A 56652-nucleotide genomic window follows, 5' to 3' on the forward strand; every position below is an offset into this window, starting at 1 on the left:
CGTTTCGCCAGCCAGGCCTCGATCTTCACCGGTCGCTCCTCGATGGACGGACACGGGGCTTCTTCCGCAGCCATTGCGGGGAAGGCGGTCCACCCGGGCAGCAACACAAGCCCCACCACCATCCACCTGAAAAACCCCAACCTTTTCAACCCGCACCTCCTTCGCACATCCTTATTTGATCATTCTCCTCCATTCCGCAGGCAAAACCAAGCGCACTTCTCATAACCACCAAACGGAATCCCAACAGGCTGTGAGTAGTCTGGCGCTGACTAAAAAAGGAGAAAAAAATGAAAACGATAAATGGATTGAGCCAGTTCGTGACCCGCAACCTGAACATGCAATTTCTGATCGCTTTATCGCAAAGCCAGGAACAGACCACGCGGTCACACTCGCCCTACGCGCTGGGCTACATCTTCGGTTTCACCAGCGGCGGATTCGACGCCTTCCAGGTGCACAACCAGTCGGACCGGTTCCAGGTGCTGATCGATGTGTACGAACACGTGTTCGAAATGGAAGGGGCGGACTACCTGAACCAGTCACTGCACCTGAATTGGAATGACGCCTTCAAGAAAGGCAACCAGTGCGGCTGGGAAGAGATGAAACGCCTGCTGGTGCGGGAGGAGTCGGCCATCGGGCTGGTGCGTTATCTGATCCACGGGGAAATCACTTCCGCCATGAACCCGGATGTTCCGGTGCCCGGCGTCGCCGCAGCCTGCGCGGGCTAAGTTTATGCGGCTTCCCAAAAAAACCGCCTTCTTCCTTCCCCTCCTTTTCAAGGAGGGGTTGCAGGGGAGGTCACCGAGGGTCCTTCTTGTTCCCGCTTGCAAGGGGGAACGGATCTGTTTTCCACCGGCCCATCGTTTCGCCCACGGGGTGAATCACAACACCCCGCTCATTTTGCCCCATTGGCCGGGGGCCCTGCCCCCTAGTCGACTTTTTTGACGTTGGGTTTTTCAAGACCCATGAAGGTGACTGTGTCGTCCTGGATGGAAAACTTGCGGTACAGGGCGTGAAACTCTTCATCGCTCAACTTTGGATCGAGCAGTTGTTCCACCTGTTCTTTCGTCACCGTCTGTTGCGACGGCTCATCGAAAATGGTGACGCCGATGCCGATCCAGTGTGAATGCAAAAACGCCTGGTTGACGAGGCTCTCGATGCCTTCCGTGTATTTGAAACTGGTGTTCAGCACATGGCGCGCGATATAGGCGGGCACGCAGCGTCCCACCGCCACCACCTTGGAGGTCTTGCCCATAGGAAACGGACGGATGCGCGACTGCGTATGGCCGATCTCCACAAACTCCTTGACGATCTGCCGCTTCTCCCGCGTGTGTTCACGGTTGATGTACCCTTCCACCTTGATTTTTTTCGTTTCCACCGGCTCGCAGGGCCTGCCTTCTTCCTCCGCTCCTGCCGGCGTAACCAGCCACGCGAGCAACAGGACCGCAAGGCCGATCCACTTCCTTAAATCCAACACATCGATTCCTTTCAAAAAACGTTCTCCCCGCAAGGGGGCTTTCTTTTACCCGATGCGGGTATGATACAATGAAAACACGCTAAACTTGGGTCACCTTTGAAATCAATTACTTAACAAGGCGTCCAGGCCCCGTTGAGGACCTCACGGCGGGAAGCCCTGAAAACGGGCACCTCACCGGGCCGATGCCTGTTTGTTCCGGTATTCCTCGGCGCACTTCTCACTGCAAAAGAAGAGTTCGTTGCCCTGGATGGTTTTGCGGATGGCTTCCGGTTTGGGGACATACATGCGGCAGTTGGGGTCTTTCACCATATCCGTCGCGTCCGGGTTTTCCGCCTTCCTGGAAGGCGAAGCGAACGCCCAGCGGAACAGGAAAAACAAAATAAGGATGCCCAGCGCAATCAGCGCAAATCGTGCCATGACTGCATTGTACGTGGAATCCCCCGTCCATTCAACGGCAGGCACAGCCTGGAGCCAACGCAGGCAGGCCGAGCGGGTTGTGGTGATTCACCCCGTGGCCGAAACGGGGGTCGGTATGAAAGCAGGTCGGTGGACAAGGTCCACGGCAAACGGGCAATGCCCTGCGCGGGGACTGCACGTTTCCGGGCACAAATTGGATACATCATGAACGACGACTGGAAACACGAAGACGACAGCGAGCACGACGAGGCATTGGACGATTCCGATTCGATGCCGCTGGAACCGGACGTGCTCGACGCCGAAGACGAGGACGCCGGGCAGGCAGAGGACGAGGAGGAACGCCATCTGCCGATGGTGGGCGGCTCCAGTGCGCTCGCGCCGCTCGATCCCCTGGCCGCCTACATTCAGGAAATCCGCCAGTACGGCGAACTCAGCCCGGAAGAGGAACACGAGCTCGCCCTCAAGTATCAGGAAACGGGCGACGTGAAAGCGGCATACAAGCTGATCACGCACAACCTGATGCTGGTGGTGAAGATCGCCCTCACCTTCCGCCGCGAATGGCAGCACACCATGGACCTCGTGCAGGAGGGCAACGTCGGCCTCATGAAAGCGGTGCAGAATTTCGATCCCTTCCGCGGCGTGCGCCTGCCCGCCTACGCCAGCTGGTGGATCAAGGCCTATATCCTGAAGTTCATCCTCGACAACTGGCGGCTGGTGAAAGTGGGCACCACCAACGCGAGGCGGAAACTGCTGTACAACCTCAGAAAGACCAAGGAAAAACTGATCGCCGAAGGCGTCGACCCCTCGCCCAAGCTGCTGGCCGAGCATTTCGGCGTGGACGAACAGGATGTGATCGACGTCGAGGCCAGCCTGGGTGCGGCGGATGTGTCCATGGAAACGCCGTCGCAACCGGACAGCACCATGACGCCGATGAAAACCCTCACCGACGGCAAGACCCCGGACGAGGAACTGGAGGTCGAGCAGTTTCACCGCCTGGTGCGGGAAAAGATCGAACAGATGTTCGACGAGCTCAAACCCATCGAGCGCGAACTGATCGCCACGCGCATCCTGTCGGAGGATCCGGTATCGCTGAAGGAAATCGGAGAAAACTACGGCATCACCCGCGAGGCCGTGCGTCAGGCGGAACAGCGCCTGTTGAAAAAGCTCAAGTTGTACCTCGCCGAGCAACTCCCCGAAGTCGAGAATTATTTCAACAATTGACCGGTCCGCCAAAATACGTTAATTAATCCCATCACTCAAACATTCCATCATCACCGCAGGGGAGGTCACCACAATGGAAATCCGCAAAGAAACCGACAGCATGGGCGCAATCGACGTCCCGGCGGACCGCTACTACGGCGCACAAACGGCGCGGTCGCTCATCCACTTCGACATCGGCTGGGAAACCATGCCGCGCGAGATCATCCGTGGCATGGGCATCCTCAAAAAAGCCGCGGCGCAGGTGAATGCGGACGTCGGGGTTCTTGCGGCGGACAAGCGCGACCTCATCGTGAAGGCGGCGGACGAGGTGATCGAGGGCAAGCTGGACGACCATTTTCCCCTGCGCGTGTGGCAGACGGGCAGCGGCACGCAGTCGAACATGAACTCGAACGAAGTCATCGCCAACCGCGCCATCGAGATGGCGGGCGGCACGCTGGGAAGCAAGGACCCGGTGCACCCCAACGACGACGTCAACAAGGGCCAGTCCTCCAACGACACCTTCCCCACCGCCATGCACATCGCGGCGGTCGAACAGATTCACGAACGCCTTCTCCCCGCGGTCAAGGGCCTGCGCGACGCCCTGAAGGCCAAGGGGGACGAGTTTCACGACATCATCAAGATCGGCCGCACGCACCTGATGGACGCCACGCCGCTGACCCTCGGGCAGGAGTTTTCGGGCTACGTCCAGCAGATGGACAACGCCGTCAAACGCATCGAGGGGTGCCTGCCCCGGCTGTACGAAATCGCCCTCGGCGGCACGGCGGTGGGAACGGGGCTAAACACTCACAAGGATTTTCCCGTTAAGGTAGCGAAGGCCATTGCGGACATCACCGGCCTGCCGTTCGTCACCGCGCCGAACAAGTTCGAGTCGCTGGCGGCACACGACGCGGTGGTCGAGGCCAGCGGCGTGATGAAAACCATCGCCTGCTCTTTGATGAAGATCGCCAACGACATCCGCCTGCTGGGCTCCGGGCCGCGTTGCGGGCTGGGCGAGCTCATCCTGCCGGCCAACGAGCCGGGCTCGTCCATCATGCCGGGCAAGGTGAACCCGACGCAGTCGGAGGCGATGACCATGGTGGCGGCGCAGGTGATCGGCAACGACACAGCGGTGAACGTCGGCGGCGCCAGCGGGCATTTCGAACTGAACGTGTTCAAGCCGATGATGATCTACAACCTGCTGCAGTCGATCCGGCTGATCGCCGACTCGTGCCGCTCGTTCACCGAGCACTGTGTGGTCGGCATCAAGCCGAACCACGACCGCATCCAGCACTTCCTCAACGATTCGCTGATGCTGGTCACGGCGCTCAACCCGCACATCGGCTACGACAACGCAGCCAAGGTGGCGAAAAAAGCGTACGAGGAAAACACCTCTTTAAAGGAGGCCGCCGTGGCGCTGAACCTGCTCACCGCCGAGGAGTTCGACGAGAAGGTTCAGCCGGGGAACATGATCGGCCCGAAGTGATCGGTGATATAATAAAAACCGGGGACTCTGTTCAATGCGAACTCTTATGAGGTATCCGTGAAAGCACAGACTCTCGTCAACCAGGCCCTGAAGCAGGGCTTCAAGGAATTCCTGGAAAAGGAAACCGGCACCGGGCGCATCGTGCACCTCAAGACCGAAGCGTTCCTGAAACTGATCAACGACAAGGTCCTCCGCCTGGGTGAGGAAGACTACTTCACCCACTCGGAGATGGACCTCGAGGACAACGACTACTGTTTCGTTTACAGCGACGGCTTCTCCGAAGACCTGTGGAGTTACCAGCCGCCGGACACCCTGGACGACCTGCTCCACCACGCCTATTTCTGCCTTTACAACCAGCGTCCCAAACCCATGCTCACGCTGGCCTCGGTGGACAACGTGTACCTCATCCTGCTGGAATTGATGAAAGGCCTCGCGGGAAAACCCATCGTCCACATGTCGGAACCGAAGTTCCTCAAGTTCGACAAGGTGGACATCGCCAAGATTGCGGAGCTGAAAGATTTTTCAGGACGGCTGGGAGGATGCGGCGACAGCTACGCGCCGACCGACGACGCCTGCGGCGAACCGATGTGCCAGTCCACCTTCGCCTGGATCAAGGACCACATCTGCCTCATCTATATGGTGGGCAGTTGTGACGGGTTCCTGGAGATCAAGCTGTTTCCCTTCCGCACCACGGAGCAAAGCGAGGTGATTCCCCTGCAGGAAGAAGCCGGACCGGAGAAAGAAGGGGAAAAGGAAAACGGCAAGGAACCCCAAAAAATCGAAAAAACCTCGGCGGTCTCCAAAACCAAAGCCCTGCCCAAACCGTTCCGGAAATAATTTTTTTCTTCAAACAAACCGGACACAGGGAACCGTTCCCGTCCCTCACCCCATCTCCGCCTGCGGGCGGAAACGGTCGAGCAGTCGCACGTCCCTGGAAAAACAATGCCGCACCGCGAGCAGGGTGACCAGCATGCCGGTCAAACTCGAGGTGCCCGCGATCATGAACACGATCGCCAGCTGGTACTTCACCGCTTCCAGGGGCGAACCGCCGGCGATGATGAATCCCGTCATGATGCCCGGCAGATGAACCAGGCCGATCACCTTCATCGAGTCGAGTGTGGGGATCATTGCCGCGCGCAGGGTATCGCGCACCGCCCAGCGCGCCGCCTGCGACCCGTTCGCGCCGAGGGCGAGCAGGGTCTCGATGCGTCGTCTCTGATGGCCCAGTTCCGCGGTCAACCGGTTCAGCGCCAGGGACGCGGTGTTCATGGAATTGCCGATGATCATGCCGCCCAGCGGGATGATGTATTTCGCCTCGTGCTCGATCACTCCCGCGAAGGTGAGGATGCCGAAGGTCACGCCGGAGCCGGTGACGATGCCGGCGAACGCCAGCAGGTAGGAATGGGGAACACTCTGCCCGCGTTTGCCGGAAATCGACGCCGCCACGCCGCACATGAAAAGAAGGATCAACAGCAACGCCCAGATTTGGTCGAGGGTGAAGATCGCCTCCAGCAGAAACCCCATGATGACCAGCTGCACCGTCGCCCGGGCCGACGCGTAGAACACGTCCTTTTCCAGGCCCAGCCGGTTGTAATACGAAACCAGAAGCGACACGATGACCAGGCCGTAACACAGCAACAGGGCGTCAACCTGCATGGGTGCCTCCTTCCTGCCTGTCGTCTTCTTTGGAGTGCAGACGTCCTTCAAAAAATTGCCGCAGGCGTTCGTCCTTCCTGTCGTTCATCAGTTCCTGGATGTTGCCGTGGGCAATAATACGACCCTCAATCAGGACCATCGTCATCGCGTCGAAGCGCAGCGCCTGCGGCACGTCGTGCGTCACCCACACGGCCGCGATACCCAGGTCCCGGTTGATGTGCTTGATCAGGTTTTCGATGGTGAGCGCCGCCGTGGGATCGAGAGCCGAGGTCGGTTCGTCCATCAGCAGGAGTTCCGGTCCGTTGGCCAGCATCTGCGCCAGAGCCACACGTTGCTGTTCGCCGCCGGACAACGTTTCCGCCTGCCGCGTGAGATAAGACTTCGACAACCCCACCTGGTTGAGCAGGTGCTCGCACTGCGCGTCTTCCATCGCCTCGCCGCGCAGGCCGGGTCCGAGCGCGATGTTGTCACGCACGCGAAACGGCAACAGTCCCGGCGCCTGGAACACCATGCCCATGCGCCGCCGCAAATCCAGCACGTTCATCCTGGCGGTGTCTTCCCCGTTCAGGCGCACGGTGCCCGAGTCGAACGGTTCGAGGCGGTTGAGGCAACGCAGCAACATGGATTTGCCGGATCCGGACGGACCCAGCACCACCAGCATCTCGCCCTTTTCGACGTCGAACGACACGCCGTTCAAAATCGGCCTGCCGCGCGCCACGCTCAATTCCCGCACTTGCAACATAAGACCTCGAAACGCTTTTCCCTTATTCCGACACACTTGGGAAAAGGCGTGAAATTACAAAAAATTTGGAGAACCCGGTTCGTTGTGGCTATAATCATGGTATCCGATTTTTCAACCCGTCACACCGATTTTGGGGCGTTTCATGCCAACGCGTAACCGGAAACCCAGATCGCTTGTGGTCCACATGCTCATCCTGTTGTGGACGTTCTACTTCTGCGTCGGGTTCACCTTCCACTACCATCCGGATTATGTACACGCCCATGCGGACGAACTACAACCGCATGACCACACCGGCCATTTTCATTCGCATGAAGTGGAAGGCTTCGCCGCCGCCATTCATTCCGGATGGGACCACCATGAAGCTGAGGAATCGCACCACCATTCCGAGTCCGCTCCGGGCAGTGATTCCGAAACCGTTCAGCTCGAGCTCAACAAGCACAGCCTGGTACCCGTTAAGCTGAAGGTCGTCGCGCCCTCGGCAGTTCTTCTCGTTCTGCCGCAGCAGGACCATCGCATCAGCTGGCAACCTGTCCAGCACGATGTGCCCCTCACCGAGGTTCGGCACCTGCCCATTGCGCTTTCCGGCCGCGCGCCGCCCGCCTTCCTTTCCTGATCCTTTTTTTCATCAGCAGTTGAAAACAACATCCGTTTCGCTTTCATGAAACCGGCGTGACGGGGACGCTCTTCTGTTCCTGCAGGTCCTGGACATGGAGAGTGTTCCGGATCCAATTGGGAAAGGAACCATGAACGCTTTTTATTGGCGGGTGACCGTGGGCGCGATGATTGGAATTCTGTTCGCACCTCCGGCATTCGCCCAGACCACAAAACCCAATTCCCCTGGAAACGGGGAGGGACGCCTCCTGCTCAAAAAGGATGCCGCCCGCGATACACGCGATCTCACCGGCGTGCTCACGCTCCGCCAGGTGGCGGCGCACATCCTGCTGCACAATCCCGACCTGCAGGCGTTCCAGCTGGAAATCCGGGCCCGCGAAGCGCGCGCCCTCCAGGAGGGATTGATCCCCAACCCGCAGGTGCAGGCGCTGGTGCAGGACGTCCTGGGATCCGGCCAGTTTACAGGTGCCTCGGATTCTGAAAACCAGGTTCTGTTCCTGCAATGGATCGAGTTGGGCGGCAAACGCATGAAACGGGAAACCGCCGCCAACCTGAACACGGAACTGGCGGAATGGGATTACGAAACCGTGCGCATGAACGTGCTGACCGACACGGCCAAGGCCTACGCCGACGTGCTCGCCCGTCAGGAAGCGCTGAAACTGGTGCGCGAACTGGAAGCGTTGTCCGAACGACTGCACACCGCCGTGACCGAACGCGTGAAAGCGGGCAAGGTGCCACCCATCGATGAAGTCAAGGCGGCGGTCACCCTGTCCACCACGCGCATGCAGAGACAGCAGGCGAAAAACGAACTCCTGGCCGCACGGCGCCGCCTCGCCGCGCTGTGGGGTCGGCCCCTCACCGCCTTCGATCACCTTCAGGGCAACCTGTACGGCATTCAGTCCCTTCCCGAACTCGATGAACTGGCAGGGCGGCTGAACCGGAACCCGGACCTCGCCCGCTGGGCCACGGAGATGATCCAGCGCGATGCGGTGATCGACCTGGAAGAATCACGCGCTGTTCCCAACCTGCAGCTGGGTGTCGGCGCACGCTGGTTGCAGGAAAACCGGGACAACACGGTGATGTTCCAGATCCAGCTTCCGATCCAGCTGTTCGACCGCAACCAGGGTGCCATTGCCGAAGCGCACTACCGCAAGTCCAAGGCCGAAGCACAACAACGCGCCGTGGAGGTTCGACTGCAGACCGTACTGTCCAATCACTACGCGCGCCTGGTGAATGCGCACACCCAGGTGACGTCGCTCAAAAGCCAGGTCCTGCCCGGCGCGCGGATGGCCTTCGACGCGGTGCAGGAAGGCTACCGCTTCGGCAAGTTCGGTTACCTGGAAGTGATCGACAGCCAGCGAACCTGGTTTGAAGCGCGCAAGCAATACCTGAACGCGCTGGCCGAATACCATTCGGCGGTGGCGGATGTGGAACGGCTCATCGGAGCGCCCCTCAACCAGAAACTCGGCGGCGCCGTGCCAACTGCGGAGGACACGCAACCATGAAGCGCAAACAATTCTTAACGGTGGTCACCATACTTTGTGTCGGCGCTCTTCTGGCATGGGCCATTCTGAAACCGGGATCGATACCGTTCCTGCACCTCACGCCGCACGAACACGGCAAAGACACCCACACGCACGACGGCGATGACAGCCATGACGGCGGCAGGCACGACGATCATGGACCCGAAATGCCGCGCGGCCCGCACAACGGCATGCTGTTCGAGCAGGACGAACTGCAACTGGAAGTGGTGCTGTACGAGAAAGGCGTGCCGCCGGAGTTTCGGGTGTATCCGATAAAAGCCGACGGCACCCCCATTCCGCTTTCGGACATCACCGTGCAGATCGACCTCGAGCGCATGGAACGCGTGGACCGGGTTCGATTCCAACCCGCCGGAAATTATCTGCTCGGTGACCGTGAAGTGGTGGAACCGCATTCGTTCGTCATGAACATCCGCGCCGAATGGAAGAAAAACAAATTCCAGTGGACGCACGAGCAGATCGAGTTCCGCGCCACCATCTCCAAAACGCAGGCGGAAAATGCAGGCATCGAATCGGCCACAGCCGGGCCGCGCGCCATCGGCGACGTGGTGACGCTCGACGGAGAAATCGGGCTCGATGAAAAACGCGTGGCCCACATTGTGCCTCGGGTGGAATCGCTGGTGGTCGCCGTGCACAAGGACATGGGCGACCAGGTGAAAGTGGGCGACCTGCTGGCCGTCCTGCAAAGCCGCGAGCTGGCTGACGCGAAAAACGAATACCTGGCCGCGATCAAACGCGCCGAACCGGTGCGGCTGGATCACCAGCGACAGAAACAGATTTACGACAACACGCTGGTCATGCTGGACCTGCTCACCCGGGACATCAGCCTGGACGAGCTGTACCGGAAAATCGACACCCTGTTCCTCGGCAATTCCCGCGCTGAAATCGTACCTGCTTTCGCAAAGGTGGTGCGGACGCAGGCGGTGTACGAACGGGAAAAAACTTTGTACGAAAAGAAAATTTCCTCACGCGCCGAGTACCTGTTGGCGCTTGAGGAATTCCAGTCGGCCAAGGCCCAGTACGAGGCCTTGCGCGAAAAAGTCCATTACCAGGGCAAGCTGTCCCTGCTGGAGAAAAAGCAGGCACTGGAGGTGGCCGAACTCAACATCAAAACGCAGGCGCAGAAACTGAAGACGCTGGGCATGACCGACCGGGACATCCGGCAATTAACGTCGAAGAACCCGCCGCCATTCACGCATTACCAGTTGCGTTCGGAGATCGACGGCCGCGTCATTGAAAAACACATCGCCGTCGGGGAGGCCATCAAAAAGGATTTTTCCGTGTTCGTTGTCGCCGACCTTTCCGAGGTCTGGGTCAACATCGCCATCCCTTCACGCGATATGGATCTCGTTGAACTCGGGCAGAACATCCAGGTCCGCGCTGAAAACGCAAATATGAAGGCGATGGGGAAACTTTTTTTCCTTGGTGCGGTGCTGGATGAAAAAACACGCACGGTGACAGGCCGCATCGTCATCTCAAACAAGGACCTCAAGTGGCGGCCGGGCATGTACGTGAAGGTGGACCTCATCCGCGACACCCAATCCGTACCGGTTGCCGTGCCGCGCCATGCCGTGCAGACGTTCCGCGACTGGACGGTGGTGTTCATCAAGGTGGGCGACCAGTACGAGCCGCGACCGGTGACGCTGGGCCACTCCGACGGCACATGGGTGGAGATCGTCGACGGCCTGCGCCCCGGCGACACCTACGTCAGGGAAAACAGTTTCATCATCAAGGCGGAGCTGCAGAAGTCCGCCGCCACCCATTCGCATTGATCGGGAGAGACCTGTCGTGCTGAAACGGTTCATCGATTTCGCCATCCGCCAGAGGGTGTTCGTCATACTGGCTACGTTCTTCCTCGCGGTGCTGGGTGTGTACAACTTCCAGAAACTGCCCATCGACGCGATGCCCGACATCACCAACATCCAGGTGCAGATCAACACCGAAGCCCCCGGCTACTCCCCCATCGAAGTTGAACAGCGCGTCACGTATTACGTCGAAACCGCCATGTTCGGCCTGCCGCAATTGAAGGAGACGTGGTCCATCTCGCGCTACGGGCTGTCGCAGGTGACGGTCATTTTCGAGGACGGCACGGACATCTATTTCGCGCGCCAGCTGGTGAACGCACGCCTGCGCGAACTGGGCACCACCCTGCCCGACGGGCTGGAGCCGATCATGGGACCCATCGCCACGGGCCTGGGCGAAATCTACATGTGGGCGCTCAGCTGGAAGGAGGGCCACGACCACGGCAAAACCAAAAGCAACGTCGAACAGATGGCCGAACTGCGCACGGTTCAGGAGTGGACGATCCGGCCGCAGTTGATGACCATTCCCGGTGTGGTGGAAGTGAACAGCATCGGCGGCTACAAAAAGCAGTACCACGTGACACCCGACCCGAAACGCCTCACTGCCTACAACCTGACCTTCAATGACATCGTTGACGCCCTGCGCCGGAATAACGACAACGTCGGCGCAGGGTACATTGAACAAAGCGGCGAGCAGTATTTGGTGCGTACGCCCGGACAGGTGAAAAACATCAAGGACATTGGAAACATCGTGGTCGGTGCGCACCGCGGGGTGCCCATTTACATCAGGGACGTGGCGGACGTGTTGATCGGCAAGGAGCTGCGCACCGGCGCCGCGACGCGCAACGGCAAGGAGGTGGTTCTGGGCACCGTGTTCATGCTGAAAGGCGACAACAGCCGCCGCGTCTCCCGCGCCGTCGATGACAAGATGCAGGAAATCGCCCGCACGCTTCCCGAAGGGGTGCAGGTGACCACCACCTACGACCGCACCAAGCTGGTCAACAAAACCCTGACCACCGTGCGCAACAACCTCACTGAAGGCGCCCTGCTGGTGGTCGTGGTCCTGTTTTTACTGCTTGGCAATTTCCGCGCCGCGTTCATCACCGCCCTGGTCATTCCCCTGTCCATGCTCTTTGCGGTGACCGGCATGGTGACGCATGGCGTGAGCGGCAACCTGCTCAGCCTGGGAGCGCTCGATTTCGGCATCATCGTCGACGGCACCGTCATCATCATGGAAAACTGCATTCGCCGCCTGGCCGAGCGGCAAAGGGAAGCCGGACGCCAATTGTCTGAAGTCGAACGGCTCGATGTGGCCAGCACCGCCGCGGCGGAGGTGTCGCGTCCCAGCATCTTCGGCGTCATCATCATCATGATCGTTTACATTCCGATCCTCACGCTCACCGGCGTCGAAGGCAAGATGTTCATTCCCATGGCGTTCACCGTGCTGGCGGCATTGACCGGCGCGCTGATCCTGTCGCTCACCTTCATCCCGGCAATGGTGGCACAGTTCATCAGCGGCCGCGTGCCCGAAAAGAAAACGCGGTTCTTCCAGTGGGCGCAACGGATGTACCGCCCCGTGCTCACTGCGTCGTTGAAGGCGCCGGTCGCGGTGCTGACGCTGGCGGGAGTCCTCTTCGTGTTGACCCTTTTGCTCGCCACGCAACTGGGGCGCGAGTTCGTGCCGACGCTGAACGAGGAAGACCACGCCATCCATGCCCTGCGCATTCCCGGAACCAGCCTGTCGCAGGCGGTCAGCATGCAGCACAACCTGGAAAACAAACTCCACCAGTTCCCGGAAGTGGATTACGTGTTTTCCAAAATCGGGACCCCCGACATCGCCACCGATCCCATGCCCCCCAGCGTCGCCGACGTGTTTGTCATCATGAAACCGCGACGCGAGTGGCCGGACCCGAAGCTCACCCGCGCCGCCATCATCAAAAAATTCGAGTCGGTGCTCAAACCGCTTCCCGGAAACAAGTACGAGTTCACGCAACCCATCCAGATGCGGTTCAACGAACTGATTTCCGGCGTGCGCAGCGATGTGGCGGTGAAGGTCCACGGTGACGACCTGGAAGTCCTGCTGGCCAAAGCCGAAGAGATCGCCCACGCACTGGAAACCATTCCCGGCGCCGCGGACGTGCGCGTCGAACAGGTGACGGGCCTGCCCATCCTCACCGTGAAACTGAAACGCGATGAGATGGCACGGCTGGGGTTCAACGTATCGGAAATCCAGTCCATCGTGCAGACGGCGGTCGGGGGCAGGAAGGCAGGCGTAGTGTATGAAGGCGACAACCGGTACGACCTCGTCGTGCGCCTGCCGGAAGACATCCGCGAAAAAATTCCGCACCTGCGCCGCATTCCCCTGCCGTTTCCGAAACAACTGGACGACAGGCACGCCCACGCGGTTGGCACCCAGCGCCCGCAGGTGAAATCCCTGCCCACCTTCATTCCACTGGAAGCGGTGGCGGACCTGGAAGTGGTGCAGGGTCCCAACCAGATCAGTCGCGAGAACGGCAAGCGCCGCGTGTTTGTGAGCGCCAATGTGCGCGGACGCGACCTGGGAACCTTTGTGGAGGAAGCGCAGTCGTTGATCCGCGAACGCGTGACCGTTCCCTCCGGTTACTGGCTGACGTGGGGCGGGCAATTCGAGCATCTGATTTCCGCAACGCAACGGTTGTACCTGGTGGTGCCGGTTGCGCTCCTGCTGATTTTCCTGCTACTGATGGCGGCGTTCGGTTCGTCCAGACAGGCACTGCTGGTGTTTTCCGGGGTGCCCCTGGCGTTGACGGGCGGTGTGTTCGCCATCTGGGCGCGCGGCATTCCGCTTTCCATCTCCGCTGCCGTTGGATTTATCGCGCTCTCCGGGGTGGCGGTGTTGAACGGCGTGGTGCTGGTATCCTATATCAATTCACTGCGCCAGGACGGAATGCCTCTGGACCGGGCTGTGTATGAAGGATGCCTGACGCGCCTGCGTCCGGTACTGATGACGGCGCTGGTGGCGTCCCTGGGATTCGTGCCGATGGCGACCGCCACCGGCACCGGCGCGGAAGTGCAGCAGCCATTGGCGACGGTGGTCATCGGCGGCATCGTCTCCTCCACCCTGCTCACGCTGGTGGTTTTGCCCGTGCTCTACCGGATGTTCATGAAGGAACCCCTGCCCGCCGTAGAAAGCAAGCAACCGGCCTCCGCACCTGCGGAGTGAAAACGATGAACCACAGATGAACACCGATACATGGAGTGATCGGTCCCTCATTGTAAAGGAGGGCTTTCCATAACTGTTTTTAATGGGTGAACACATAGATTCTTCGTCGCCTGCGGCTCCTCAGAATGACATGCTGATGCCTGAATTGTCATTCCGAGCGTCAGCGAAGAATCTATGTTTTGGTTTTACCCCACTTATGCAAAGGTCTCCTTGCAATGAAGGGTAGGGGGATTCTTCCGCTGAATTCCTGAACGCAGTGAAGCATCTCGATGCCTAAGACGAAGTTTTGCTACTTCGAGGTGGGTTGTTCGGCGTATTCGAACATGGCCTCGACGCAACGCAGTGCGCCCTGCCGGACTTCCGGGGTGAGGGTGATGATCTGGTGCGGTTGGGGATCCTCCAGCACACCCAGCACGTCGCTGAGCGAGTTGGCTTTCATGTAGCGGCACATGGTGCAGGAGCCAACGAATTTTTTCTGCGGGAACTCGGACTGCAGAACGCCCGTCAGGCCGCACTCGGTGAGCAGGAAAAACGTATCCGCGTCCGAGCCGCGCACGTGGTCGAGCATGTTGGTGGTGCTGCCGACGAAATCCGCCTTTTGCACCACTTCCGGCGCGCATTCCGGATGCACCAGCACATCGACGCCGGGGTTGGCCTTGCGGACGAAGTCCACCGCCTCCGGCTGGTACTCCTCGTGCACGTAGCAAGTGCCGTCCCAGTAATCGATGGTCTTGTCGATGCCGTTTCGGCGGCAGTGCTCGATGACGTTCTGCGCCATCAGCTTGTCCGGCAGAAAATAGATCCGGTTGTTGTCGATGGCTTCCACAATGCGGTACACGTTCGACGAAGTCACGCACACATCGCACAGCGCCTTCACCTCCGCGGTGGTGTTGATGTAGCAGACGAAGGTGTGATCCGGATACTGCTTGCGCAGTTTACGCACGTCTGCGGGCATGATGCCGTCGGCCAGCGAACAGCCGCCGTTGGGATTCGGGTCGAGCACCGTTTTTTCCGGGTTCAGGATCTTCGCCGTCTCCACCATGAAGCGCACCGCCGCGAACACGATGACATCCGCATCCGACGCTTTGGCTTTCTTGGACAGGCCGTAAGAGTCGCCCGAATAATCCGCCACGCCGTAAAGCACTTCCGGCTCCACGTAGTTGTGGGCGAGGATGATGGCGTTCTTTTCCCTTTTGAGTTCGCGGATGCGCTCGATGGTGGGCCAGATGCGCTCGCAGTGTTCGCGCGTGAACTCGCAGATCGGGTTGCCGACGCGGATGGGTTTCAGTTTTTCGTAAAATTCGTCGAGGGTGATCATGATCTCAACCCGGAGGCCATTTCATGGGCCGTCCGGCCAGTAGATGAAAATGGACGTGGAAGACCGATTGCCCGGCGCCGGAACCACAGTTGAGCACCAGCCGGAAACCGCCTTTCTCCAGGCTCATCTCGGTTGCGATGGAATTGGCAACGGAGAAGATGGAACCGATCATCGGTTCGTCCTCGGAATCCATGTCCATGATGGTACTCATGTGTTTTTTGGGGCAGATGAGGATGTGCGTCGGCGCCTGCGGATTGATGTCCCTGAACGCGAAAACGTTGTCGTCCTCATAAACCTTGTCACCGGGGATATCCCCTTTCAAAACCTTACAGAACAGGCAATCGTTCACACCATCTCCATTAAAGAAATGTTGGCTATAAATCCATCTTATAACGTGGGACGAGACAAAGCAACCGCCTCCCGGAAGGGAGACGGCCGTCAAAATGGCAGTAAGCAGGAAAAGGCCGCCGAGCCGGCGGCGACGAGGATCAACGGAAAAAGCTGTCGCGGTCGAATGGCTGTTGCAGGTCCATGCGTTCCAGGTAAGCTTTGATGTCTTTTTTGTAGGACACGAACGGGTCCAGCATCAGAAACGGTTCTTCCTTGTTGAGACGGAAGCCGATCCAGTCAATGAGGTAGCCGGTCTGGCTTTCCACCAGGCGCTTGACCAGCTCGCCGCGTCCGTCCGCCCGCGTGCCGCGCGGCGGATTGTGCTTGGCGTGCTCGACGGCGGCATCGGTGGTTTTGCGGTTGGCGTCGCCGGTTTCTTCCAGTCCCCAGTACAGCCCGACGTTGCGGTTGAGGTTGTGGTATTCAAGGTCGAGGCTCTTCACCCAGGGGTCTTTCCAGCCCACGTTTTCCGCTTCCATGAACTCGTTGAGGAGCCAGTACTTGGCTGCCCAGTCCACGCGCCCGATCAAATGCTCCGGCCCTTTCGGCAGGTCGGTGAGCACGGACTCCCACGCCTCGATCACCCAGTCGGCGTCGGCGTTGGCCCCGGCGAGGTATTCCTTCGCCGTCTTCAACATTTCCCACTGCAACTCGAGCGCGGTGCTCTGGTTGCCGTCGCGCATTTGAATGCTCCACTTGAAATCCTGGTCGCGCGAGATCGACCGCATGGCGGCGACGGAATCCGCGAGGATCCAGTCCGGGTTGGCGACGCCCAGCTCGATCAATTCCATCATGAGCGACGTCGTGCCCATCTTGAGCGCGGTGGCGAACTCGCTCATGTTCGAATCGCCGACCAGCAGGTGAATGCGGCGGTACTTGCTGGGATCGGACAGCGGTTCGTCGCGCGTGTTGACGATGGCGCGGTTGTACTGCACCCAGCGGTAGAATTCGTTGGGAATGTGGTCGGCGCGTTGCGACAGCTGGAAATTGACTTCCTCCGTGTCCTTTTTCGCCTGGTGGATGTCGTCCCAGTCGCGGAACGGTTGCGGATTGCAGGCTCCGGTGCGCCCGGCCCCGGCATAGATCTGGCGCGTCACCAGGAACGACGCGAGCAGGCGCAGGTTTTCGCGGTTGTCGAACTGGAACGCGCGGCTGACCAGGTAGTTCTCGTGACAGCCGAAGGTGGCGTTGGTTTCCAGATCGACGTTGTTCTTGATGAACGCCACCTGGTCGCCCCAGCCCAGGTCTTCCAGCGCCTCCTGCACCACCATGTCGCCTGCGCGGTCGAAGGTGACCAGGTCGGTGAGGTTGGAACACTCCGGCGAAGCGTATTCGAGGTGACCCATGTCGAGGTACACACGGCCGCCATTAACAAGAAAGCCGCCGTTGCCCGGCGGCTCGTCGTTGGCGCGGTAGTGAAGGTCCAGAACGCCCTGCTTTTTATCGAAGATGTGGTTCTTGACCCGGACCGCCACATCAATCGGGCCGTACTTGAAGTCCTCCTCTTTGATGAGGAGGCCGTATTCCGTTTCAATGCCGTAGATTCGCCGTTTCATAAGTCACACGCAGGTTTTTTTGAGCGTTTCCAATTCACCGGAAGTGACCCACCGGAACAAGGACTTCTTCCGGGTTGTGGTCAACACCGCCGCTTCCAATGTCCAATTCTCGAAGACCTCGGCCAGCGTCAAGACTGATTCCTTTTCCGCGCCGGATTCTTCGTCGGTCCCCTGCTTTTTGCTCTCCTCCCAAAGACGGCTGACTTCCACCAGTGCCTGTTCCAAGGGTAGCGAAGCGAAATCACGTTTTCCAATTTCTTTTTCGATGAACTCCGATTCCTTGTCGTCCCCCGCGATCACCGTGCCTTTTTTGAACATCTCCCAGTGCCCGTCGTAATTGAGGCGGAAGAACAGGGGCTTGTCCTCGAAGTTCATCTCCATCAGCAACAGTTTCACCAGGTACGGCGCCCGCATGACTTCTTCAAAGTTCTGCTTGAGCGACGGGGCCACGCCGAACTGCAGCAGGCGGGCGATGGTGACGTCTTTCTCCGAACGGTTGAAACCCTCCAGGTGCGCCATGTCGAGCAGCGTCATGCGCAGGCGTTCCACATCCGCCGGGTGCCCCAGGCTGCCCAGCGCGATGCGATCGTACACTTCAAATATTTTTCCGGGCTGGAGGGTGAAGCTCAGCATCAATGCGCCTTCCTGAAACGGAACCGCGATGACCGGCTGCCCCTTGCGCAGTTTTTCCTGGACGTAGCTGTGCCGGGTGGAGATCGCCTCCATCCAGCGAAACGGTTCTTCGAACATTCAGGCGTTCCTCTTCATCGATTCCTGGAACAGGATTTCCATTTCGTTGTCTTCGAGGAAGTGGTAACCCTCCCCGGTGATGCTGGCCACAACCGGATAGATCTTGTCGTCGGGCCGGCCCTGCCCTGTGGCGGAATCGAACTGGCCCGCGGTCTGCAACAGGCGTACGGCGAGCATCGATGCTTCCTTGAAGTCGCGCTCGGCGAGCGGACGCGCGCCCCACAGGTCTTCGTGTTCCAGGACGCCGCGGATGACCGGCGAGCCGGAACCCGTGGCGGTGTGCGTGCGGATCTCGAAGTTCGCGCCCAGGAGATCGTAAAAATAAATGTAGGGTTTCTTTTCCTTGAGGTCGTAGGAGGCGAAGATCGGACTCACCGCGCCCACACCCTGGATGGCCATGCCCATGTTGTCCTTGAGCAGTTTGGACAAGGCGCGGATTTTGCCTTCGGTGCTGAGCGACTGCAATTGCGAACGGCGGTAGTACTCGAAGTTGTGGGAAAGGATGCGGGCCATCTCGAAAGCCGTGGCGGGAACGCCCGCGATGGCCATGAGGGAATAGTCGTCGATGGGGATGACCTTGTCGCAACGGTCATACATGATGGCGTTGCCGGCGGTGGCGCGCCGGTCTCCCGCGACCACCACCCCGTCTCTGTAATGAAACGCCAGCACCGTGGTGCCGTGCACCAACTGCGACGCGTCCACCGGGTTTCCCTTCTCCGGTGCGGAGGCCCACTGGTACCCCGACCGTTTGAGAAGTTCGTAGAAATCCCCCGGCCCCTGGGAATGAAGAATAGAATCGCTCATTGACCGGTTCGCTGTTTGTATTTCTCCGACTGCTTCGGGTCCACTTTTTTCATGCGCTTCAGCAGGCTGTCACGCCCGGGACGGGACACGTCCGGCCGGGACGGACCGCTTTCTTCCTTGGGATCGGGAGAAGACTCTTTTTTTTCTTCCCTGCGCAGGGGATCGGTCATTTCCATGCGAACAACTCCTTATTGGTTTCCAGGGCCTGTTCGACATCCTCCTGGTGGATGATGTCCGTCAGGTCCAGATAGTCACCGTTCTTGAACTCAATACCCGTCCAGTGAATGGAACGGATATTGTCCTGCTCCTGATCGACCATGAGGCCGCGGATGCGAGCCCGCGTGCCCGCCGGTGCATTGTGCATCGCCCTGGCCACGTCCTCTTCCGGAACGAAGGGAGCGAGCTCACCGGTTTCCAGGAGGCCGTAGTACAGGCCGCGCTCCGGATCCAGATTATGATACTCCAGATCGAGGCTCTGCATCACCGGGTCGTCCCACGAAAGCCCTTCGGTTTCGATGAACTGGTTGAACAGGCTTTCCTTGATGGCCCAGTCGATGCGGTCGCTCAGCTTGTGGGAGCCTTCTTTCAAATCGTTCAGCGTGCGCTCCCATTCCTGAACGATCCATTGCTCTTCTTTCTCGTCACCGAGGCGGCCCGGATTCTTTTTCGCCTGCTCCAGATACCAGCCCTGGATGTCGAGCGGGGTGACGGTGCGTCCGTTTTCCCGTTTCAACAGCACCGTGCCGGTGCGGTCGCGGGAAGTGCGCTGCACATCGGTTACCGGCTCGGCCAGTTCCGGCGGCATCTCCAGTTTTTCATCGGCAATGAGCGCCAGCACCAGCCGCGTCGTGCCCACCTTGAGCGCCGTCGCATACGGCGACATGTTGGCATCCCCAAGAATCAAATGCAACCGCCGGTACCGGTCGGTGTCCGCGTGCGGTTCGTCGCGCGTGTTGACGATGGGGCGTTGCGTCATCGTCTCGATGCTGAGCAGGCACTCGATGAAATCCGAGCGCTGTCCCAGCTGCAAACCGGTGAACGGCTCGACTTTTTTGCCGTCGGTGCCGACCTTGCCCGAGCCCGCGTACAACTGGCGCGTGACCAGAAACGGCACCAATCCCCGCACCCAGACATCGAAGTCCAGCCGGCGCGGGATGAGGTAATTGTCATGCGTGCCGTAACTGTGACCGCTGTAATCGGTGTTGTTCTTGAACACCTGCACGTGCGGACCGCCCAGTTCTTCGTTCCGGCGGCGCACGCATTCGAGCAGGATGCGGTCGCCCGCCTGATCGTGCGTGACCAGGTCGAACACGCTTTTGCACTCCGGCGTGCTGTATTCCGGATGCGTGTGGTCGTTGTAAAACCGCGCGCCGTTGACCAGCACCCGGTCGCACTTCATTTCCCAGTAGCTGTAGGGCCGCTTGCGGTCCTCCGCACAGAATTCGTCTTCCTCTTCATCCTGCGCCAGGTGGTTCACCGTGAACCCGCGCATGTCGAGGTGCGTGCGCTCCCGGCTGTAAGCCCAGCCGCGAAACACGCTTTTCAGCGGACACTGCTGGAGAAGCGCCATCGACTCTTCAACGGGATCGGAATCCTCCAGGTCTTCGCGGATGATTCCGTATTCGGTTTCCAGTCCCAGCAGGGGAACGGCAACACTCATATAATGGACCGGCTCATGGTTTGGTGCGCGGCCTGATCCGAATCGCGCGGACGACGCACCCGCACGACGTTTTTCGGATCGAAATCGAGAAGCTGGAGCCAGTCTTCCATATTGGAATCCGCAGGCAGTACGTTGTTCTCAACGAACTCGTGTTCCAGCGACTTCAACAGGTCGTCCACTTTGATCATCAGGGGTTCCCCGGCAATCGCACGCTCGATGGCGCGTTCCTTGGCACGGAGCACGATGCTTTCCAGGATCGCGCCGGAGATGAAATCCTTCCAGTACAGTTTCTTGAATTCGCCGTTGCGCAGGGTGAGGAGCAGGGCTTCCTGTTCCGCCTTGGTGCCGAACAGGGTGTCGAGAAACGGCTCGATCAGCGCGTTCATCGAATCGCCCTCGATGGGCAGGTCCTTTTTGAGGTACACCTTCAGGATGTCCTCGCAGTCACCGCGGTCTGGACGCGATACCTTGATCTTGCGGTCGATGCGCCCCGGCCGCAGGATGGCGGGATCGATCAGGTCCGGCCGGTTCGTCGCCAGGATCACCACCATGTCGCGCACCGACTGGATGCCGTCCATCTCGGCGCAGAACATGGGCACCAGCGTGTTTGAGATGTTGTTGACGCGGAGCGCCTGACGCGTGCCGAGTACCGATTCGGCCTCGTCGATGAAGATGAAGGGCAGTTGTCCCTTTTCGCGGTAGTCACGCGCCTTCTTGAAAATCTCGCGCACCTTGCGTTCCGACTCACCCAGCCACATGTTGAGGATCTCCGGACCTTTCACATGAATGAAGCGTCCTTCCAGATCCTTCAGGTCGTGGCTTTGTTCCTTGAGCTTGTTCACGATGTCGGAGAGGATGGCCTTGCCGATGAGCGTCTTGCCGCAACCGGGGGGACCGTAGAACAGGAACCCCTTGGGCATGCGGTATTCCATCTTGTCCAGAATTTCCTGGTGCAGGATGGGGTACTCGATGACCTTGCGCACTTCCTTGATGACGTTTTCCTGCCCGCCGACCTGCTCCCAGGTGACGGTGACGAATTCGTCTTCCACCACCAGCTTCTGTTCGCGCTTGGGCAGGGCTTTCAGGATGACGCGTTGCGTGGGATCGAGGATGATCTCGTCGCCTTCGCGGAAGTTTTCCTCTTTCAGTTCATCGCAAACCTGGACCATGAATTCGGTATTGCCGGTGCCGCCGTTGACCATCCAGTGGCCGTCCTTGAGGCGGGTGACGACGCGGGCGATGGGGCCCTGCTGGGGCCGGGGCAGTTTGATGATGGCGACAAATCCTTCGTTCACCGCCACCTGGTCGCCCACCAGCAACGGACCGTTCTCCAGGATCTCCGGCGAGACCGCCGCCTGGTATTCCGTGCCACCGACGTTCAGGCGCACGAGGTCGTCGTTGCCCGGACCGAGCACCGTGCCGATGCGGTGCGCGGGCGACTTGAGCTGGCGGATGGTCTCCTCCAGCGTCTTGATCTTGAGATTGTATTGCTGGGCGGACTGCTGGGCCGCCAGGAGCGCATCGCGCAGATCGAAGATCTTCTGCTGGAGCTCCGGCTGGTCCTCGGTCTCTTCCAGAATCCGGTCAATCAATTCAATGATGTGAGTCGGGTCGCCCATTTCACAAATCCTTATTTCCACGAATGATACTTCAATTGTATGATTAAAAAATCAGATAGACAAGCCCATTTACCCGCACCCCCAAATGACTCAACTTACGGAAATATAAAAGGTCAAGGTTTTTCTTGCCGACCCGGAACTTTGCCTGTTTCCACTTCCGAACGGGCCGGTTTGCGATTGGTGCGCCGCTTCCGGTTGTGTATAATTAGACCTTTAAAATCAACCCATTGTTTTGAATTTAAGGAAGCCCTCCCGCGTCGGACGCCGCCGGAATAAGGGTCTCTGCCTCCGCACGGTTGTACCGCATGAATCACCCGACCATTGAAAAGTGCATCGTCAGCTTTTCGCACAACGCCTACGAGTCGCGCAAGCTGGCCGACAAGGAAGCCATCGAAAAAGCGCGCCGCGAGATCGCGCAGGGCAAGAAAGGCATCAGCCACCTGATCCTGCGCGCCCGCGACGACGAGATCGACCGCCTCAAGTTCCTGTTCCCCATCTACGGCATCCCGCTCATGTGCTACGCGCTGGGCAACCTGATGGTCTCCGGCCTGAAAGAGATCGTGGTGGTCGGCTCGAAAGAGGTGAAGACGGTGCTCGATGCGTTTCTGGAAGTGATCGGACCGTGCGGCAAGAACGTCCAGTTCGTGCACGAGGACCCGGACAACCTGGTGCTGATCCACACGCTGGTGCTCGGACGCAACGCGCTGGCGCTCGCGCCGAACGAACTGGTGCTGTTCCAGCCCGGCGACCTGCCGTTCCTGTTCGACCTCGACCGCGTGCTCAGGGACAAGGACCTCAAAACGCACAACCTGATATTGTGGCTCAACTCGCGGCAGCAGATGTTTCCGCGTTTCAAGGAAGACCCGGCCAGCGAGTTCGTGCAGCGCAACTACCATTACCGCGTCATCGATGAAAAGGCGGGACGCCTGCACGACGTGAAGGAACCGAACGTGTACCCGATCAACCTCGCGGCGATTGAAGAGGACATCATCGAGCTTCTGCACGAGACGCGCAAGGACGGCAAGATCCTGAACGCCGGCGTTCACAAGGTGCTCACCTCCCCCGCGCGCATGTTGCGGCTGCTCCCGGTGCTGGCGTCGCACTTCCGTCACTTCGACTCGGACCTGCGCACCTACCGCATGAATGACGAACACAAGTTCGGCATGCACCTCAAGAATTTCAACAAGGGCGCCTCGATCTTCCTCGACACGCCGTTCGTCGCCAAGTTTCACGACGACCCGGCGTACGTCTCCGACGTCGATGCGCTGGAGGACTGGGAGGATTTCGAATCGCTCGTCCGTTTCGCGGTGCAGGAGGAAGGCGAGGAAAACGGGCTGGCGTCGATCCATCCCTTCGGTCGCGAGCTGATGAAGTTCAAACGGGAAGCGATGCCGGCATTGAAAGAACGCATTGCCATGTACGCCGATTTCCCGGCGTACCTGAACGGCCTCTACCGGGCTTTGGAAATGCCGCACGTGCCGTTTCACGACGGGGACCGCTACGACACGCCCAATCTGCACACGCCGCTCGTGCCCAACGCGTACCGCTGGTACAAGGAAAAAGCCGCCACCTTCAACCCGGTGGGGAAATAAGGGCCGGCGGGCTTTGGTGTTGCTATAAAACACTGAATATTTTAAAGTTATAGAGCCACTGCGCACCGCAAGTCCGTCCTCCCGGGGACCCGGCCCGGAATTTTTTTATACAGGAGTTTGCAGCGCGGGAACTCATTTTCCCCTTCATGGCAGGGGGAGCTTACAATAGGGACCTATGCGATTTCCCATCAAACCGCCACCGAAGATCAAGCAGTACGTGGTGCTGTCGCTCGGACTTCACCTGGCGGCGTTCACCGCGTACCAGATGATTCCGCCCGGTCCGCCGGAAGCGCCGGAGCATCCGCCGGTCAAGGTGAAATACGTTCCGAAAGAACCGGAAGAGAAAAAAGAAAAACCGCCGCAGGTGGTGGACCCGGTCCAGCCGCAGGAAAAGGAACCGCCTAAGACTTCTGAACTCATCTCCAACGCCAACAGCCAGTCCAAGTCGCACATCGAAAAAAGAAACAAGCATCTTTACGCCAGCAAGAAATCGCTCATTCCCAAACCCAAGCCGGAAACCATGCCTCGGCCGGAGAAGAAGATGGAGTTGAGCAAGGAGTTCCTGATCCCGCCGCCGAAAACGCCGCGCGAAACGTTTAAGGAAGCGAAAACCGGTTTTGACAAACCCGAACCGGAAAAGACACAGGAAAAGAAAGTGACGAAGAAATATTCGGAGAGCACCCTGGCGCTGCTGGACGGATTCGATCCGGAGAAGTACGCCGCCATCGACGCCGACTCCATGAAATCGGAGGATCCGGACGACGAGGACGAGGTGATCTCGCTCAACACCAAGGAAGCCAAGTACGCGTCGTATTTCCAGCGCATCAAGCAGCAGATCGAACGGGTGTGGACGTATCCGGAAGAAGCGGCGCGGCACGGCATCAACGGCCGCCTGTCCCTGCGCTTCCGCATCTCCCGCGACGGACGCCTGCTGGAAGTCCTGCTGGTGGACGCATCGGGCTCGAACCTGCTGGACGAAGCGGCGGTGAACGCGGTGAAAAACGCCGCGCCGTATTACCCCTTCCCGGTCACCATCGACCGCAACAACCTGTCGATCCTCGCCACCTTCATCTACAGCCCCGCCTACAGCACCTACTACCAGGACAAGTACGGGCGGTAAGCCATTCCATCCCCCCTACCCCTTTCCTTTTGCATCAGGACATTCTGGATTGAAGAATCCAGAAAATCAAAACAGGGATTCTTCGCTACGCTCAGAATGACAATTTAAATATAAGCATGTCGTTCTGAGGAAACGCGGGCGAAGGAGAATCTCTGTTTTTATATTAAATCTAAAACAAAAGAAATTTCCTGAGCGGGTCCCCACAGGGGGCGGTCACACCAGTTCGAGCTGTTTGAGCTTCAGGGTTTCGGAGTAACGCAGGGTGTCTTCGCCGGCACTGCTCAGCTTGTTGCCGATGACGTTGAGGAAGGTGAGGCTCTTGAGGGTGGTGGACTCGGCCAGGTAGCGCGCGCCTTCGTCGCCGATCACGTTCAATCCCAGCACCAGCACACGCAGGTTGGAAAACGTGGTGGACTCGGCGATGGCCCTGGCGCCGGGCGGACGGATCCAGTTGTCCTGCTCGAGGTACAGTTCTTCCAACGCGGTGAGGTACTGCGACTGCGCCAGGGCAACGACGCCCTCGTCGGCGATGTTGTTGTTATTGAGCCGCAGTTCCTTGAGTTGGGTCACGTTCGGGCTTTCCGCCAGCGCCACGGCGCCTTCCGCGTTCAACTGGTTCTCGCCCAGGTCGATCGCTTCCAGGTTCTTCACGTTGGCGGAGGCGACCAGCGCTTCGGTCCCCTCGGCGCGGATGTCGTTGTTGTTGAGGTTGAGCCTGCGGATGTTCTTGAAGTGCCGGGACTGGCCGAGGGTGATGGCGCTGTCCGCCGTCAGTCCGGCGCAGCGCAACTCCAGTTCCTCGATGTTCTCGAACAACTCCGATTCCGCCAGCGCGTACACACCGTCGTCCCCGACGGGATTGTTGCTCAGGATCAGCCGCTTGAGGTTGGGAAACACGTTGGCGCGCGCGAAGTACTCCACACCGCGGTCGGTGAGGTTGTTGTCCGAAAGGTCGAGCGTCTCCAGCCCCGCCAACTGCCCGCACTTCGACAACTGCTCCGCACCGTCGTCGCCGAGGCCGATGTCGGCCAGCTTCAGGCAACGCAGTCTGCGCCCGAGGTCGGAGTTGGTGAGCGCCTTGATTCCGAGCGGGGTGATACGGTTGTAGGAGAGGTCGAGCGTCTCCAGGTTCGCCAGCGTCTTGCTCAACGACAGGGCTTTTGCGCCCACCGGGCCGATCTCGTTGCTGGCGAGATTCAGCGTCTTCAGGTTTTCGAACAGGGAGATGCGCGACAGGAAGAACAGGCCGTCGTCATCGACGTTGTTGTTACCGAGTTCGAGGGTTTCGAGACGGCCGAGGTGCGGCGAGGTGCACAGCTGCTGGATGCCCGCGGTCTTGAGTCCCGTTTCGGACAGGTTGAGGTACACCACCCGCGCCAGCGGCTGCAGCTCCGCCAGCATTTGGAAATCACTCTCGCTCATCACCTGCCGGGTGAGGTCGAGGCGCGCCGGGTCTTTTTCCAGGCGGTGCTGGATGACCTGCAGGAGGTCTTCCTTCTCCGTGTACTTCTCGAAGAACCGCAGGAACTCGAGACTGTCGTCGATGTCTTTCGCTTCCGCCATGATGCCGTCTGCAAAAAATGAAAAGGATCGCGGTGAAGGGATTATACCCCAGGCAACGGGGAGAAAGAAACCGGCTTGCAGGTTGGAGTGTCACCCACCGGTTGGCTCTAAATGACAACCTGAAACGGGAACTAATTGTTCAAATGGACGGAGACGACCTTGCTGGCGCCGCGTTCTTCCATGGTGACGCCGTACAGGGTGTCGGCGAAGCTCATGGTCTTCTGATTGTGGGTGATCATGATGAACTGCGTCTTGTCGGACATCTCGCTCAGCATGTCTTGAAAGCGCGTCACGTTCGCTTCGTCCAGCGGCGCGTCCACCTCGTCGAGCAGGCAGAACGGGCTGGGCCGCACCTGCAAAATGGCGAACAGCAGGGAAATGGCGGTCATCGCCTTCTCGCCGCCGGAGAGCAGCTGGATGTTCTGCATGGTCTTGCCGGGAGGGCTGGCCTTGATGTCGATGCCCGACTCCAGGGGATCGCTGGGGTCGAGCATGATGAGTTCCGCGCGGCCGCCGGAGAACAGGCGCTCGAAGTTCGCCTTGAAGTGTTCGTTCACCAGCTCGAAGGTGTCGGCGAACAACTGCCGCGTGGTCTTGTCGATCTTCTCGATCGTCTGGTGCAGGCTGAGGATGGAATCGGCGAGGTCCTCCTCCTGCTTCTGCAGGAACAGGTAGCGCTCGTTGGCTTTCTGGAAATCGGACAGCGCGGCGAGGTTCACTTCGCCCATCTTGGCGACCTTGTCCTTCAGTCCCGCCAGTTGTTCGGACGCGGCGTCTTCATCGATTTCCTTTTCCTCGCGTCCTTTCATCTCATCGACCGACACGTGGAAATCCTCCCACACCTTTTCTTCAATGTGGGCGATCTGGATGCGCGTCTCGGAGCGTTTCAACTCGATCTGAGAAATCTCCTCGGTGATCTCCTGTATCTGTTTCACCAGTTCGCGCGCCTGCTTTTCGTGCCCGTCGAGGGTCTCTTCCTTTTCGTTCAGCGTTTCTTCCTCGGAGACGATCACCTGGCTGAGCTCGCCCTTCTCGCGCACCTGCTCCATGATGGCCTGCTCGTATCCTTTGATCGCTTCCTCGCACTCGGCGATTTTCTGCGTGTTGCTGCGGCTGTCTTCCTGCCGCCGCGCGATGCGTTCGGCCAGGTTCGCGGTCTGCTGCTCGAGGCGTTTGACTTCCAATGACAGGTTTTCCGCCTTGCCTTTGAGTGAGGTGATCTCGACGTCGAGCTGGTTCGCTTCCCGGCTCTTGCGGTCGAGTTCCTCCCGTTGCAGCGCCAGTTCGCGGCTCTGCGATTCGCGCATCGTCTCGGCCGCCTGCTGGTCGGCTTCCGCCGTCGTCACCGTCTCCTGCAACGCCTCCTGCTCGCGGGCGAGTTCCTGAAATTGCTGTTGCCCGCTGGTGCGTTCGTACTCGATGGTCGATCGCTTCTGCGACAGGCGGTCGGCTTCCTTTTTCATCTGCTCGAGTTCGTTGTAGCGGTGGGTGCGTTCGATGTCCGCCGCGTGCACGGCTTTGCTTCCCGCCTGCACCTGCTCCTGCAATGCAGCGAGATCCGTTTCCATGCGCACCGCCTCGCCCTGCAGGGCATCCATCTCCTGCTTGAGATCGTCCACGGTGGCCGTCAACTCCTCCATCTCGCGGTTGCGCGACAACAGCCCCGCGTCGTTGTCATCCTGCGCGCCGCCGGTGACGAGGCCTTCGTCGTCGATCACCTCGCCCTTGAGCGTCACCACGCTTCCCTGGAACTCGCTGTGGCCGTGCAACTGAATCGCCGTTTCCAGGTCGCGCACCAGCACCACGTGCCCCAGAAGGTGGTTGAGGATGGGGCGGTACTCCTCGCGCGTTTGAATGAGGTCGGACAGTCTGCCGATGACGCCCTGGTTGCCGTTCATGAACAGCGGCGGACGCACCGCGGATTTGGGCCGCAATGGAATGAAGCTGCCGCGCCCGGACTTGTTCTGGTCGAGGTAGCGGATGGCTTCCACCGAATCGGTGTAGGAATCGACGATCATGCTCTGCAGTTTCTCGCCCATGACGGCTTCGACCGCCGCCTCGAACTCCGCCGGGGCTTTCACCACGTCCACCAGCACATCGCGCAGGCCGTGTACGTGCTCGCCGGCGCCGTTGGCCATGAGGGCGCGGACGCCGTCGCCGAATCCCTCGAACTTGCGGCGTAACTCCTGCATCGACTGCAACAGCGAGTTCTGCGCGAGGTAGCGCTCGCGCGCAGCATGGGCGGCTTCTTCCTGCTGGTCGAGGCGCTGCTTCAATTCCGCGGCGCGCTGGGTGAGTTGTTCCTGTTCGCGTTGCATGCGCTCGAATACTTCGGCCTTCTCGCGATAACTCGCATCGGCTTCGGTGAGTGCGGTCTGGAGCGCGGTGATCTGTGCGGTCACTTCGTTCAGTTCGGTCTCCAGCCGTTGATCGCGGTCGGCCAGTCCCTGCTTGCGTGTCTCCAGCGCGGTCAGTTCGTTTTTCTTGCGCGAGATGTGGTGCACGCGTTCCATGATCTGGCGGTCGAGCTGTTTCACCTGGCCGTCGAGCTCGTTCAGGCGGTTGCGGGTCTGTTCGTACTGCTGTTGCAGGGCCTGCCGCGATTGTTCTTTTTCCGCGAGGACGGCCGTCAGCCGGTCGCCTTCGGCTCTTTGTTCTTCGCACTGCGTCTGGTTCCCGGCGATCTCGGCATTCATGGATTCCACTTCGCCCACCGCGGCCTCGATGTCCTGCCGGGCGCGTTGCATTTCGCCCTGCTTGAGTTCGATGTTGTGCTCGTTCTTGCCGATGGCGGTGTTGAGGCTGTGGACCGTTTCTTTCTTGTGGTTGAGTGCGGTGGCGAGCTCGTCGATTTCGAACTTGAGCGTCTCAATGTCCGTCTCCAGGGTGGAAGCCTGTGCGCTCCATTCGGCTTTCTGCCCGGTGCGCGTCTTGTGACGCTGGTCGATTTCTTCCAAGTCGCGCTCGGCGCGGCGGATGCGGCGGCTGAACAGGTCGAGGCTCAATTCCTTGATCTCCGCCTGGTACTGCTTGTAGCGTTCGGCTTTCGCCGCCTGCCGTTTCAGCGATTCCACCTGCCTGGACAACTCCTGCACGATGTCGGAGATGCGGTCGAGGTTCTGCCCGGCGGCGTCGAGCTTCCTCAGCGCTTCGTTCTTGCGCGCCTTGAACTTGAGGACGCCTGCGGCCTCCTCGATCCACATCCGGCGGTCGTCGGGTTTGGAAGTGACGATGTCCTGGATGTTGCCCTGCTCGATGACGGTGAGCACCTTGGGGCTGATGCCGATGTCGAGGAACAGGTCGGTGATGTCTTTCAGGCGGCAGGGCACCTGGTTGATGTAAAATTCACTTTCGCCGGAGCGGTGGTAACAGCGCGTCACCTTGATCTCTTCCGACAGGTTGGGGATGTTGGCGATGCGCAGGCCCGGCGGCACGTCCGACAGGGTCATGGAGACCTCGGCACGGTTCACGGGTTTGCGGCTGTCACTGCCGTTGAAAATGAGGTCGGCGATGCGGGTGCCGCGCAGGTGCTTGGAGCTCTGCTCGCCGATGACCCAGCGGATGGCGTCGGACACGTTGCTCTTACCACAGCCGTTGGGGCCCACCACGGCGGTGAAACCGCGGGTGAAATCCAGATGCGTGGGGTCGGCGAAGGATTTGAATCCGGAAAGTTCGAGCTGCTTGAGGATCATAAGCGGAATAAACCCTTAAAAAATAATGGTGTTAAGGTGCCTCGACGTGTCAGGCCACATTATACCACGCCCCTGTGGAAGTAAAGCAAAATATACTATCCTTGGTGGCAAGAATGACCTAAAGCCCCCATATATTGTGGTTTACGATGAGGTGGGGGCGACCCGTGCGGGGTGTTCCCGGCTGCCGGGTTTGCCCTTCCGATAATTCCCGGTCATGCTATAAATGGCACGGCACAGAGCCACTGTTTCATCCATCACAAAAGGAGTCCAGCGGACATGAAGTTTTACGGTTACAACAAATGCGGCACGTGCAAAAAAGCGGAGAAGTTCCTCGACGGCAAGGGCGTCGCCTACCAGTCGATCGACATCACCGAAACCCCGCCGCCGAAAAAAGTGCTCAAACAGGCCATCGCCCGTTACGGCCTGAAAAAACTGTTCAACACCAGCGGCGTGCAGTACAAGGAACTCAACATGAAAGACCGGCTGAAATCCATGACCGAGGCCGAGGCGGTGGACCTTCTGGCCACCAACGGACGGCTGGTGAAACGTCCGGTGGCGGTGGACGGCGACACGGTGACCGTCGGCTTCAACGAGGACGAATACAAACAGACCTGGGCGAAGAAATGAAAGGGCCGGACCCGGCCGGGAGTGTGGGATGAACTGGGATGGATGGATCGAGCGTCTGCAGACGGATTACCCGGTACAGCCGGGGCGGGTGGAGACGGGCGCCGGGCAGGCGGCGGTGCTGGTGATCCTGTACCGGCAGGAGTCCACACCCCACGTCGTTTTGATGAAACGCTCCGAGGCCCTGCGCAGTCATCCGGGCGAGATCGCGTTTCCCGGCGGGCTGTTCGAGGAAGGCGACGGCGACCTGCTCACCACCGCCCTGCGCGAAACCGGCGAGGAACTGGACCTCGCCGTGTCGCCGGAGGATGTGTTCGCACGCCTGCCGGGAGTGCGGACCCTGACAGGCATCGACGTCACCCCCTTCGTCGCCCTGCACGACCCGCCACCCCTGTGCACCCCCAACCCGGAGGAAGTGGAAATCGTTCTGCAACCGCCGCTGCTGCCGCTGTGGCAGAGCTTCCGCAAGGAGGCGGTGGAACACCCGCCTTCCGATTTCGCCTACTGGTTTGGACCCCACCGCATCTGGGGCGCCACGGCGCGCATCCTGCGGCACCTGAGCGAAGTGGCGCAAAAGTAATGAAACGCCTCACCCATCTCGTTTCATTGGAAATGCCATCCTTCACTTTGTTCAGGATGACCCACCGAAAAGGAAAAAGCCCCCCAACCCCCTTCGGAGAAGGGGGAGTTCATCGATTCGCGCCCATGGACCCCCGTTCGCCCTCCACGCATCCGCCCGTTGCCCCGGACGCAGTCCGCGCCCACGGACCCCCGTTCGCCCTGCAACGCATCAGCCCGTTGCCCCGGACGCAGTCCGCGCCTGGGGTGGCTTTACAAAACGCCTGCCTGAACATACTTTTAATATTGAGACCCCAATACAAGAACCCGCCTTGGACCCTCATTGCACTTGGAGGTGCAAAATGCCATACAAACATTGTAAAAAAGGATTGCTCCTCACCCTTCTGGCGATCCTGCTGGTCGGGGTTGCCGTCCCCGTCATTCATGCAGCGGACGACGCAGCGACGCTCTACCGGCAGGGCGTCGAGCTGGCCAAAAAAGGAAAATACGAACAGGCCCTGCCGAAGCTCGAATCCGCCACCTCGCAGGACCCCGCAAATGCCGAATACCAGAACTACCTCGGGCTGGTGTACACCAACCTGGGTCGTTACCATGACGCTTTCCGCGCCTCCACCCGCGCCCTGCAACTGAAACCGGGCCACACCGAGGCGCTGGAGAACCTGGTCGCCGCCTGCGAAACCCTTGAAGACTGGCGCGGCATGATCGAGCCGCTGGAGACGCTTTCCCGCGCCCAGCCGCAAAAAGCCATTTATCACGCCAAACTGGGCCGGGCGTATTTTCAGCTGGGCAACGACGCCAAAGCCATCAACGCCCTCACCCAGGCGGTGACGTGGAACCCGCACGACGAAGCTTCCATGTACAAGCTGGGCGAGATCCACCTGCGGCAGGGTCACTATGAAAAGGCCGTCGATTACCTCGAGCGCGCGGTTTCCGGGTTTCCCTTTCCGTACCAAAGGTATTACAATCTGGGGCTGGCTTACGCGCACCTGAAGCAATTCGATAAAGCGCTTCAAAACTTCAACAAGTGCGTGGAGGAGCAACCGGGTTTCGCCCCGGCGTACTACAACATGGGAGCGGTGTACCAGAACACCGGGCGCCACCAGGAAGCCATCGAGATGTACAATCAGGCGCTGGAGAAAAACCCCGCCCTGGCCGAGGCACGGAACAACCTGAACGCTCTCAATAAAACCTGAACCCGGAAAAGACCGCATTGGCCGCTGACCCCACTCCGCAGGACCGCCTGATCTTTGCGCTGGACGTACCCGATCTTCCCACCGCCGTCCGTTACATCCAGACGCTGGGCGATTCCGTGGGGTGCTTCAAGGTCGGGCTGGAGCTGTTCACCCGCGCCGGGCCGGAGGCCATCCGCGCCGTCCACGACCACAGCGGCGCGGAGGTGTTCCTCGACCTCAAACTGCACGACATCCCGGCGACGGTCCAGCGCGCCGTCACCGCCGCCTGCGAGCACAGGGTGAAATTCCTCACCGTGCATTGCAGTGGCGGCGAACCCATGCTGGAAGCGGCGCTCAAGGCGGCGAAGCCCGGCCTGCAACTGCTCGGCGTCACCGTGCTCACCAGCATGACGTCGCACGACCTCGACCCGGCGCTGGGTTATTCGGACGGGATCACCGTGAACGAACTGGTGATGGACCGCATGCTGATGAGCCGCGACGTGGGACTGACCGGGTTTGTCTGTTCCGCCGAAGAGGTGAAGGACATCAAGAAACAGTCCGGCGGACCCATCCTGACCGTGGTGCCGGGCATCCGTCCGGCGGACAAGACGGTACTGCAGGACGACCAGGGCCGCGTGGCCACCCCCGCCCGGGCCATCGAACGGGGCGCGGATTACCTGGTGGTGGGCCGGCCCATCCGCGACGCGAAAGACCCGAAAGACGCGGCGCAACGCATCGTCAACGAAATCGCACACGCTTTGAAGGCATGACCTCATGAACACCTTTCTCGCTTTCGTGCACCTGCTGGGGCTGGTGGTGTGGCTCGGCAGTGTCATCTTCTTTTCCTTTTTCACCGCGCCGTCGATCTTCAAGGTGCTCGACCGCCAGCAGGCGGGCGACGTCATCGGCGCCATCTTTCCCAAGTACTACGGGGTCGGCTACACCTGCGCCGTGCTGACGGCGGGAACCGCCCTGGCCACGCCCGGCGGCGCCGGAGGCCTGCGCCTGCCGTTCATCGCCATCATGGCGGCGTGCACGTTTTACGCGGGCATGGTGATCAATCCGCAGGCGCGGCAGTTGAAACACCAGATGCGCGAGGCGGGCGGCGAGGACGAGGCGCTGCAGAACAGGTTCCGCTCGCTGCACGGCTGGTCGGTGCGGCTGAACGCGACGGTGCTCATGTTCGGCCTCGGCCTCCTGTGGATCACGGCAATGGGGTTGAGGCTTTAGCCGGATAGGGTGGGGAAGGATATATAATGGCTTCCATGCCCACATCGCCTCCACACCGGCCCTTCTACACGCGCACGAAGTTTTTCGTTTACCTGTTCTTTGCAGTCGTTGTCTATGCCTACGGCTGGCGGGTGACGGAGATCCATCCCTCCTCTCTGGTCAAGGACTTTCATCTCGTCAAACCGCTGGTCACAGCACTGCTGCAACCCGACCTCGTCACCTTCGAAACCGATCGCCAGACCACCGAAGCCGGGTTCTTCCTGCAGGAAGCGACGGTCAGTGAATCCGCCATCACCCCGCCCGGCACGGAAGACCCTGTTTTAAAAATCACGCGCACGCGCGGGCAGATCGGCGACACGCTGACGGCGCGGGGGTTTCATCTCGCGCCCGAACGCACGGGCAAGCTGTACTGGGTGAACGCCATCGAACAGGAGTACCCGCTGGGCGAGGTGACGACCGACGCCGGAGGCGGGTTTGAAAAACAGATCACCGTGCCGCCGACAGCGCGCGGCAACCCGCAATACGTGCGCGTGGTGCTGACGTGGGAAACGGGGGAGTGGCACCTGAGTGAGACGTTGAAACTCACCGCCGACAAAATCGTCGAGACGTTGTTTCTCGGGTTGATGGCGACGACCTTCGCCCTTCTGTTCGCCGCGCCGTTGAGTTTCCTCGGCGCACGCAACCTGATGACGCGCCGCGCAACGGGCACCACCGTTTACTACCTGGTGCGCACGGGGTTCAACGTGCTGCGCGCCATCGAACCGCTCATCATGGCGATCCTGTTTGCCGTGTGGGTGGGGATCGGTCCGTTTGCCGGGGTACTGGCTTTGGCCCTGCACTCGACCGCGGCGCTCGGCAAGCTGTTCTCCGAGCAGATCGAGAGCATCGACCCGGGTCCGGTGGAGGCCATCACCGCCACGGGAGCGCGGCCGTTGCAGGTGGTGCTGTACGGTGTCCTGCCGCAGGTCCTGCCGCAGTTCCTGGCGCTGGGGTTTTACCGCTGGGACATCAACGTGCGCATGTCGACGATCATCGGGTTTGTCGGGGGTGGGGGGATCGGGTTCCTGTTACAGCAGTGGATCAACCTGCTTCAGTACAACCAGGCAGGGACGGCGTTGCTGGCGATCGCGGTGGTGGTGATCGCCCTCGATATGGTGAGCGCGAAAGTGCGGGAGAGGATCACGCTGGCGTCGTGACCCCCTCCCTGCCTGCCTGAAGTCACCAGAGCGGTTGAGGTTTCGGTAGCTGGAGGGGCCGCTCGGTCTGCCGGGGAGCTTCGGATTTCTGGATGAGCTCCCCCTGGCCCGGAACTTTCTTTTTCATTTCCTGCGGTGCGGGTTCCGGGATTTTCGTCTGCGACTGCATTTTCGGTTTGTGCTGGGCGGTGGTTTGCGGGATCGCGCGCTGGAGCTTGGTCAACACCGAGGGCGATGCGGGCGCCAACCGGTTGAGGTTGCGCATGAAAATGGCGCTGGACCTCGGCACCTGGTTCATGCCCCCGTAGAACATGATCTGCCGCGAGGACAAATGCGTGTGGTAGTACTGCTGGGTGTAGGTTTCGTTCGGCTGGAACAGGGCGCCCTTCACCGACACCCCGGCGAACGCACCTTTGCTCCGCGAGTACGAATACACCTCGCCCTGGAAGGCGATGTCCGTTCCCGCCTCGGCGTAGCGGCCGACGGGTCCTACTGACACCGCGAGGTCGCCGCCCAGCGTGAATTTGTTGTCCAACAACGCGTTGACGCCGCGCTCGCTCATCACCAGCAGGACCAGGTCCACCGCCTGCGCGCCGAACTGGAAGCCGAAACTGCCGCCATAGGTGCTGATGAAGGCCGGCGGACCCCAGCGGCCCGTTTTGGCGTCGCGTACCGCCACCACGCCGGTGCCGTAGCGCGCGCCGACAAAGAAGCCGCCCTTCACCATGGTGGGCATGATGACGATGGCTTTGGCCTTCGCCATCAGATTGGACGGGATTCCTTCGTCCGGAGCCGATATAATCTCTTCCAGCACAAACTGGGAATCCTGCAGGATCTGCTGTTGTGCGGAGAGTCCGGCCTGCGCCCCGGTGACCAGCAGGCCCGACAGGGTGACGATCGCCGTCAAAGCGGCAACAAGGGATTTCATGGTGCGGTCTCCAAATAAAAGCGGAATGGTAAACGGCCCGGCCCAGCCGGGCGGCGCTGCCCGAAAAAACCAAGAAATTACTTTAGGTTTTATGATTTAAGTGAATTTATTATATTTAATAAACGACAAAAAATCAACAATTTAAAACAATATCATTTTTTAAAAAACCCCCTCTTGCCTGAGGGCTCCTGACCTGAATCATGACGTTTCCCCCCATGCGTGACTATTTCGACCGCGAGGGCGTGCTGTCCACGCGGTTTCCCGGCTTCGAGTTCCGCTCCCAGCAGCTGGAGATGGCCGAGGCTGTGGAGTCGGCCCTGTCGGACAGCGGCCACCTGCTGGTCGAAGCAGGTACCGGCACGGGCAAGAGCCTCGCCTACCTGGTGCCCGCCATCCAGTGGGCGGTGGCCAACGAGAAACGCGTCGTCATCTCCACCTACACGAAGACGTTGCAGGAGCAGATCCTGAACCACGACATTCCCATCCTGCAGGAGCAGTTGGGTCTCCAGTTCCGTTACGCGCTGTGCCTGGGCAACGAAAACTACCTTTCGCTTCGCCGCATGAAACGCGCCGGGCAGGCGGGGCTGTTCAACAACGTGGACGAGGAGGAACAACTGACCAACATCTTCGGCTGGGCGCGCCAGACGAAGACCGGTTTCAAAAGCGACCTGCCGTTCGAGCCGTCGCCTGCGGTGTGGGAGGAAGTGGGGCGGCAGAAGGATTTGTGTCTCGGCAAAAACTGCGAGACCTACGACTCGTGTTTCTACTTCAAGGAACGGCGGCGCTGGTTCGGCGCGCACCTGCTCATCGTCAACCACCACCTGTTCTTCGCCAACGTCGCCAACAACGGCGCCGTGCTGCCGCGCTTCGACGCGGTGATCTTCGACGAGGCGCAGAACCTGGAAGAAGCGGCGACGTCGTTCCTCGGCCTCGAGATGTCGAACTCGGGCCTCATTTATTTTCTCGACCGCTTTTATAATCCGCGCACCAAACGCGGCTCGCTGACGCGCATCCGCGACGAGTGGACGCTGGAGATCAAGCAGCAGGTGGCGCGGGTGCGGGTGGCGGTGGAGGGATTCTTCACCAACGTGCTCGACCAGTACGGACGCAGTGACCGCACGCTGCGCTTCTACCAGCCGCCGGCTCTGAACAACAGCATCTACATTCCACTGCAGAACCTGTACGAGGCGGTGAAGTCGCTGGCCTCCCGCCTCGACAATGAAGAAGAATACCTGGAGATGCACGCCGCGGCGGTGCGCTTCTTTGAAGTGAACAATTCCCTCTCTGCCCTGCTGAACCAGAACATGAAGGAGTACGTTTACTGGCTGGAGGTGGTGAACAAGAAACGTTTCGTGCGCGCCACCCTGCGCGGCGTGCCGATCCACATCGACGGCGAACTGCGCGAGCAGGTGTTCGGCAAGACCGACCGCATCGTGATGACCTCGGCGACACTCACCACCAACCGCACGTTCAATTACGTGAAGGAGCGGCTGGGATGCGACCCCGGCGACGAACGCATTCTGGACTCGCCATTCGACTACGCAACGCAGGCGTTGTTGTATCTGCCGAAGGACCTGCCCGATCCCGGCGGCGACACCGACAAGTACGTGCAGGCCATCGCCGCAAGGTGCATGGAGCTGATCCACGCCACAGGCGGCAAGACGTTCGTGCTGTTCACCAGCTATGACACGCTGAACCGCGTGCACCGCATCCTCGATCCCCAGCTTCAGAAATACCAGCTGCTCAAACAGGGCGAGCTCTCGCCGACACGCATGATTCAACGTTTTAAAGAATCGCCGTCGGTGATCTTCGGCACCAGCTCGTTCTGGCAGGGGGTGGACATTCCCGGCGATGCGCTGTCCAGCGTCATCATCACCAAGCTTCCGTTCGACGTGCCGACCGAACCGCTGGTGGAAGCCCGCATCGAGGATTTGAAGAAGCGGTCGATCAATCCCTTCCGCCATTACCAGATCCCGCGCGCCATCATTCAGTTGCGCCAGGGGTTCGGGCGGCTCATCCGTAAAGCCACCGACCGCGGCGTGGTGAGCATCCTCGATGCGCGCATGAGCAGTCGCGGTTACGGCAAGCAATTCCTCGCCTCCCTGCCGCCCTGCCGGACGACGGGCAAGGTGGAAGACATTGCCCGCTTCCTCGAGCAAAGTCCCGCGCTGAAGACCGACCCGGTCGACCTTTCGGAAAATATTTAAACGGAAATTGAAATCAAGGGGGAGCGCGCGGCGGGATCAGGAAGCCTGCGCTTTTTCTTCCTTCGGTTCACTGCCGGAACCGGCGAGTTTCTTGAACCATTTGGACTCGCGCATCGGCTCCAGGAAGGGGTCCTTGGTGAGCATGAGCGACGACGGCAGGACGCCGTTGGCCTTGCACTTCTCCAGCCATTCGCGGCACCCCGACTCGTTGTTGAGTTGCGCCATGAGCCGTGCCATGTTGTAGGTGGCCGAACCCGGTTGCAGGTCTTCGGCCCGCTGCAGGTGACCCTTGGCCTCCGCCAGCAGAGGATGCGCATTGATGCCGCGTTTGTTCCGCGCCTGTTCCATCAGGATGGCGGCCATGACGTTGCGCGCCGGGGCGGACTGGTCATGATCTTCCAGCACCGTCTGTACGTGGTTGAGTCCTTCTTCCAGCGCGTCCGCGGCCTTGTCCGCATTCATGGTCCGTGTCTTGTTCAGCAGGCAGTTCGCCAGGCCCACCAGCGCGTCCGGATGGTTCGGTTGCTGTTCGAGAGCGGCCTTCAGTTTCTCCTCCGCCTCCTCGAACACCCACGCATCCGGATCGACGCGATTGAGCCCCATTTCCAGCAGGGCCTGCCCCCAGATCAGGGTTCCCTGAAAATGACCGGGCTTGAGTTCCAACGCGGTCTTGCATTTTTCCATGGCGTCGCGCAGGTCGCTTTCGGCATCCGCTTCATTCTTGAGCCGTCCCTTGTGCAGGAACACCGTTCCCACCTGTGCCAGCGCGTCGGCGTTTTTGGGTTGCAGTTTGAGCACCGCTTCAAAGAACTCGATGGCGCGGTTATACAGCTTGCCCGCATCCGGACCTTTTGCGTGTTGCGCCAGCTCGACGTGGATGCGTCCCAGGCGCAGGTACGCGTCGACGTTTTGCGGATTCAGCTTGACCGCGGTCTGGAATTTTTCCGAAGCGAGCTGATAGAGTTTTGCCGAGTCGTTGCCGTCCTTGCGCTGGGCCATGTAAAACAGCGCCAACCCCCAGCGAAAATGCACGCGGGGCAGATCGGGCTTCAGCCGCGCCGTGGTCTTGTATTGATCCAGCGCCAGTTCGAAAAAGTCGTTGGCCTTGATGTCGTTTCGTGCCGACGCCCGCTCGAACAGCGCGTCCGCCCAGCCGAAGTGGGCTTCCGGCATCTCCGGTTTCACCTGGCAGGCGTACTGGAATTTCTCGCAGGCCAACGCCAGCATGCGGTCGGCTTCCTCCCCTTTCTTCGAGCGGGAGAACACCAGCAGGGAATGGCCCATTGGCAACAACGCATCCAGCCGGTTGGGCTGGTACTTGAGGCCGATTTTCAGTTTTTCCGCAGCCTGCCCATAGAGACGCAACGCCTCCGCACCCTTTTTCTTTCGCGCCTGGGCGTAAAGCGCCAGGCCGCAACCGAAAGCCGCTTCCACATTTTCCGGATCCAGTTCAAGCAGGGTCTGGTACTGATCAATGGCTTCGCCGAAAAACTGGTCCGCTTCTCCATTGCCCGATTGCGCGGCCAGGTCCACCAGCGCATTGCCAAGTTGCAGGCGCGCCGGCAGAAAATCCGGATTGAGGTCGAGGGTCTGCTTGAACTTGTCCGCCGCCTGGCCAAGCAGGGATTTGGATTCCTCTCCCGGGACCTGATGCCCCTGCTGGGCAAGCAGTTTGCCCAGTTTGAACACGATCTCCGATCCATCCGGTTGCAGGTTCAGGGCCTGCTCGTAGTTTTCGCGGGCCTTTTCGCGCATGGCCGCGGCGCTTTCATCCCCACCCTGCGCCTTGTAATACGCATCGTCGCCTTCCTTGAGGTAGGCCCAGATAAGGAGGTCCCCCAACTGCGGGTTCGGCGTTTTATCGTACTGCGCCCGTTGCGCAATGATTTCCTGTGCGGCCCCCTTGACGAGTCCCGCCTGCGCCGCCTGCAGGGCGCTCAACAGGGCAGGCTCGTTGAGCACGTCCATGTCCAGCTCGCCTTCCACCAGGTCGCCCCATTCCCCGCCCTCGTAATCCTTGATCGCCAGCTTGATCTGCTGCAGGGCGATGTCCACCACGTGCATCTCCTCCACCATGCCCGGCGCCGGAAAATAGGCGATCTTGCGCAGGACATCACCCAGGTGGCTGAACGGGAAGGCGATCAACTCCGGCACTTCCACCTGCAACTCCTGCATCATGAGAATCAGAAACGCATCCGCATCCTTGGCATTGGTGTATTCCACTTCCTTGCCCTTGGTGAGGATTTTTTCGTGAACGGAACGGGAGGGCGAAATGTTTTTGGGAAGCACCCACAGGAGGCCGTTTTTGAACTGCTCCACTTTCGTGAGTTGCTGGAAGACGGGATCGTCGTCCCGGTCGTCGTAGCCCACGACAAACCACGGGCCGAACTCGTTGGCGGCGGCATAAACGGGAGCGAGGTCGCCGGGGGTCCCTCCGGGAATTTGCCCGTTCAGATGAAAAATGGCCGTGCCCGCCACTTTCGCCGGGTCCAGAGCCGTTGTGGCGGAGCAGTCGTACACCGCAGGGAACACGTTCACCAGGGAACAGGCGCGCTGCAAAAGGGGAAGCGGAGTAGTGGTGAGGACACGCCGGATGTAACCGTCCCGCATCAAAAGGGCAATGCAGATGTATGCCCAGTTGATGCTGGCCTGCTCCAGCATGGCACTGCGCAGGCTCATTTTCTGGCTGGGCGAAAGCCGGTCGAGGCATTCGTCCGGGCTTTTACCTTCCCCCTGCGCGGCATCGGGAAACCGTTCCTGAATCAGTTTCACCACCGCATCGCCTCTGGGAATGCCGGACCGGAAGGTACAACCTTCACCGATGAGCAGGGTGCCGCCGCGCTCGTCGCCTTCGCCCGCTTTGAGCTGCGGGACGTATTCCTTGATGGCCTGGTAAAGGTTCATGTGATCCGAAACGAACGTTTATTTCAATTGCAATTCCTGGCCCTGAGTCCGGCTTTGCGGTTTAAACCGGCTGTAAGCCACGTACCCCGCAAACACCACCGAACCGATTGCGGTGACAACGATAAAAATTTCCAGCAGGTTGACCACCGCCATGGCGAACAGAAAATATATGAAATCGCGGTTGGCGATCTGGTCCACCAGGCTTTCCGTCTCTTCCACCGGCGCGTCCGACGACCCGGTGGTGCGCTGACTGAAAATGTCCGACTGCAGCAGCAGAAAGCAGGTCAGCGACCCCGCCACAGCGACCACGCCCATGTAACTGTACGCCGCATTGCCCGTCATCCGGTACAACCCAAGGCCGATGCCCAGAAACACCGCGAAGTGAACCACGTTGTCCGCGACGATGTCCAGCATTCCGCCAAAGGGCGATTGCTGAAAACGCAACCGCGCGATCTCTCCATCCGTGCTGTCCAGCCACGCCGACAGCATCAACAACACCGCACCGGTCAACTGGTTGCCGTATCCGCCGAGATAAAAATACCAGCCGGAGATCAGGCCCAGCACCAGATGCGCCCAGGTGATCTGGTTCGGCGTCACCGGTGTCCGGATGAACAGCCGGGTCAGATGGCGCGACATGTGCCGCGTGACCAGACGGTCCATCGGGCTGTCATTGCTCATGCCGCCCAGCTTCAACAGTTGTTCGTGCAGGCGGTGGAAATCGTCTTTTGTCTGTACCCAGCGGTTGTGGTCCCCCGCCACCAGCCGCACGGTATCAAGATTCTGGGGTCCCGGCACGCGGCCGATCTTCCTCGTCTCCGCCAGGCTGAATTCGTTCAGGCACGCCGCCAGCGCCTCCGGGGCGGTGTCCTTCGGGACTTCATACACCTGGGTGCGGGCCAGCAGATCGGTGTCGCTGGGCTCCTTCAACACTCCGGCCAGGTCCGTATGCCAGTGCAGCGCGGAACCGTTCACCACCAGCCGACAGGCATTCTCGTTCAAGCGGTCGGCCAGCCGCGCCGGATCCGATTCCCACTCAACCGGAATCCGCAGGCGGGAGTCTTCCGTGAGCGGGATCATGCGCCCCTTCTGACCTCCCAGAAGGCCGCGGTGGTACACCGTCACCGATTGCACCCCGGCTTTCTGCAAGTGCAACAGATTCAACAGCAAAAATGGCACACCGACGATTTTGCGCGCATACCAGCCGGAAAGCTCAGCCGTATCGGGAGGGTCGGTTAAAAACAAAACCGCTGTATTATCAAGCTCCTGAGAACCCGTATCGGGGGATTCCTTGGTTGAAAATTCCACGCAGCCCAGAACCATCCAAATGGTCGTTTCAGTCGAAAAATCGCCGGGAAAACTGGTTCAAGCATAGCAAGAAGTATAGAAATTTCAAGAGGGTAACGCATAATTGCCCTATTTTTTGAGATCAAGGGCCTCCCCCGGAATCAATTCCGGTGGCACAATGAAAGCGAGGGGCTTTCGCGCCATCCGGTCTGAAGCTTGTCCCAATTTTGGAAAAGTTAGGAGTTCCTAAAAAGTATAAAAGCCCAAAATCGGGATGGGCCGCCGGGTTGCACGGCATTGACCTTGGGACCGGAACGGGTTCCAATAGCGTTTCATTCCGTTACTCTTACTTAAATGAGGAGAGTTATGGAGGCGATTTACGGAATTCTGTCGGCACTCAATTTCGTTCCCTTTGGAGCGGAGTTGTGCCTGTTCGTCCTGCTCACCATTCCCGGTGTCCTGCTGATTCCCGGGGATCGCAGGTCGCCGGAAACCATCACCCGCGTCACGTTGTGGATGTTGAGCGCGGCGGTGCTGGGGGTGGGGCTGGTGAAGGTGGGATTGCAGATGGCGTTTGGCGAGGGCCTGCCCTTGTGGTTGCTCGTGACGAACACGGGGATCGCGGTGGTGGTGCTGGCGTTCAGTTTTTTCCGCACAGCGCTGCAGGTGTTCCTCGCTTTGTGTGTGGCGTTCGTCCTGCACCTGGTTGCCGTGTCCCTGTTCACCCACGTCACCGTCACCCGCACCCTTGCGGCAACGTACAAGTCAACGCCCTCTGCCGCCGGTCCGGGTGCGGAATACGGACGCCACTACGTCGAACTGCACCTGAAAGACGCGCCGGGTTATTTTTTCTACATGTATTCGGAGCCGCTCACCCGTCACCTCGCGCATTCGGGTAAAATGGAAGTGCCGCTGGAAGTGCAACTGCGCTACCACTGGGGCCTGTTGGCGGGACACTCGTTGCAAACGGTGGACGGCCGCGAATGGAAAACCGAAGGGCAGGGCGGGTTCGGCGTGCACGGAACCGCGCCCACGCCTTACCCGTTCGACACGGAATACTATGGACTCGGCGATTGATTCTTCATTCACCGGATCGGGAGACGGCATGACAGAACTGGTCACCATTGCCCGCTACTCGATGCCCTACGAGGCGCACCTGGCGAAGGCGCGGCTGGAGGCGGAGGGCATTCCCGTGTTCATCGCCGACGAACACCTGCTCAGCATCAACTGGCTGTACACGCCGGCGGTGGGCGGCATCAAGGTGCAGGTGCCGGAAGACTGGGTGGACGCGGCGAAGGACATCCTCACCACCGACCACCAGGACGAGATCGCGGAGATCGATACCGAACCGCCGCTCACCTGCCCCCGTTGCGGCGGGACCCATGCGACCATGGTGCTGGGCGATCCGCTGATGCTCCTTTTAACGTTCGCCCTTCTGGGCGCACCGCTGTTTTTCCTCCGCGAAACCATGAAATGCCACACCTGCGGTACGACCTTCAAACGGCCGAAACAGCCCACGCCTACGGAATAAAATAATTTATTCAGCCACAGATTGACACAGATCAAAAAAGAGATGCCTTGTCACTGGCATCTGTGTTCATCGGTGTTTATCTGTGGTAAAAATTTTTAAGTCGTGTACTCGGCGTTGATGCGGACGTAGTCGTAGGACAGGTCGCAGGTGTAGGTTTCGGCCGACGCCCTGCCCATGCCGAGGCCGATGTCGATCCTCAGGTCCTTCGCCTTCATCTGTTTGTGCAGCGCGGTCACGGACAGCCCCGCCACCGGCGCGCCGTTTTTCACCAGCGGCGTGCCGTTGAACGCGATGTCGATCTTCTCCGGTTTCACCCGCACGCCCGCGTAGCCGACGGCGGCGATGATGCGGCCCCAGTTCGGGTCCTCGCCGAACAGTGCCGTCTGCACCAGCTTGGAATCCGCCACGGCACGGCTCACGGTGAGCGCGTCTTTCTCCGTCTTCGCCCCTTTCACCGACACGGTCACGAACTTGGTCGCCCCTTCGCCGTCTTTCACGATGGCGAACGCCAGCGACTTGCACACTGCGGTCAACGCCTCAACAAAATCCCGAAACGCTTTCGTGCCTTTTTTGACCGGGGCGTTTCCCGCCTGCCCGTTTGCCAAAACCAGCACCATGTCGTTGGTGCTGGTGTCGCCATCGACGTTGATGCGGTTGAAGGTGTGTTCGTTGGCGATCTTGAGTGCGGCCTTGAGGTCGGTTTTGCCGATCCTCGCATCGGTGGCGACAAACGCCAGCATGGTCGCCATGTTGGGATGGATCATGCCCGATCCCTTGGCGATTCCGCCAACGGTGATGCCGTTGGACTCCACACAGGCGGTCTTGATGACGAGGTCGGTGGTGAGGATCGCCTGCGCCGCATCATTCCAGCCTTTCGGTGAAAGTTGCGCGGTCAGTTGCGGCAGGCCTTTCTTCAGCGGAGCCATCGGCAGTTTCACTCCGATCACACCGGTGGAAGCGACCAGCACTTCCTTATCCTCGACACCCAGTTGCTTTGCGGTGAGCGCCACCATGTCGCGGCAGGTTTGGTCACCGTCCGTTCCGGTGCAGGCGTTGGCGTTGCCGCTGTTGGCGACGATGGCGCGCACGCTTTTGGCGCTTTGGATGTGTTGTTGCGTCACCGTGACCGTGGGGCTGACCACGCGGTTGGTGGTGAACAGTCCGGCGGCGGTGGCGGGAGTGTCGGAGACGATCAGCGCGAGATCCGGCCTGCCGTTTTTCTTGATGCCGCAGGCCACGCCTCCGGCTTGAAAGCCCGGCACCGACAGAGTTTTTTTCGTTTTCAGTTTCATGTGTGTATCCAGGCAAAAGGACTGATTCGCAATATTTGGAAAAGAAAAACATGGATTCTTCGTCGCCGCCGGCTCCTCAGCATGACAGCGGGGGTGGCCCGCGGCAAACGAACGAGAGCCCATGGTTCGCCCACCGGACATCACTCTGTTGACTCCCGGCTCAGCCGGGTCATTCTGAGCGAAGCGAAGAAACTATGTGTCACTTCCAGGAATCCCTGCCAGGCACCCCTTGCCAGGTCAAGGACTGCGAAAAGTTTTCCAATAAGATCTTTATGGAAACAGGGGCGGTGTGTCGAGCCCCACGGTTTCTTCGAGGCCCAGCATCAGGTTCATGTTCTGCACCGCCTGGCTGGATGCGCCTTTCATCAGGTTGTCGATGGCGCTGGTGATGATGGCGCGACGGTTCCGCGTGTCCACCTGCACGCCGATGTCGCAGAAGTTGGACCCGGCGACAAAATGCGTGTTGGCAAAACGGCCCGGAGGCAGAACACGCACGAAGGGTTCTTTCTCGTAGAACGCTTCGTAATGCTCGTGCAGACGGTCGCGGTCGATCTCCTGTTTCAGGTTCACGTACACCGTGGACAGCAGGCCGCGCGTCATGGGCATGAGGTGCGGCGAGAACGTGATGGTGACGTCCCGCGCGGCGAGGCGGCTGATCTCCTGCTCGATCTCCGGCGCGTGGCGGTGCTCGGCGAGTCCGTAGGCGGAGACGCCTTCATTCGCTTCACAGAACTGGGTGGTCTGGCTCAACTTCCGCCCGGCGCCGGAGACGCCGGACTTGCAGTCGGCAACGATGGAATCCGCATCGCCCCATCCGGTCTGGATCAGCGGTGCGGCAGCGAGGATGACGCCCGTCGGGTAACAGCCGGGGTTGGCGACGAGCCGCGCGGAGCCGATGGAAGACCGGTGCAACTCGGGCAGGCCGTACACCGATTCTTTCAGCAGTTCGGGATTCTGGTGTTCCGTTTTGTACCATTCGCCGTACACCTGGCTGTCGTGCAGGCGGTAGTCGGCGCTCAAGTCCACAATGCGGCACCCGCCCTGCAACAATTCCGGCACGTGCGCCATCGACGCGGTGTGCGGCAGGGCGAGGAACAGGATGTCGCAGTCCCTGCCGATCGAGGCATCCAGCGGCACCAGCGTGTGGTCGAGGTAACCGGCGAGCGAGGGCGCAACTTCGGCGATGTTCCTGCCGACGTGGGATTCGGCGGTCAGGGATACGATGCGCACACTGGGGTGACGCACCAGCAGGCGAAGCAGTTCGATGCCGGTGTACCCCGTGGCCCCTGCGATGCTGACTCGGTTCATAACGGGATCACAAAAAAAATGGAAGGTTCGGGGACCGAACCTTCCACATGATAATTCAGGAAACGTGCGGAAAGAAAGTCCGCAAAAGAGTTTTTAGCGCTTGGAGAACTGAAAACGTTTGCGGGCGCCACGACGGCCGTATTTTTTACGCTCAACCTCGCGGGGGTCGCGGGTGAGGAAGCCGGCTTTTTTGAGAGGGAGGCGCAGTTCGGGATCGGATCCCAGGAGCGCTTTCGAAACCGCAAGCCGCAGGGCACCGGCCTGGCCGGACAAACCGCCGCCCAGTACCGTCGCCCGGATGTCGAAGTTGCCGAGCGTCTCGGTGAGAACCAGCGGCTGGCGCACGATCATCTCCGCCGTCGGCCGACCGAAGTAGGCGTCGAGATTCTTGTTGTTGACCGTGATCTGGCCTTCACCCGGAGTGATCCACACTTTGGCGATGGATTCTTTTCGCCGTCCGGTTGCGTAATATCGATCTTCCATTCAAAAAACTCCCAATCGCTCTAAAGCGTCACCGCTTCCGGTTTCTGGCCTTCATGCGGATGATTGTCGTTGTCGTAAATCCGGTAATTGTTTTTCAGGGTCCGTCCCAGCCGGTTCTTCGGAAGCATGCCGTTGATGGCGTTCTTCAGCAATTCCTTCGGCTGTTTCTCCATCACCTGCCGTGCCGTTGCCGACTTGATGCCGCCGGGCCAACCGGTGTGATGGTAATAAATCTTGTCTTCCCATTTGCGGCCGGTGAGTTTCACCTTGGCGGCGTTGATGACGATGACGTTGTCGCCGGTGTCCACATGGGGGGTGAAAATGGGTTTGGTTTTACCCCGGACGATGGCCGCCACTTTGCTGGCCACGCGGCCGAGCGGCTGGTCCGCGGCATCCACCACGACCCACTTTTTTTCCACATCGCTTTGTTTCGCGGAAAACGTTTTCATTTCAATAACCTGGAGATTTCTTCTGGATATGTAAACGGGTTATACTAGATAACTCCGGTCCCGGTGTCAACAGGAAAGCGAAAGGTTTTGAAAAATAATCGCTTCCGGGCCCGATCCGGGCTTCCCTTTGGAAACGGTTTGCGGTATTTTAGCGTTTCCTTAAGACTGGCTGGAAATCGGCGTTGCCGGTGGAGAACCCCAAGTTTACCATTTTTTCGCGATCATGCAGAATTCAAATCTAAAAAATTTGCAAAACGACCCCACAAATCCAGAAGCCCCTGCGCAGGTTGAAAACGACCGCGCCCGGCTGGACACGGCCATTTCCCGCTCGTGCGAACACCATTTCTCCACGCAATACCCGGAAGGGTACTGGGTGGAAGAGCTGGAGTCGAACGTCACCATCACCGCCGAATACGTGTTCCTGATGCACTTCCTCGGCCTGAACCAGCCTGAGAGAAAAGAACGCATCAAAAACTACCTGCTGGCGCAACAGCAGGAGCACGGCGGCTGGACGCTGTACTACGGCGGACCGCCGGACATCGGCACCACGGTGGAAGCGTACACCGCGCTCAAGATGTGCGGCCTTCCTCTGGATGCGCCCGAAATGGCGAAAGCGCGGCAGTGCATTTTCGGTCTGGGCGGGGTGAGGAAGGCACGGGTGTTCACCAAAATCTTCCTCGCCATGCTGGGGCAGATCGACTGGAAATGGACCCCCGCCACGCCGGTGGAAGCGGTCCTGTTGCCGACGTGGTTTTACTTCAACATCTACGAGATGTCGAGCTGGTCGCGCGGCACGGTGGTGCCGCTTTCCGTCGTGTGCTCGCTGAAACCGGTGTGGCCCCTGCCGACGGAACAATCCGTCCCGGAAATCTTCACCGGGGCCGACCGCGACATGGGCGTGAAGAACCGCAACCCGGGGCTCAACTGGTCTTCGGCGTTCATGCTGGCCGACCGTGTGCTGAAACTGCTGGGCAAATCCTCGTGGAAACCGTTCCGCAAAATCGCCATGCGCCGCGCCGAGAAATGGATCCTCAAACACCAGGAACCGGAAGGCGATTTCAGCGGCATCCAGCCCGCCATGTTCAACTCGGTCCTCGCGCTGAACCTGATGGGCTACCCGATGGACCACCCGGCGATCGTCAAAGGCATGGAAAGCATCGACCGCTTCTTCATCCGGCAGGGTGAGCAGGAATGGATGCAGGCCTGCGTCTCGCCTTTGTGGGACACGGCGATCTCCTGCAACGCCTTGATGGACGCGGGCGTGCCGGGCGATGATCCGCGCATCGTGAAAGCGGTGGAATGGATGGTGAAAAAACAGGTGACACGCGGCGGCGACTGGCAGATCAAGAATCCGCACACACCGCCGGGCGGCTGGGCGTTCGAGTTTTACAACGAAGCCTACCCGGACACCGACGACACCGCCGAGATTCTGATGTCGATTCACCGCACCGCCATCTCCGACACCGAGTGGAAAGAACGCGAGTTCCAGCGCGCGCTGACCTGGCTGATGAGCATGCAAAGCAGTAACGGTGGCTGGGGCGCGTTCGACCGCGACAACGATCACGAACTGTTCAATGAAATCCCGTTCGCCGACCACGGAGCCATGCTGGATCCACCCACGGTGGATGTGACCGGACGCATTTTGTGGATGCTCGGGCGCATCGGCCACGACCCCAAGGACCCGCGGGTGGAGCACGCACTCACGTTCATCCGCGACAGCCAGGAGCGGGAAGGGTGCTGGTTCGGCCGCTGGGGCGTGAACTACATCTACGGCACGTGGCTGGTTTTGATGGGGCTCAGTTCCATCGGCGAGGACATGCAGTCCTCGATGGTACGCAGGGCAGTGGACTGGTTGAATTCACGGCAGAACGCAGACGGCGGCTGGGGCGAGACCTGCTACAGCTACTCCGACTACGAGTATGCCGGCAAAGGCGACAGCACCAAGTCGCAGACCGCGTGGGCGCTGATGGCGCTGGTGGAAGCGGGAGAAGCGCAAAGCGAGGTGGTGCGCCGCGGTGTGGAGTACCTCATCACCACGCAACAGGATGACGGCTCGTGGTACGAGGACGAGTTCACCGGTACCGGATTCCCCGAACACTTCTATATCCGCTACCACATGTACCGGCAGTTTTTCCCGTTGATGGCGCTGGCGCGCTACCGCCATGTGCTCGATCACGGCACCGTACCTCAACGCCGGGCACCCGACGCAACCTGAAGTCCGGACTGAGTCCGGGACAACGGGCTGCTGCTTTCAAGAGGGCCCGGGGGACGACCTGCTGCAATACAAAAAACCACCCTGTCTTTGAAGACAGGGTGGTTTTGTTTTCCCGGGCAAACGGGGAAGCCGCTCATCCGGGCTGGAATTCCATTACCGAGGGCGAGTCAGTAATGGCGCAGAAGTTCTACCGCAAACCGGGTCCGGTTCAATTGTTCGGTGGCCGAGGCGATGACCTCGCCGCTTGCAATGTCCACCATGGATACATGAACGTCGATATTGGCGCCGATGTCACGGACCTTGCCATTGATGATGGCCTGTGCTTTCAACTCGTGACCGATTCGCTGAATTTCTTCCCTGGTATAGCGCACGGAGGGTTTGAGTTCCAGACGCTCCAGCGTGGCCAGCACCTCTCCCTTCTGCGATACGCGGAAGAAGCGGCCGCGGGTGATGGCTTCCACCACGCGCGACGCCATGTACTCGCCTAAAATGGGCACGCGATTGTCGTCATCTACCAGGTCGAGCACCACCACTTTATTGATCTCGTATTCCTGCACTCCGTGCGTGAGGTCGGTCACCAGGTTTTCCGATTTCTTTTTGTAATACTCGGAATCGGTATCCGGCGTGAAGACCGTTTCCCAGAACTGGGAAGGCGCCATCTTCACCTCACACGCGGACAGAAACACCAGGATGAGGACCATGCAAATGGCCTTCACGTGGATGGCGATGAAATCAAAACCCCAGTTTTTGATCCGCAAAAAAGTTTTGTTTAAATGCTCGATGCCGTTCATGGTCGTGCACCCCTCTCCTAGTTTGCTTGCTTAAATGACATCCAGATCCGCGTGCAGGGACCCCGCCGCCTTGATCGCCTGAAGTATTGAAATCAGGTCGCGCGGCGTCACGCCGATGGCGTTCAGCCCGTTGACCACCTGACCGAGGTCAATGCCCTCGGGCACGACTATCAGGCGGTCCTCATCCTGCCCTACGGCAATCCGGGTTCTTGGGAGGATCACCGTTTGTCCCTCAGATAAGGGTTCCGGCTGGGCAACAACGGGTTCCTCCGTGACCTGGACAAACAGGTTTCCGTGGGCCACGGCCACCCTCGATATCTTTACATTGTCCCCCATGACCACCGTGCCGGTTCTTTCGTCTATGATCACTCTCGCGACGGAATCCGGTTGGACATCCAGTACCTCGATTTGTGTCACGAATTCGGCGACATTGTTCCTGTAAAATTGAGGCACTTTGATATGAATGGTGCGACCATCCAGGTTCGTCGCGAACTCGTCTTTCAATACGGAATTTATTTTTTTTGCAATGCGGTCGCCGGTGGTGAAATCGGTTTGTTTGAGAGACAGGATGATGCTTTCCTTGGTATGGAACGTATTGGGCAGTTCTTTTTCCACCATCCCGCCACCGGTTATCCTGCCGACATTCAGATGATTCGCCTGCACTCCCTGCCCCTGACCCTGAACGGCAAAGCCGCCAATGGATACCGGGCCCTGCGCCACGGCGTAAGTGACGGAGTCCGGACCTTTCAAGGGAGTCATGAGCAAGGTCCCACCCTGAAGACTGCTCGAGTCACCAAGCGAGGAGACAGTCACGTCGATGCGGTCACCCTGATGTGCGAAGGGCGGCAGTTCGGCGGTCACCATGACGGTGGCGGCATTTTTGAACTGCAACTGGTTGACGCGGTCCTGTGGAACCGTCACGCCCAGCTTCTGCAGCATGTTGACCATCGTCTGGATTGAGAAGAACACGTTGGTGGCGCGGTCACCGGTGTTTGCCAAACCGATCACCAGCCCGAACCCGATCAATTGGTTGGCGCGCACTCCGTTCACATTCGCCAGTTCCTTGATGCGGATGGCGCTGGCGTTTTCCGTCAGCATCAAAAAGCACAAGAGAAACGCAAATACCTGAACCCACCTCAACTTACGAAACATCAATTTCTCTCCCATAAAATTTCCTTGTCGGCTCATCAGAACGGCCAGACGTATGCCAGGAACCGGGAAAGCCAGCCCGGATTCTGTTCTTCCGAGACCACACCTTTTCCTGAATAGGTGATAGATGCATTGGCAATGTTCTGCGACGAAATGGTGTTGTCGAAACCGATGTCCACACGGCGGATCAAACCTCCAAGAATCATGGTCTGGTCCTCGTCGTTCACCATCACTGTACGGCGTCCTTCGATTTTAAAAATTCCGTTGGGCAATACCTCGGTGATTATAGCCGCCATGGTGCCGGTCATGGTTCCCGCTCGAGTGGTGGTGCCCTCTCCATCATGCGACCGGCTGACGCTGGTGTTCAAATTCGGATTGAACGACTGGGTGCTCCCCAGAAAATTGGACACGCCCAGGTTTGTAGGCAGGCCCAGCACGCTCCCCGTTTCGATGTCTATGCTGGAATCGCGTGATGTGGCTGTCGTGGCTGAGTTTGTTGAAGTGAAATTTTCCTCCAACTCGATGGTCACCACATCACCGATCTGCTTTGCCTTGGTGTCCGCAAACAACAGGTTTTCAGACGTCTCCCCCGGCCAGAGGGACCCCTCCAAACGCTGATACGGGTCCTTCTTGACCTCAAAAATGGCATGCTTGAGGATCTCCTCAGCCGGGTCCGGTTTCTTTTCTTTCAACGCCGCACACCCACCCAGGCCCAATGCGGGAAGTGCCAGGGCCAGCAAAAAGATTCGTCCAAATGTGGAAAACGTTTTCATATTCATTCAAAAATCCACTGTGACCGTTTTGGAATTCTTTACGGTTCCGTAAACGGTTTTCTGGGTTTGGAGGTTTTTCACCCTTACGATGGCATCCTGGAAACCGTTTTCCTCGACCAGTCCCGGAGCGGTGATTCGCAGAGGGCCTTTCTCGGCAACCAGTAAAATTCGATCCCCGCGTTTGACGACAGGCACCCGGCGAATCATATAATTGGAAATCATGTCTCCTGATCCGAGATTACTCACCACTTCCTGGCCAATCACATCATCGACGTTTGTCATGACGTTATTCAAGATGGGATTGGCGGAAGCCACTTGAACCAGCTTCACATCCTCGCTGGAAATGACATCTCCCCTTCGCAAGTTTCTCGTCGCCTGAACCACATCGAACATAACCTCGACTTTGGCCAGCAGGGTGACGCGATGCTTGATCAAGTTATCGACACGGAAGGTGAGGTTGAAGGGAATGGTTCCCGTCCTGTTTTTATGTCCCGGGAGGCGGAAATCAAAATCCACCTCGCCTTCGGGCAGGGTTACATCCCCTCCCTTGTAAAAAATATCCATCCTCATTCGATCGGGGGCCCACGTCAATTGACGTGTTAGAAACTGGCGGGCCATTTCCTGAATGGCTTTTGCCTCGATCACCTGGGTGGGGGCCGCCCAGGCCGGGAGGCTCCAAATTCCCATAAGGAAGACCAACAGACCGGTTACCAGGAGCAGGTGGTTCTGGAATTTTTTTCTGAATTTGTTATTCATCGTAGCCCCCTATCAGCGTTTCAAATTGCTCGCAATCTGAAGCATCTCGTCTGCGGTTTGAACCGTCCGGGAGTTGACCTCGTAGGCTCGTTGCGCGGTGATCAGGTTCACCAGTTCCTCCACCACGCTCACATTGGACAATTCCAGAAAACCCTGCTTGATGGCGCCCCGGTTATCCAGCGCCGGCGTTCCGACGATGGGTGTTCCCGATGATCCGGTCTGCAAAAACAGGTTGTCGCCCAAAGCCTGAAGACCGGCCGGGTTCTGAAAAGTGGCGATCTGCAGGTTGCCGACAACCGAAGGCACCGGGGAATTGGGCTGGGTGACCGATACAACGCCGGAGGGGTCGATGGAGATGTTCAATGCGTTCTGCGGGATGGTGACGGCCGGTTGCAGGAGCAAGCCGTCCGACGTGACGATCTGTCCCGTCTGATTCAGTTTGAAAGTACCGGCACGGGTGTACGCGATGTTACCGGTGGGCGTCGTGATCTGGAAAAAACCATCGCCTTCGATGGCGATGTCCAGCGGGTTTTGAGTCTGGGCAAAATCCCCCTGCAAGAATATTTTTTGGACCGCGGCCGGTTTCACACCCAGCCCCAGTTGGATACCCGTCGGTACCTGGTTACCCGTGTTTGAAAGGGTTCCCTGCAATTTCAACGTCTGGTAAAGCAGGTCCTGAAAATCCGCCCGGCTTCTTTTAAAGCCTGAAGTATTCACGTTGGCCAGGTTGTTGGAAATCACGCTCACATTCAGGTCCTGGGCATTCATGCCTGTGGCGGCGGTGTATAACGATCGCATCATGGTGTTGTTCCTTTATCACTTGGGTTTCGGGACTCTACTTGGCCCACTCTATTCCCTTGTCTTTACGCCAGACGGGCTATGCTGTTCACCGATTGCTGGTCGGCCTCATCTATGGATTGGATGATCCGCTGGTACGCCTCGAACGTTCGAACGGTTTGAATCATTTTGGTCATTTCTTCAACGGCGTTGACATTGCTGTTCTCGATAAACCCTTGCTGAATGTTCGGTGCCTCAACAGGAATAGGCAATTGATTCGGGTCACTCATGGAATAGAGGTTATCCCCTTCCTTTTTCAGGAGCTCCGGGTTGTCAAAACGGACTACTTTCAATTGCCCCAGGTTTTGCGTTTCCTGACTGGACCTGGCGGAGACGGTACCCACCTTGTCCACACTGATCACCGGATTATCAAGTGGCAACAAAATATTCGTTTCACCAACGCCCTGAAGGACATTGCCATCCTTATCTACCAAGCGCCTTTGTTCATCCACCTGGAAACTTCCCGTTCGCGTGTAGCGGGGCCCCTCGGGCGTTTCAACCACGAAGAAACCCTCCTCCTGCATGGCAAGATCAAAAGGGTTGCCGGTGTTCACCAGAGTTCCCTGGCGAAAATCCGTGGTCTGGCCATCCACATCCACATAGCTCACGCCCATGTTGGATAATCCCGTGGGCAAAAGAGTATTTCGATTCCCCTCCAGGCTTTTGGGTCCCTGAAAGGGAGGCTCGATCTCCTTGAAAACGAGGTCGTCCTTTTTAAATCCGGGCGTGTTCAGATTCGCCATGTTGTTGCTGATGACTTCCAGCTTTCGATGTTGCTTCACCCCGGCTGAGGATGCTATATATAAACCTTCAAGCATTCTTGACTCCTTTTTATCCGATGCAGGGATTTGAGCAATATCGATGCCAAAGGGTAATTGTTTGTTTTATTGGTTCTAAAAAACTCATTAACCCTTTGGATGATTGAAGTTAGAACCCGGTCCCGTCGAGAAACAAGATGGGAAAAATCGGATGGGAGCGTTGGGTTTTTGGCAGAATTTTCCGGTCAGCCCGGTTGCCCCGTCAAATTTGCCGGGTTTGGAATCCTGAAAACAGCGAACAGAGTTTTTTAGTTCATTAAAGGAGGAGAAAACTCTTCATGGAACATATTAGCGTGGACAAACTGCACGATTTGTTGCCCAACATGGGGCCCGACGACTTGATTCTGGATGTGCGGACGGAAGAAGAATTCGAAGAAGCTCATATCAAAGGAGCTCGCAACCAAAACCACGAGGATGTGGAAGATATTGCCGATGAACTGAAAAAATACAAGAACGTGTACGTTCATTGCAAAATGGGGGGACGGGCGCAAAAGGCCGCGGAGACCCTGGAAGGCGCGGGTCTCACCAATATTATCTGTGTCAGCCAGGGTGGCATGCAGCGGTGGATGGATATGGGCTGGGAAGCGGAGTGAACTGAGGACGTTTAATTAAATTTTGTCTGCTGCCAATTTATTGGCTGATAAAAAAAACCGGGAATGGGGCGAACCCCATTCCCGGTTTGTATTTTTAGAATGCCCGTCAGTCAGTACTTCAGGGTATTCCAGGCCGTAATGGCTTTCTGGCCATTGCGTTCCTTGTTGGAACCGTTCCAGATGGCGATTGCCATCGGGATGCTGTTGCCAGTGAATTGAGCGTCATTGGCATCGTCGGTTTTCAAAGCGCGTTTGAAAACCACCGCCCAACGATCGTTCGACCAGTTGCCTTTACCATCCACGTCCTGGTTGGCCTGCGTGGTCAGCGTGCTGAAACCCTCGGCGTTGAGGTCTTCAACCGGAGACCGCCGCATGGATGCGTCGGACAGGATGTTGTGGGTAGCCCGGCCCGGGTTGTAAACACCTTCGTTTTTACCCATGCCAAAGTCCACAAAGGTGGAACGCTGAGCGATCTCACCAGCGCCGCCGGTGTGAACGCCACTTTTGCCGCGCTCGTCCTTGCTACCGGTCATATCCGGTTTCAAGGCACCTTTCAGCAACAGGTTTCCATCCGGCTCGTACATGTAGTAACCAGCGGAACCCATAGCCATGTTGGAATAATGATCTTCCATATCCTGCATGCCTTCGTTTCCGGCTCGTCCAGCGGCTTCTTTATCCCAAGTCGCTTTCCACTGCCAGATGTTGACACGCTCGCCATCCGCACCCATGGTGAAAGGAGGCTCACTGCCTGTCTTCACCGGGAACATCAGCGCGGCCTGGTCCTTGTACTGCTGGGACCGGACCATGATATCGTCGCGAACACCATCGCTCCACTGAAGGCGAACGGCGATTTCCTTGTCATTGCGTGCCGCCTTGACGTTCACCCACTTCGTAGCCGGGTTCGGCCACATCGGGTTGGTGATCATCTGCGGGTCCATATCGACAACCACGTGCCGGCCCTTGGTCGGTCCGTAGTTGGACCAAAAAGGATCGGTCGGATCTACCGGAATGGCCCGCTTGCCGACATTCAGGGCTTCGATGGTTGCCGCAGAAGACACCATCGCACCACCCAGAACGAATGCGGCAATCAATGCGAATACTACGCTTTTTTTCATTTTCACGGTTTTCCTCCTGTTAAGCAGTTTCCGGGTTTGAAAGCGCATCCCCTCCCGTTCCAAACCAGGTTCAAACCGCCTCCCGGAACAGGGCTTGTTGCCCTGTTCCGGAGCGGCAGATGATACCCGACTTAGAACGCACCAGGATGCTCTTCGGGCCGGACATAGAAAGGTTCTTCAACCGTGACACGGATGATCTCCTTACCCTTCCGGTTGAACCCGATG

General features: G+C 59.1%; 50 protein-coding genes (1 of these 50 running past the window's edge). 21 read left to right on the forward strand and 29 right to left on the reverse strand.

Going from position 1 to position 56652, the window contains the following annotated elements; translation table 11 throughout:
• Nucleotides 1-149, reverse strand: partial view of a hypothetical protein gene (locus ACTRXA_RS05940; protein ID WP_442426288.1) — the beginning only. Its footprint begins 409 nt before the window's first position; 149 of the gene's 558 nt are visible here — the first part of the coding sequence; its start codon is at nucleotides 147-149; the stop codon falls past the left edge of the window.
• Between the two features lie 138 nt (nucleotides 150-287).
• On the opposite strand from ACTRXA_RS05940, the gene ACTRXA_RS05945 reads away from it, so the two are divergent.
• Entirely contained in the window at nucleotides 288-725 is a 438-nt protein-coding gene (locus ACTRXA_RS05945; protein ID WP_442426289.1) for a hypothetical protein, read from the forward strand.
• Between the two features lie 200 nt (nucleotides 726-925).
• Here ACTRXA_RS05945 and ACTRXA_RS05950 read toward each other — a convergent pair whose 3' ends face one another.
• Together ACTRXA_RS05950 and ACTRXA_RS05955 are read right to left on the reverse strand one after the other, a co-directional pair.
• Nucleotides 926-1489 (reverse strand): hypothetical protein, encoded by a 564-nt coding sequence (locus ACTRXA_RS05950; RefSeq protein ID WP_442426290.1) that lies wholly within the window; start codon nucleotides 1487-1489, stop codon nucleotides 926-928.
• A 156-nt stretch (nucleotides 1490-1645) separates the two neighbouring features.
• A complete protein-coding gene (locus tag ACTRXA_RS05955; RefSeq protein WP_442426291.1) occupies nucleotides 1646-1891 on the reverse strand; it encodes a YHS domain-containing protein in 246 nt (81 codons plus the stop codon).
• A gap of 204 nt (nucleotides 1892-2095) precedes the next feature.
• Here ACTRXA_RS05955 and ACTRXA_RS05960 point away from each other — a divergent pair, with 204 nt between their 5' ends.
• The 3 genes from ACTRXA_RS05960 to ACTRXA_RS05970 all read left to right on the forward strand — a co-directional run bounded on the left by ACTRXA_RS05960 (nucleotide 2096) and on the right by ACTRXA_RS05970 (nucleotide 5411).
• Nucleotides 2096-3112, forward strand: coding sequence for an RNA polymerase factor sigma-32 (locus ACTRXA_RS05960; RefSeq protein WP_442426292.1), 1017 nt, complete (start codon nucleotides 2096-2098; stop codon nucleotides 3110-3112).
• A 73-nt stretch (nucleotides 3113-3185) separates the two neighbouring features.
• A complete protein-coding gene (gene fumC / locus ACTRXA_RS05965) occupies nucleotides 3186-4574 on the forward strand; it encodes a class II fumarate hydratase (RefSeq protein WP_442426293.1) in 1389 nt (462 codons plus the stop codon).
• Nucleotides 4575-4631: 57 nt separating this feature from the next.
• Nucleotides 4632-5411, forward strand: coding sequence for a hypothetical protein (locus ACTRXA_RS05970; RefSeq protein WP_442426294.1), 780 nt, complete (start codon nucleotides 4632-4634; stop codon nucleotides 5409-5411).
• A gap of 45 nt (nucleotides 5412-5456) precedes the next feature.
• Here the strand turns inward: ACTRXA_RS05970 and ACTRXA_RS05975 are convergent, their stop codons facing one another.
• On the reverse strand, nucleotides 5457-6230 hold the full coding sequence (locus ACTRXA_RS05975) for an ABC transporter permease (protein ID WP_442426295.1): 774 nt from the start codon (nucleotides 6228-6230) through the stop codon (nucleotides 5457-5459).
• Nucleotides 6220-6972, reverse strand: a complete 753-nt coding sequence (locus ACTRXA_RS05980) for an ABC transporter ATP-binding protein (protein WP_442426296.1) — start codon at nucleotides 6970-6972, stop codon at nucleotides 6220-6222. Before ACTRXA_RS05980 ends, ACTRXA_RS05975 begins: the two co-directional genes overlap by 11 nt.
• A gap of 142 nt (nucleotides 6973-7114) precedes the next feature.
• Here ACTRXA_RS05980 and ACTRXA_RS05985 point away from each other — a divergent pair, with 142 nt between their 5' ends.
• From ACTRXA_RS05985 to ACTRXA_RS06000, 4 genes are all read left to right on the forward strand, one after another.
• Nucleotides 7115-7585, forward strand: a complete 471-nt coding sequence (locus ACTRXA_RS05985) for a hypothetical protein (protein ID WP_442426297.1) — start codon at nucleotides 7115-7117, stop codon at nucleotides 7583-7585.
• Nucleotides 7586-7715: 130 nt separating this feature from the next.
• Complete coding sequence (locus ACTRXA_RS05990; protein ID WP_442426298.1) at nucleotides 7716-9089, forward strand: TolC family protein; 1374 nt, start codon at nucleotides 7716-7718, stop codon at nucleotides 9087-9089.
• Nucleotides 9086-10897, forward strand: a complete 1812-nt coding sequence (locus tag ACTRXA_RS05995; RefSeq protein WP_442426299.1) for an efflux RND transporter periplasmic adaptor subunit — start codon at nucleotides 9086-9088, stop codon at nucleotides 10895-10897. The genes ACTRXA_RS05990 and ACTRXA_RS05995 overlap by 4 nt, the downstream gene beginning before the upstream one ends.
• A 16-nt stretch (nucleotides 10898-10913) precedes the next feature.
• Nucleotides 10914-14129 (forward strand): efflux RND transporter permease subunit, encoded by a 3216-nt coding sequence (locus ACTRXA_RS06000; RefSeq protein ID WP_442426300.1) that lies wholly within the window; start codon nucleotides 10914-10916, stop codon nucleotides 14127-14129.
• A 289-nt stretch (nucleotides 14130-14418) separates the two neighbouring features.
• Here ACTRXA_RS06000 and nadA read toward each other — a convergent pair whose 3' ends face one another.
• The 8 genes from nadA to ACTRXA_RS06040 all read right to left on the reverse strand — a co-directional run bounded on the left by nadA (nucleotide 14419) and on the right by ACTRXA_RS06040 (nucleotide 22226).
• Nucleotides 14419-15447, reverse strand: coding sequence for a quinolinate synthase NadA (gene nadA / locus ACTRXA_RS06005; protein ID WP_442426301.1), 1029 nt, complete (start codon nucleotides 15445-15447; stop codon nucleotides 14419-14421).
• Between the two features lie 4 nt (nucleotides 15448-15451).
• Entirely contained in the window at nucleotides 15452-15796 is a 345-nt protein-coding gene (locus tag ACTRXA_RS06010; RefSeq protein ID WP_442426302.1) for a histidine triad nucleotide-binding protein, read from the reverse strand.
• A 139-nt stretch (nucleotides 15797-15935) separates the two neighbouring features.
• Nucleotides 15936-17393, reverse strand: coding sequence for a proteasome accessory factor PafA2 family protein (locus ACTRXA_RS06015; protein ID WP_442426303.1), 1458 nt, complete (start codon nucleotides 17391-17393; stop codon nucleotides 15936-15938).
• Between the two features lie 3 nt (nucleotides 17394-17396).
• Nucleotides 17397-18143 (reverse strand): proteasome subunit alpha, encoded by a 747-nt coding sequence (locus tag ACTRXA_RS06020; protein WP_442426304.1) that lies wholly within the window; start codon nucleotides 18141-18143, stop codon nucleotides 17397-17399.
• On the reverse strand, nucleotides 18144-18947 hold the full coding sequence (locus tag ACTRXA_RS06025) for a proteasome subunit alpha (RefSeq protein WP_442426305.1): 804 nt from the start codon (nucleotides 18945-18947) through the stop codon (nucleotides 18144-18146). It lies immediately after the preceding gene.
• The gene (locus ACTRXA_RS06030; RefSeq protein WP_005006709.1) at nucleotides 18944-19123 is read right to left on the reverse strand and encodes a ubiquitin-like protein UBact; all 180 of its coding nucleotides are present in this window, start codon (nucleotides 19121-19123) and stop codon (nucleotides 18944-18946) included. Before ACTRXA_RS06030 ends, ACTRXA_RS06025 begins: the two co-directional genes overlap by 4 nt.
• A complete protein-coding gene (locus ACTRXA_RS06035; RefSeq protein WP_442426306.1) occupies nucleotides 19114-20607 on the reverse strand; it encodes a proteasome accessory factor PafA2 family protein in 1494 nt (497 codons plus the stop codon). Before ACTRXA_RS06035 ends, ACTRXA_RS06030 begins: the two co-directional genes overlap by 10 nt.
• The gene (locus ACTRXA_RS06040) at nucleotides 20604-22226 is read right to left on the reverse strand and encodes an AAA family ATPase (protein ID WP_442426307.1); all 1623 of its coding nucleotides are present in this window, start codon (nucleotides 22224-22226) and stop codon (nucleotides 20604-20606) included. Before ACTRXA_RS06040 ends, ACTRXA_RS06035 begins: the two co-directional genes overlap by 4 nt.
• Before the next feature lie 305 nt (nucleotides 22227-22531).
• On the opposite strand from ACTRXA_RS06040, the gene ACTRXA_RS06045 reads away from it, so the two are divergent.
• Entirely contained in the window at nucleotides 22532-23818 is a 1287-nt protein-coding gene (locus tag ACTRXA_RS06045) for a hypothetical protein (RefSeq protein ID WP_442426308.1), read from the forward strand.
• Between the two features lie 175 nt (nucleotides 23819-23993).
• The gene (locus ACTRXA_RS06050) at nucleotides 23994-24938 is read left to right on the forward strand and encodes a TonB family protein (RefSeq protein WP_442426309.1); all 945 of its coding nucleotides are present in this window, start codon (nucleotides 23994-23996) and stop codon (nucleotides 24936-24938) included.
• A 213-nt stretch (nucleotides 24939-25151) separates the two neighbouring features.
• Here ACTRXA_RS06050 and ACTRXA_RS06055 read toward each other — a convergent pair whose 3' ends face one another.
• Both ACTRXA_RS06055 and smc read right to left on the reverse strand, forming a co-directional pair.
• Nucleotides 25152-26501, reverse strand: a complete 1350-nt coding sequence (locus ACTRXA_RS06055; RefSeq protein WP_442426310.1) for a hypothetical protein — start codon at nucleotides 26499-26501, stop codon at nucleotides 25152-25154.
• Between the two features lie 131 nt (nucleotides 26502-26632).
• The gene (gene smc, locus ACTRXA_RS06060) at nucleotides 26633-30193 is read right to left on the reverse strand and encodes a chromosome segregation protein SMC (protein ID WP_442426311.1); all 3561 of its coding nucleotides are present in this window, start codon (nucleotides 30191-30193) and stop codon (nucleotides 26633-26635) included.
• 276 nt (nucleotides 30194-30469) lie between these two features.
• Between smc and ACTRXA_RS06065 the strand changes: the two genes are divergently transcribed.
• The 6 genes from ACTRXA_RS06065 to phnE all read left to right on the forward strand — a co-directional run bounded on the left by ACTRXA_RS06065 (nucleotide 30470) and on the right by phnE (nucleotide 34994).
• The gene (locus ACTRXA_RS06065; protein WP_442426312.1) at nucleotides 30470-30820 is read left to right on the forward strand and encodes an arsenate reductase family protein; all 351 of its coding nucleotides are present in this window, start codon (nucleotides 30470-30472) and stop codon (nucleotides 30818-30820) included.
• A gap of 28 nt (nucleotides 30821-30848) precedes the next feature.
• A complete protein-coding gene (locus tag ACTRXA_RS06070) occupies nucleotides 30849-31397 on the forward strand; it encodes an NUDIX hydrolase (RefSeq protein ID WP_442426313.1) in 549 nt (182 codons plus the stop codon).
• 340 nt (nucleotides 31398-31737) lie between these two features.
• On the forward strand, nucleotides 31738-32589 hold the full coding sequence (locus ACTRXA_RS06075; RefSeq protein WP_442426314.1) for a tetratricopeptide repeat protein: 852 nt from the start codon (nucleotides 31738-31740) through the stop codon (nucleotides 32587-32589).
• Between the two features lie 17 nt (nucleotides 32590-32606).
• Nucleotides 32607-33338, forward strand: a complete 732-nt coding sequence (gene pyrF / locus ACTRXA_RS06080; protein ID WP_442426315.1) for an orotidine-5'-phosphate decarboxylase — start codon at nucleotides 32607-32609, stop codon at nucleotides 33336-33338.
• A 4-nt stretch (nucleotides 33339-33342) separates the two neighbouring features.
• On the forward strand, nucleotides 33343-33798 hold the full coding sequence (locus tag ACTRXA_RS06085; RefSeq protein WP_442426316.1) for a DUF4149 domain-containing protein: 456 nt from the start codon (nucleotides 33343-33345) through the stop codon (nucleotides 33796-33798).
• Nucleotides 33799-33824: 26 nt separating this feature from the next.
• Nucleotides 33825-34994, forward strand: a complete 1170-nt coding sequence (phnE, locus tag ACTRXA_RS06090) for a phosphonate ABC transporter, permease protein PhnE (protein WP_442426317.1) — start codon at nucleotides 33825-33827, stop codon at nucleotides 34992-34994.
• Between the two features lie 22 nt (nucleotides 34995-35016).
• Here phnE and ACTRXA_RS06095 read toward each other — a convergent pair whose 3' ends face one another.
• Nucleotides 35017-35922 carry a lipid-binding SYLF domain-containing protein gene (locus ACTRXA_RS06095; protein WP_442426318.1) on the reverse strand — a complete coding sequence of 302 codons (906 nt, stop codon included), beginning with the start codon at nucleotides 35920-35922 and terminating at the stop codon, nucleotides 35017-35019.
• A gap of 215 nt (nucleotides 35923-36137) precedes the next feature.
• Between ACTRXA_RS06095 and ACTRXA_RS06100 the strand changes: the two genes are divergently transcribed.
• Complete coding sequence (locus tag ACTRXA_RS06100; protein WP_442426319.1) at nucleotides 36138-38129, forward strand: ATP-dependent DNA helicase; 1992 nt, start codon at nucleotides 36138-36140, stop codon at nucleotides 38127-38129.
• Nucleotides 38130-38165: 36 nt separating this feature from the next.
• Here ACTRXA_RS06100 and ACTRXA_RS06105 read toward each other — a convergent pair whose 3' ends face one another.
• Both ACTRXA_RS06105 and ACTRXA_RS06110 read right to left on the reverse strand, forming a co-directional pair.
• Nucleotides 38166-41033 carry a tetratricopeptide repeat protein gene (locus ACTRXA_RS06105; protein WP_442426320.1) on the reverse strand — a complete coding sequence of 956 codons (2868 nt, stop codon included), beginning with the start codon at nucleotides 41031-41033 and terminating at the stop codon, nucleotides 38166-38168.
• 18 nt (nucleotides 41034-41051) lie between these two features.
• Nucleotides 41052-42353 carry a CDP-alcohol phosphatidyltransferase family protein gene (locus ACTRXA_RS06110; protein ID WP_442426321.1) on the reverse strand — a complete coding sequence of 434 codons (1302 nt, stop codon included), beginning with the start codon at nucleotides 42351-42353 and terminating at the stop codon, nucleotides 41052-41054.
• 330 nt (nucleotides 42354-42683) lie between these two features.
• Between ACTRXA_RS06110 and ACTRXA_RS06115 the strand changes: the two genes are divergently transcribed.
• Nucleotides 42684-43394, forward strand: coding sequence for a hypothetical protein (locus ACTRXA_RS06115; RefSeq protein ID WP_442426322.1), 711 nt, complete (start codon nucleotides 42684-42686; stop codon nucleotides 43392-43394).
• Entirely contained in the window at nucleotides 43378-43848 is a 471-nt protein-coding gene (locus tag ACTRXA_RS06120; protein ID WP_442426323.1) for a putative signal transducing protein, read from the forward strand. The genes ACTRXA_RS06115 and ACTRXA_RS06120 overlap by 17 nt, the downstream gene beginning before the upstream one ends.
• A 95-nt stretch (nucleotides 43849-43943) precedes the next feature.
• Here the strand turns inward: ACTRXA_RS06120 and argJ are convergent, their stop codons facing one another.
• From argJ to rplM, 4 genes are all read right to left on the reverse strand, one after another.
• Nucleotides 43944-45140: a bifunctional glutamate N-acetyltransferase/amino-acid acetyltransferase ArgJ gene (gene argJ, locus ACTRXA_RS06125; RefSeq protein ID WP_442426324.1), complete on the reverse strand. Its 1197-nt coding sequence runs from the start codon at nucleotides 45138-45140 to the stop codon at nucleotides 43944-43946.
• Between the two features lie 270 nt (nucleotides 45141-45410).
• The gene (argC, locus tag ACTRXA_RS06130; RefSeq protein ID WP_442426325.1) at nucleotides 45411-46448 is read right to left on the reverse strand and encodes an N-acetyl-gamma-glutamyl-phosphate reductase; all 1038 of its coding nucleotides are present in this window, start codon (nucleotides 46446-46448) and stop codon (nucleotides 45411-45413) included.
• Between the two features lie 93 nt (nucleotides 46449-46541).
• A complete protein-coding gene (gene rpsI, locus ACTRXA_RS06135; protein ID WP_005006763.1) occupies nucleotides 46542-46931 on the reverse strand; it encodes a 30S ribosomal protein S9 in 390 nt (129 codons plus the stop codon).
• 20 nt (nucleotides 46932-46951) lie between these two features.
• Entirely contained in the window at nucleotides 46952-47380 is a 429-nt protein-coding gene (gene rplM / locus ACTRXA_RS06140; RefSeq protein ID WP_442426326.1) for a 50S ribosomal protein L13, read from the reverse strand.
• 247 nt (nucleotides 47381-47627) lie between these two features.
• On the opposite strand from rplM, the gene shc reads away from it, so the two are divergent.
• Nucleotides 47628-49595, forward strand: coding sequence for a squalene--hopene cyclase (gene shc, locus ACTRXA_RS06145; protein WP_442426327.1), 1968 nt, complete (start codon nucleotides 47628-47630; stop codon nucleotides 49593-49595).
• A 167-nt stretch (nucleotides 49596-49762) separates the two neighbouring features.
• Here the strand turns inward: shc and ACTRXA_RS06150 are convergent, their stop codons facing one another.
• The 6 genes from ACTRXA_RS06150 to flgF form a co-directional block, all read right to left on the reverse strand.
• Nucleotides 49763-50386 carry a hypothetical protein gene (locus tag ACTRXA_RS06150; RefSeq protein ID WP_442426328.1) on the reverse strand — a complete coding sequence of 208 codons (624 nt, stop codon included), beginning with the start codon at nucleotides 50384-50386 and terminating at the stop codon, nucleotides 49763-49765.
• Between the two features lie 30 nt (nucleotides 50387-50416).
• On the reverse strand, nucleotides 50417-51538 hold the full coding sequence (locus tag ACTRXA_RS06155) for a flagellar basal body P-ring protein FlgI (RefSeq protein WP_442426329.1): 1122 nt from the start codon (nucleotides 51536-51538) through the stop codon (nucleotides 50417-50419).
• A 35-nt stretch (nucleotides 51539-51573) separates the two neighbouring features.
• On the reverse strand, nucleotides 51574-52314 hold the full coding sequence (locus ACTRXA_RS06160) for a flagellar basal body L-ring protein FlgH (RefSeq protein WP_442426330.1): 741 nt from the start codon (nucleotides 52312-52314) through the stop codon (nucleotides 51574-51576).
• Nucleotides 52315-53064, reverse strand: a complete 750-nt coding sequence (flgA, locus tag ACTRXA_RS06165; protein WP_442426331.1) for a flagellar basal body P-ring formation chaperone FlgA — start codon at nucleotides 53062-53064, stop codon at nucleotides 52315-52317. It abuts the gene before it with no gap.
• 12 nt (nucleotides 53065-53076) lie between these two features.
• A complete protein-coding gene (gene flgG / locus ACTRXA_RS06170; protein WP_005006775.1) occupies nucleotides 53077-53865 on the reverse strand; it encodes a flagellar basal-body rod protein FlgG in 789 nt (262 codons plus the stop codon).
• Between the two features lie 62 nt (nucleotides 53866-53927).
• Entirely contained in the window at nucleotides 53928-54719 is a 792-nt protein-coding gene (gene flgF, locus ACTRXA_RS06175; protein WP_442426332.1) for a flagellar basal-body rod protein FlgF, read from the reverse strand.
• A 278-nt stretch (nucleotides 54720-54997) separates the two neighbouring features.
• On the opposite strand from flgF, the gene ACTRXA_RS06180 reads away from it, so the two are divergent.
• Complete coding sequence (locus ACTRXA_RS06180) at nucleotides 54998-55312, forward strand: rhodanese-like domain-containing protein (protein ID WP_005006779.1); 315 nt, start codon at nucleotides 54998-55000, stop codon at nucleotides 55310-55312.
• A 110-nt stretch (nucleotides 55313-55422) separates the two neighbouring features.
• On the opposite strand, the gene ACTRXA_RS06185 is transcribed toward ACTRXA_RS06180, so the two are convergent.
• Nucleotides 55423-56427 carry an ethylbenzene dehydrogenase-related protein gene (locus tag ACTRXA_RS06185; protein WP_442426333.1) on the reverse strand — a complete coding sequence of 335 codons (1005 nt, stop codon included), beginning with the start codon at nucleotides 56425-56427 and terminating at the stop codon, nucleotides 55423-55425.
• Between the last annotated feature and the right edge of the window lie 225 nt (nucleotides 56428-56652).

It is taken from the genome of Nitrospina sp. P1_D6 (assembly GCF_052156615.1).
Classification (GTDB): Bacteria; Nitrospinota; Nitrospinia; order Nitrospinales; family Nitrospinaceae; genus Nitrospina.

Coding starts and splice junctions, on each gene's coding strand:
- ACTRXA_RS06100 (WP_442426319.1), top strand. CDS start 36,138: ATGCGTGACTATTTCGACCGCGAGGGCGTGCTGTCCACGCGGTTTCCC.
- ACTRXA_RS06050 (WP_442426309.1), top strand. CDS start 23,994: ATGCGATTTCCCATCAAACCGCCACCGAAGATCAAGCAGTACGTGGTG.
- flgG (WP_005006775.1), bottom strand. CDS start 53,865: ATGATGCGATCGTTATACACCGCCGCCACAGGCATGAATGCCCAGGAC.
- rpsI (WP_005006763.1), bottom strand. CDS start 46,931: ATGGAAGATCGATATTACGCAACCGGACGGCGAAAAGAATCCATCGCC.
- ACTRXA_RS06160 (WP_442426330.1), bottom strand. CDS start 52,314: ATGAATATGAAAACGTTTTCCACATTTGGACGAATCTTTTTGCTGGCC.
- ACTRXA_RS06115 (WP_442426322.1), top strand. CDS start 42,684: ATGGAGGCGATTTACGGAATTCTGTCGGCACTCAATTTCGTTCCCTTT.
- nadA (WP_442426301.1), bottom strand. CDS start 15,447: ATGATCACCCTCGACGAATTTTACGAAAAACTGAAACCCATCCGCGTC.
- ACTRXA_RS06025 (WP_442426305.1), bottom strand. CDS start 18,947: ATGAGCGATTCTATTCTTCATTCCCAGGGGCCGGGGGATTTCTACGAA.
- ACTRXA_RS06150 (WP_442426328.1), bottom strand. CDS start 50,386: ATGAACGGCATCGAGCATTTAAACAAAACTTTTTTGCGGATCAAAAAC.
- smc (WP_442426311.1), bottom strand. CDS start 30,193: ATGATCCTCAAGCAGCTCGAACTTTCCGGATTCAAATCCTTCGCCGAC.
- ACTRXA_RS05945 (WP_442426289.1), top strand. CDS start 288: ATGAAAACGATAAATGGATTGAGCCAGTTCGTGACCCGCAACCTGAAC.
- ACTRXA_RS05960 (WP_442426292.1), top strand. CDS start 2,096: ATGAACGACGACTGGAAACACGAAGACGACAGCGAGCACGACGAGGCA.
- ACTRXA_RS05990 (WP_442426298.1), top strand. CDS start 7,716: ATGAACGCTTTTTATTGGCGGGTGACCGTGGGCGCGATGATTGGAATT.
- ACTRXA_RS05980 (WP_442426296.1), bottom strand. CDS start 6,972: ATGTTGCAAGTGCGGGAATTGAGCGTGGCGCGCGGCAGGCCGATTTTG.
- ACTRXA_RS06040 (WP_442426307.1), bottom strand. CDS start 22,226: ATGGGCGACCCGACTCACATCATTGAATTGATTGACCGGATTCTGGAA.
- ACTRXA_RS06110 (WP_442426321.1), bottom strand. CDS start 42,353: ATGGTTCTGGGCTGCGTGGAATTTTCAACCAAGGAATCCCCCGATACG.
- ACTRXA_RS06045 (WP_442426308.1), top strand. CDS start 22,532: ATGAATCACCCGACCATTGAAAAGTGCATCGTCAGCTTTTCGCACAAC.
- ACTRXA_RS06085 (WP_442426316.1), top strand. CDS start 33,343: ATGAACACCTTTCTCGCTTTCGTGCACCTGCTGGGGCTGGTGGTGTGG.
- argC (WP_442426325.1), bottom strand. CDS start 46,448: ATGAACCGAGTCAGCATCGCAGGGGCCACGGGGTACACCGGCATCGAA.
- ACTRXA_RS05975 (WP_442426295.1), bottom strand. CDS start 6,230: ATGCAGGTTGACGCCCTGTTGCTGTGTTACGGCCTGGTCATCGTGTCG.
- fumC (WP_442426293.1), top strand. CDS start 3,186: ATGGAAATCCGCAAAGAAACCGACAGCATGGGCGCAATCGACGTCCCG.
- ACTRXA_RS06185 (WP_442426333.1), bottom strand. CDS start 56,427: ATGAAAAAAAGCGTAGTATTCGCATTGATTGCCGCATTCGTTCTGGGT.
- ACTRXA_RS06155 (WP_442426329.1), bottom strand. CDS start 51,538: ATGTTTCGTAAGTTGAGGTGGGTTCAGGTATTTGCGTTTCTCTTGTGC.
- rplM (WP_442426326.1), bottom strand. CDS start 47,380: ATGAAAACGTTTTCCGCGAAACAAAGCGATGTGGAAAAAAAGTGGGTC.
- ACTRXA_RS06075 (WP_442426314.1), top strand. CDS start 31,738: ATGCCATACAAACATTGTAAAAAAGGATTGCTCCTCACCCTTCTGGCG.
- ACTRXA_RS06070 (WP_442426313.1), top strand. CDS start 30,849: ATGAACTGGGATGGATGGATCGAGCGTCTGCAGACGGATTACCCGGTA.
- ACTRXA_RS06095 (WP_442426318.1), bottom strand. CDS start 35,922: ATGAAATCCCTTGTTGCCGCTTTGACGGCGATCGTCACCCTGTCGGGC.
- ACTRXA_RS05985 (WP_442426297.1), top strand. CDS start 7,115: ATGCCAACGCGTAACCGGAAACCCAGATCGCTTGTGGTCCACATGCTC.
- ACTRXA_RS06030 (WP_005006709.1), bottom strand. CDS start 19,123: ATGGAAATGACCGATCCCCTGCGCAGGGAAGAAAAAAAAGAGTCTTCT.
- argJ (WP_442426324.1), bottom strand. CDS start 45,140: ATGAAACTGAAAACGAAAAAAACTCTGTCGGTGCCGGGCTTTCAAGCC.
- ACTRXA_RS06035 (WP_442426306.1), bottom strand. CDS start 20,607: ATGAGTGTTGCCGTTCCCCTGCTGGGACTGGAAACCGAATACGGAATC.
- ACTRXA_RS06015 (WP_442426303.1), bottom strand. CDS start 17,393: ATGAAACGGCGAATCTACGGCATTGAAACGGAATACGGCCTCCTCATC.
- ACTRXA_RS06180 (WP_005006779.1), top strand. CDS start 54,998: ATGGAACATATTAGCGTGGACAAACTGCACGATTTGTTGCCCAACATG.
- ACTRXA_RS06105 (WP_442426320.1), bottom strand. CDS start 41,033: ATGAACCTTTACCAGGCCATCAAGGAATACGTCCCGCAGCTCAAAGCG.
- ACTRXA_RS06065 (WP_442426312.1), top strand. CDS start 30,470: ATGAAGTTTTACGGTTACAACAAATGCGGCACGTGCAAAAAAGCGGAG.
- ACTRXA_RS05955 (WP_442426291.1), bottom strand. CDS start 1,891: ATGGCACGATTTGCGCTGATTGCGCTGGGCATCCTTATTTTGTTTTTC.
- ACTRXA_RS06120 (WP_442426323.1), top strand. CDS start 43,378: ATGGACTCGGCGATTGATTCTTCATTCACCGGATCGGGAGACGGCATG.
- flgF (WP_442426332.1), bottom strand. CDS start 54,719: ATGCTTGAAGGTTTATATATAGCATCCTCAGCCGGGGTGAAGCAACAT.
- ACTRXA_RS06020 (WP_442426304.1), bottom strand. CDS start 18,143: ATGTTCGAAGAACCGTTTCGCTGGATGGAGGCGATCTCCACCCGGCAC.
- flgA (WP_442426331.1), bottom strand. CDS start 53,064: ATGAATAACAAATTCAGAAAAAAATTCCAGAACCACCTGCTCCTGGTA.
- ACTRXA_RS06055 (WP_442426310.1), bottom strand. CDS start 26,501: ATGGCGGAAGCGAAAGACATCGACGACAGTCTCGAGTTCCTGCGGTTC.
- ACTRXA_RS05995 (WP_442426299.1), top strand. CDS start 9,086: ATGAAGCGCAAACAATTCTTAACGGTGGTCACCATACTTTGTGTCGGC.
- phnE (WP_442426317.1), top strand. CDS start 33,825: ATGGCTTCCATGCCCACATCGCCTCCACACCGGCCCTTCTACACGCGC.